The 55,239-nt window shown below is 68.7% G+C and carries 52 protein-coding genes and 1 pseudogene (2 of these 53 only partly in view); 27 read left to right on the top strand and 26 right to left on the bottom strand.

What is annotated here, in order from left to right; genetic code table 11:
* From secY to IEX13_RS08025, 8 genes are all read left to right on the top strand, one after another.
* Positions 1-109, top strand: partial view of a preprotein translocase subunit SecY gene (secY, locus tag IEX13_RS08060; RefSeq protein ID WP_188662881.1) — the 3' portion only. 1,262 nt of this gene lie to the left of the window's left edge; the window shows 109 of its 1,371 coding nt (coding positions 1,263-1,371); the start codon falls outside the window, past its left edge; it ends in the stop codon at positions 107-109.
* A gap of 251 nt (positions 110-360) precedes the next feature.
* Positions 361-717: a 30S ribosomal protein S13 gene (gene rpsM, locus IEX13_RS08055; RefSeq protein WP_188662878.1), complete on the top strand. Its 357-nt coding sequence runs from the start codon at positions 361-363 to the stop codon at positions 715-717.
* A 12-nt stretch (positions 718-729) separates the two neighbouring features.
* Positions 730-1,119, top strand: a complete 390-nt coding sequence (gene rpsK / locus IEX13_RS08050) for a 30S ribosomal protein S11 (protein ID WP_188662876.1) — start codon at positions 730-732, stop codon at positions 1,117-1,119.
* Positions 1,120-1,141: 22 nt separating this feature from the next.
* Positions 1,142-1,771 carry a 30S ribosomal protein S4 gene (rpsD, locus tag IEX13_RS08045; RefSeq protein ID WP_188662874.1) on the top strand — a complete coding sequence of 210 codons (630 nt, stop codon included), beginning with the start codon at positions 1,142-1,144 and terminating at the stop codon, positions 1,769-1,771.
* 23 nt (positions 1,772-1,794) lie between these two features.
* Positions 1,795-2,790, top strand: coding sequence for a DNA-directed RNA polymerase subunit alpha (locus tag IEX13_RS08040; RefSeq protein ID WP_188662872.1), 996 nt, complete (start codon positions 1,795-1,797; stop codon positions 2,788-2,790).
* A 30-nt stretch (positions 2,791-2,820) separates the two neighbouring features.
* Entirely contained in the window at positions 2,821-3,204 is a 384-nt protein-coding gene (rplQ, locus tag IEX13_RS08035; RefSeq protein ID WP_188662869.1) for a 50S ribosomal protein L17, read from the top strand.
* A 139-nt stretch (positions 3,205-3,343) separates the two neighbouring features.
* Complete coding sequence (locus IEX13_RS08030; protein WP_188662867.1) at positions 3,344-3,853, top strand: disulfide bond formation protein B; 510 nt, start codon at positions 3,344-3,346, stop codon at positions 3,851-3,853.
* A 110-nt stretch (positions 3,854-3,963) separates the two neighbouring features.
* Positions 3,964-5,358, top strand: coding sequence for a class II 3-deoxy-7-phosphoheptulonate synthase (locus tag IEX13_RS08025; protein WP_188662865.1), 1,395 nt, complete (start codon positions 3,964-3,966; stop codon positions 5,356-5,358).
* Between the two features lie 15 nt (positions 5,359-5,373).
* Here IEX13_RS08025 and IEX13_RS08020 read toward each other — a convergent pair whose 3' ends face one another.
* The 3 genes from IEX13_RS08020 to typA form a co-directional block, all read right to left on the bottom strand.
* Positions 5,374-6,957 carry an amidase gene (locus IEX13_RS08020; protein WP_188662863.1) on the bottom strand — a complete coding sequence of 528 codons (1,584 nt, stop codon included), beginning with the start codon at positions 6,955-6,957 and terminating at the stop codon, positions 5,374-5,376.
* A 47-nt stretch (positions 6,958-7,004) separates the two neighbouring features.
* Positions 7,005-7,685, bottom strand: coding sequence for an outer membrane beta-barrel protein (locus IEX13_RS08015; RefSeq protein WP_188662861.1), 681 nt, complete (start codon positions 7,683-7,685; stop codon positions 7,005-7,007).
* Between the two features lie 216 nt (positions 7,686-7,901).
* Positions 7,902-9,743 carry a translational GTPase TypA gene (gene typA / locus IEX13_RS08010; protein WP_188662859.1) on the bottom strand — a complete coding sequence of 614 codons (1,842 nt, stop codon included), beginning with the start codon at positions 9,741-9,743 and terminating at the stop codon, positions 7,902-7,904.
* 162 nt (positions 9,744-9,905) lie between these two features.
* Between typA and IEX13_RS08005 the strand changes: the two genes are divergently transcribed.
* The 6 genes from IEX13_RS08005 (at position 9,906) to prpC (ending at position 16,090) form a co-directional block, all read left to right on the top strand.
* Positions 9,906-10,412, top strand: coding sequence for a peptidylprolyl isomerase (locus IEX13_RS08005; protein WP_188662857.1), 507 nt, complete (start codon positions 9,906-9,908; stop codon positions 10,410-10,412).
* Positions 10,413-10,511: 99 nt separating this feature from the next.
* A complete protein-coding gene (locus IEX13_RS08000; RefSeq protein WP_188662855.1) occupies positions 10,512-11,711 on the top strand; it encodes an aminotransferase class I/II-fold pyridoxal phosphate-dependent enzyme in 1,200 nt (399 codons plus the stop codon).
* 9 nt (positions 11,712-11,720) lie between these two features.
* Positions 11,721-12,707, top strand: coding sequence for a malate dehydrogenase (locus IEX13_RS07995; RefSeq protein ID WP_188662853.1), 987 nt, complete (start codon positions 11,721-11,723; stop codon positions 12,705-12,707).
* 103 nt (positions 12,708-12,810) lie between these two features.
* Entirely contained in the window at positions 12,811-14,046 is a 1,236-nt protein-coding gene (locus tag IEX13_RS07990; protein WP_188662851.1) for a hypothetical protein, read from the top strand.
* Entirely contained in the window at positions 14,046-14,927 is an 882-nt protein-coding gene (prpB, locus tag IEX13_RS07985; RefSeq protein ID WP_425489058.1) for a methylisocitrate lyase, read from the top strand. Before IEX13_RS07990 ends, prpB begins: the two co-directional genes overlap by 1 nt.
* Positions 14,928-14,941: 14 nt before the next feature.
* A complete protein-coding gene (gene prpC / locus IEX13_RS07980) occupies positions 14,942-16,090 on the top strand; it encodes a bifunctional 2-methylcitrate synthase/citrate synthase (RefSeq protein WP_188662848.1) in 1,149 nt (382 codons plus the stop codon).
* Between the two features lie 145 nt (positions 16,091-16,235).
* On the opposite strand, the pseudogene IEX13_RS07975 reads toward prpC, so the two are convergent.
* Together IEX13_RS07975 and IEX13_RS07970 are read right to left on the bottom strand one after the other, a co-directional pair.
* A pseudogene (locus IEX13_RS07975) lies at positions 16,236-16,682 on the bottom strand (cell wall hydrolase); the annotation flags it as partial.
* Positions 16,683-16,991: 309 nt separating this feature from the next.
* Positions 16,992-19,019, bottom strand: coding sequence for an NADPH-dependent 2,4-dienoyl-CoA reductase (locus IEX13_RS07970; RefSeq protein WP_188662843.1), 2,028 nt, complete (start codon positions 19,017-19,019; stop codon positions 16,992-16,994).
* A gap of 151 nt (positions 19,020-19,170) precedes the next feature.
* On the opposite strand from IEX13_RS07970, the gene IEX13_RS07965 reads away from it, so the two are divergent.
* From IEX13_RS07965 to IEX13_RS07955, 3 genes are all read left to right on the top strand, one after another.
* Complete coding sequence (locus IEX13_RS07965; RefSeq protein ID WP_188662841.1) at positions 19,171-20,619, top strand: bifunctional 2-methylcitrate dehydratase/aconitate hydratase; 1,449 nt, start codon at positions 19,171-19,173, stop codon at positions 20,617-20,619.
* A 149-nt stretch (positions 20,620-20,768) separates the two neighbouring features.
* Complete coding sequence (locus IEX13_RS07960; protein ID WP_188662839.1) at positions 20,769-21,839, top strand: OmpA family protein; 1,071 nt, start codon at positions 20,769-20,771, stop codon at positions 21,837-21,839.
* A gap of 142 nt (positions 21,840-21,981) precedes the next feature.
* Positions 21,982-22,470 carry a hypothetical protein gene (locus IEX13_RS07955; RefSeq protein WP_188663088.1) on the top strand — a complete coding sequence of 163 codons (489 nt, stop codon included), beginning with the start codon at positions 21,982-21,984 and terminating at the stop codon, positions 22,468-22,470.
* A gap of 7 nt (positions 22,471-22,477) precedes the next feature.
* On the opposite strand, the gene IEX13_RS07950 is transcribed toward IEX13_RS07955, so the two are convergent.
* Genes IEX13_RS07950 through IEX13_RS07920 form a run of 7 tightly spaced genes read right to left on the bottom strand, consistent with a single transcriptional unit; the run spans position 22,478 to position 29,103 of the window.
* Entirely contained in the window at positions 22,478-23,509 is a 1,032-nt protein-coding gene (locus IEX13_RS07950) for an SAM-dependent methyltransferase (protein ID WP_188662838.1), read from the bottom strand.
* Positions 23,510-23,513: 4 nt separating this feature from the next.
* Positions 23,514-24,311, bottom strand: a complete 798-nt coding sequence (locus IEX13_RS07945; RefSeq protein WP_188662836.1) for a DUF1295 domain-containing protein — start codon at positions 24,309-24,311, stop codon at positions 23,514-23,516.
* Positions 24,308-24,859, bottom strand: a complete 552-nt coding sequence (locus tag IEX13_RS07940) for a DUF2878 domain-containing protein (protein ID WP_188662834.1) — start codon at positions 24,857-24,859, stop codon at positions 24,308-24,310. Before IEX13_RS07940 ends, IEX13_RS07945 begins: the two co-directional genes overlap by 4 nt.
* 1 nt (position 24,860) lies before the next feature.
* Positions 24,861-26,138, bottom strand: coding sequence for an SAM-dependent methyltransferase (locus IEX13_RS07935; protein ID WP_188662832.1), 1,278 nt, complete (start codon positions 26,136-26,138; stop codon positions 24,861-24,863).
* Positions 26,139-26,909: a DUF1365 domain-containing protein gene (locus IEX13_RS07930; protein WP_188662829.1), complete on the bottom strand. Its 771-nt coding sequence runs from the start codon at positions 26,907-26,909 to the stop codon at positions 26,139-26,141. It abuts the gene before it with no gap.
* Positions 26,900-28,144 carry an NAD(P)/FAD-dependent oxidoreductase gene (locus IEX13_RS07925; RefSeq protein ID WP_188662827.1) on the bottom strand — a complete coding sequence of 415 codons (1,245 nt, stop codon included), beginning with the start codon at positions 28,142-28,144 and terminating at the stop codon, positions 26,900-26,902. The genes IEX13_RS07930 and IEX13_RS07925 overlap by 10 nt, the downstream gene beginning before the upstream one ends.
* Complete coding sequence (locus IEX13_RS07920; RefSeq protein ID WP_188662825.1) at positions 28,141-29,103, bottom strand: acyl-CoA desaturase; 963 nt, start codon at positions 29,101-29,103, stop codon at positions 28,141-28,143. Before IEX13_RS07920 ends, IEX13_RS07925 begins: the two co-directional genes overlap by 4 nt.
* An 89-nt stretch (positions 29,104-29,192) precedes the next feature.
* Between IEX13_RS07920 and IEX13_RS07915 the strand changes: the two genes are divergently transcribed.
* Complete coding sequence (locus tag IEX13_RS07915) at positions 29,193-29,951, top strand: pseudouridine synthase (RefSeq protein WP_188662823.1); 759 nt, start codon at positions 29,193-29,195, stop codon at positions 29,949-29,951.
* Between the two features lie 2 nt (positions 29,952-29,953).
* Positions 29,954-30,451, top strand: a complete 498-nt coding sequence (locus tag IEX13_RS07910) for a GNAT family N-acetyltransferase (RefSeq protein WP_188662821.1) — start codon at positions 29,954-29,956, stop codon at positions 30,449-30,451.
* On the opposite strand, the gene IEX13_RS07905 is transcribed toward IEX13_RS07910, so the two are convergent.
* Both IEX13_RS07905 and kbl read right to left on the bottom strand, forming a co-directional pair.
* Positions 30,448-31,167 (bottom strand): penicillin-insensitive murein endopeptidase, encoded by a 720-nt coding sequence (locus IEX13_RS07905; RefSeq protein WP_229668481.1) that lies wholly within the window; start codon positions 31,165-31,167, stop codon positions 30,448-30,450. The two genes, IEX13_RS07910 and IEX13_RS07905, sit on opposite strands and share 4 nt — an antisense overlap.
* Complete coding sequence (gene kbl / locus IEX13_RS07900) at positions 31,164-32,363, bottom strand: glycine C-acetyltransferase (protein ID WP_188662819.1); 1,200 nt, start codon at positions 32,361-32,363, stop codon at positions 31,164-31,166. The genes IEX13_RS07905 and kbl overlap by 4 nt, the downstream gene beginning before the upstream one ends.
* 114 nt (positions 32,364-32,477) lie before the next feature.
* On the opposite strand from kbl, the gene IEX13_RS07895 reads away from it, so the two are divergent.
* Positions 32,478-33,206, top strand: a complete 729-nt coding sequence (locus tag IEX13_RS07895) for a TorF family putative porin (RefSeq protein WP_188662817.1) — start codon at positions 32,478-32,480, stop codon at positions 33,204-33,206.
* 66 nt (positions 33,207-33,272) lie between these two features.
* On the opposite strand, the gene tdh is transcribed toward IEX13_RS07895, so the two are convergent.
* Both tdh and IEX13_RS07885 read right to left on the bottom strand, forming a co-directional pair.
* Entirely contained in the window at positions 33,273-34,310 is a 1,038-nt protein-coding gene (gene tdh / locus IEX13_RS07890) for an L-threonine 3-dehydrogenase (RefSeq protein WP_188662815.1), read from the bottom strand.
* A gap of 101 nt (positions 34,311-34,411) precedes the next feature.
* Positions 34,412-35,563, bottom strand: coding sequence for an autotransporter outer membrane beta-barrel domain-containing protein (locus IEX13_RS07885; protein ID WP_188662813.1), 1,152 nt, complete (start codon positions 35,561-35,563; stop codon positions 34,412-34,414).
* 104 nt (positions 35,564-35,667) lie between these two features.
* Between IEX13_RS07885 and IEX13_RS07880 the strand changes: the two genes are divergently transcribed.
* From IEX13_RS07880 to IEX13_RS07870, 3 genes are all read left to right on the top strand, one after another.
* The gene (locus IEX13_RS07880; protein WP_188662812.1) at positions 35,668-37,797 is read left to right on the top strand and encodes a S46 family peptidase; all 2,130 of its coding nucleotides are present in this window, start codon (positions 35,668-35,670) and stop codon (positions 37,795-37,797) included.
* Positions 37,798-38,257: 460 nt separating this feature from the next.
* Complete coding sequence (locus IEX13_RS07875; RefSeq protein WP_188662810.1) at positions 38,258-39,643, top strand: MBL fold metallo-hydrolase RNA specificity domain-containing protein; 1,386 nt, start codon at positions 38,258-38,260, stop codon at positions 39,641-39,643.
* A gap of 7 nt (positions 39,644-39,650) precedes the next feature.
* Entirely contained in the window at positions 39,651-40,430 is a 780-nt protein-coding gene (locus tag IEX13_RS07870; protein WP_188662808.1) for a DUF2189 domain-containing protein, read from the top strand.
* Positions 40,431-40,439: 9 nt separating this feature from the next.
* Here IEX13_RS07870 and IEX13_RS07865 read toward each other — a convergent pair whose 3' ends face one another.
* The 3 genes from IEX13_RS07865 to lepB form a co-directional block, all read right to left on the bottom strand.
* Positions 40,440-40,880 carry a DUF1801 domain-containing protein gene (locus tag IEX13_RS07865; protein ID WP_188662806.1) on the bottom strand — a complete coding sequence of 147 codons (441 nt, stop codon included), beginning with the start codon at positions 40,878-40,880 and terminating at the stop codon, positions 40,440-40,442.
* A 34-nt stretch (positions 40,881-40,914) separates the two neighbouring features.
* The gene (locus IEX13_RS07860; protein ID WP_188662804.1) at positions 40,915-41,376 is read right to left on the bottom strand and encodes a YybH family protein; all 462 of its coding nucleotides are present in this window, start codon (positions 41,374-41,376) and stop codon (positions 40,915-40,917) included.
* Between the two features lie 95 nt (positions 41,377-41,471).
* Positions 41,472-42,038 (bottom strand): signal peptidase I, encoded by a 567-nt coding sequence (gene lepB / locus IEX13_RS07855; protein ID WP_188662802.1) that lies wholly within the window; start codon positions 42,036-42,038, stop codon positions 41,472-41,474.
* A gap of 62 nt (positions 42,039-42,100) precedes the next feature.
* On the opposite strand from lepB, the gene IEX13_RS07850 reads away from it, so the two are divergent.
* Positions 42,101-43,966: a monovalent cation:proton antiporter-2 (CPA2) family protein gene (locus IEX13_RS07850; RefSeq protein WP_188662800.1), complete on the top strand. Its 1,866-nt coding sequence runs from the start codon at positions 42,101-42,103 to the stop codon at positions 43,964-43,966.
* On the opposite strand, the gene IEX13_RS07845 is transcribed toward IEX13_RS07850, so the two are convergent.
* From IEX13_RS07845 to IEX13_RS07835, 3 genes are all read right to left on the bottom strand, one after another.
* On the bottom strand, positions 43,917-44,570 hold the full coding sequence (locus tag IEX13_RS07845) for a DUF502 domain-containing protein (protein ID WP_188662798.1): 654 nt from the start codon (positions 44,568-44,570) through the stop codon (positions 43,917-43,919). The genes IEX13_RS07850 and IEX13_RS07845 overlap by 50 nt on opposite strands.
* A 34-nt stretch (positions 44,571-44,604) precedes the next feature.
* Positions 44,605-46,923, bottom strand: a complete 2,319-nt coding sequence (locus IEX13_RS07840; RefSeq protein ID WP_188662796.1) for a bifunctional serine/threonine-protein kinase/formylglycine-generating enzyme family protein — start codon at positions 46,921-46,923, stop codon at positions 44,605-44,607.
* Between the two features lie 87 nt (positions 46,924-47,010).
* A complete protein-coding gene (locus IEX13_RS07835; RefSeq protein ID WP_188662794.1) occupies positions 47,011-47,487 on the bottom strand; it encodes a DUF4442 domain-containing protein in 477 nt (158 codons plus the stop codon).
* A gap of 44 nt (positions 47,488-47,531) precedes the next feature.
* Between IEX13_RS07835 and IEX13_RS07830 the strand changes: the two genes are divergently transcribed.
* Positions 47,532-48,425: a DUF3667 domain-containing protein gene (locus IEX13_RS07830; RefSeq protein WP_188662792.1), complete on the top strand. Its 894-nt coding sequence runs from the start codon at positions 47,532-47,534 to the stop codon at positions 48,423-48,425.
* A gap of 7 nt (positions 48,426-48,432) precedes the next feature.
* Here the strand turns inward: IEX13_RS07830 and trxA are convergent, their stop codons facing one another.
* The 4 genes from trxA to IEX13_RS07810 all read right to left on the bottom strand — a co-directional run bounded on the left by trxA (position 48,433) and on the right by IEX13_RS07810 (position 52,430).
* Positions 48,433-49,296, bottom strand: coding sequence for a thioredoxin (gene trxA, locus IEX13_RS07825; protein ID WP_188662790.1), 864 nt, complete (start codon positions 49,294-49,296; stop codon positions 48,433-48,435).
* A 65-nt stretch (positions 49,297-49,361) separates the two neighbouring features.
* On the bottom strand, positions 49,362-50,126 hold the full coding sequence (locus IEX13_RS07820; protein ID WP_188662788.1) for an ABC transporter permease: 765 nt from the start codon (positions 50,124-50,126) through the stop codon (positions 49,362-49,364).
* The gene (locus IEX13_RS07815) at positions 50,123-51,040 is read right to left on the bottom strand and encodes an ATP-binding cassette domain-containing protein (protein ID WP_188662786.1); all 918 of its coding nucleotides are present in this window, start codon (positions 51,038-51,040) and stop codon (positions 50,123-50,125) included. Before IEX13_RS07815 ends, IEX13_RS07820 begins: the two co-directional genes overlap by 4 nt.
* Positions 51,041-51,134: 94 nt before the next feature.
* Positions 51,135-52,430: a metal-dependent hydrolase family protein gene (locus IEX13_RS07810; RefSeq protein ID WP_229668480.1), complete on the bottom strand. Its 1,296-nt coding sequence runs from the start codon at positions 52,428-52,430 to the stop codon at positions 51,135-51,137.
* 105 nt (positions 52,431-52,535) lie between these two features.
* Here IEX13_RS07810 and leuS point away from each other — a divergent pair, with 105 nt between their 5' ends.
* On the top strand, positions 52,536-55,154 hold the full coding sequence (leuS, locus tag IEX13_RS07805; protein WP_188663078.1) for a leucine--tRNA ligase: 2,619 nt from the start codon (positions 52,536-52,538) through the stop codon (positions 55,152-55,154).
* A 4-nt stretch (positions 55,155-55,158) separates the two neighbouring features.
* A protein-coding gene (locus tag IEX13_RS07800) for an LPS-assembly lipoprotein LptE (RefSeq protein WP_188662784.1) crosses the window boundary here: on the top strand, positions 55,159-55,239 show its beginning. 411 nt of this gene lie beyond the right edge of the window; 81 of the gene's 492 nt are visible here — the first part of the coding sequence; its start codon is at positions 55,159-55,161; its stop codon lies beyond the right edge, outside the window.

Below are 55,239 nucleotides of genomic sequence, written 5' to 3'. Positions count from 1 at the left end.
GGACTTCACGGCCCAGGTGCAGGCGCACCTGATGTCCCACCAGTACGAAGGCCTGATGAAGAAGGCCAACTTGAAGGGTGGTTCCCGCGGCGGCCTCGCCCGCAGCTGAGGGACCACGACAATGGGCGGTCCGCGCGGCAGCTTGGCGCGCGGATGAACCAGCCCCCCGTCCCTGCGCTGGAGTAGCGCGGGGCGCCTGGACCGGCAACGGGAAGGGCAGGGGTGGTTCGTCGCCGGAGCATGGGCACACTCCCCATGCCGGGGTTTTCGGGCCATTTGGCCCGGGGGCTTACAATTCAGACCCAAGCTAAGGTATTATTTCCGATTCACTGCGCTCAATTTAGTTTTGGAGAACGCCTGATGGCGCGCATCGCGGGTGTCAACCTGCCTGTCCAGAAGCATGTCTGGGTGGGCCTACAGAGTATCTTTGGCATCGGCCGTACCCGGTCGAAGCTCATTTGCGAGGCGGCTGCGGTCGCCCCGTCCACCAAGATCCGGGACCTGTCCGAGCCTGAAGTCGAGCGCATCCGCGCCGAAGTGGCGAAGTACATCGTCGAGGGCGACCTGCGTCGTGAGGTCGGCATGTCGATCAAGCGCCTGATGGACCTGGGCTGCTATCGCGGCCTGCGCCATCGTCGTGGCTTGCCGATGCGCGGCCAGCGCACCCGTACCAATGCCCGCACCCGCAAGGGTCCGCGCAAAGCCATCAAGAAGTAAGGACCTGGCCCCATGAATAAGCCGGCAACCAAGACGAAGAAGAAGATCAAGCGGGTCGTCACCGACGGCATCGCCCACGTCCACGCTTCCTTCAACAACACCATCGTCACCATCACCGACCGCCAGGGCAACGCGCTGTCGTGGGCGACCTCGGGCGGCGCGGGCTTCCGCGGTTCCCGCAAGTCGACCCCGTTCGCCGCCCAGGTGGCTGCCGAGAAGGCCGGCAAGGTCGCGCTCGACTACGGCGTGAAGACGCTGGAAGTGCGCATCAAGGGCCCCGGCCCGGGTCGCGAATCGGCCGTGCGCTCGCTCAACGCCTGCGGCTACAAGATCACCAACATCATCGACGTCACCCCGATCCCGCACAACGGGTGCCGGCCGCCGAAGAAGCGCCGCGTCTAACACGGGAACAGGAGACTAAAAAATGGCTCGTTACATCGGTCCCACCTGTAAGCTCGCCCGCCGCGAAGGCGCCGACCTCTCCCTGAAGTCGCCGGCTCGCGCGATCGACTCGAAGTGCAAGCTGGAGCAGAAGCCCGGCCAGCACGGCGCGGTCGCCAAGCGTGGCAAGCTTTCTGACTACGCCAACCAGCTGCGTGAAAAGCAGAAGGTCAAGCGTATCTACGGCCTGCTCGAGAAGCAGTTCCGCAACTACTACAAGAAAGCCTCGACCAAGAAGGGCAACACCGGCGAGACCCTGCTGCAGATGCTCGAGCAGCGCCTCGACAACGTCGTGTACCGCATGGGCTTCGCCGTGACCCGCCCCCAGGCGCGCCAGCTGGTGTCGCACAAGGGCGTGCTGGTCAACGGCAAGGCCGTTAACCTGCCGTCCTACCAGGTCAAGGCCGGCGACAACATCGCGTTGACCGAGCGTGCCCAGAAGCACCTCAACGTCCAGGAAGCCGTGAACCTCTCCCAGCAGATGGACCTCGTCCCGAGCTGGTGCGAAGTCGACGCCAAGAAGTTTGCCGGCGTTTTCAAGGCCGTCCCGGATCGTGCTGACCTGCCCTCGGACATCAATGAAGCGCTGATCGTCGAGCTGTACTCGAAGTAATCCCTCCAGGAGACACCTTGACCATGACGGTTACCGCCACCCAGGTGCTGCGCCCCCGCGGCCCGCACATCGAACGCCTCGGTTCCAACCGCGCCAAGGTGGTCATCGAGCCGCTTGAGCGCGGCTACGGCCACACGCTGGGCAATGCCCTGCGTCGCGTCCTGCTGTCCTCGATCCCCGGCTTCGCGATCACCGAAGTCGAGATCGACGGCGTGCTCCACGAGTACACCACCGTCGAAGGGCTACAGGAGGACGTGCTTGAAGTCCTGCTCAACCTCAAGGACGTGGCCATCCGCATGCACAACGTGGACCACACCACGCTGTCGCTGCAGAAGAAGGGCCCGGGCGTCGTCACCGCCGGCGACATCAAGACCGACCACAACGTCGAGATCATCAATCCCGACCACGTGATCTGCACCCTCACCAAGGACACGGCGCTGAACATGCGCCTGAAGATCGAGCGCGGTTTCGGCTACCAGCCGGCCGCCGATCGCCGCCGCCCGGACGAAGAGTCCCGTGCGATCGGTCGCCTGGTGCTGGACGCCACGTTCTCGCCGGTCCGCCGCGTCGCCTACGCCGTCGAGGCTGCCCGCGTCGAACAGCGCACCGACCTGGACAAGCTGGTCCTTGAGATCGAAACCAACGGCACGATCGACGCCGAGGACGCCATCCGCACGGCCGCCGATATCCTCACCGACCAGCTGTCGGTGTTCGGCGACTTCACCCAGCGCGAGCGTGGTCCGGCCAAGGCCTCGACCACGGGCGTGGATCCGGTGCTGCTGCGCCCGATCGACGACCTCGAGCTGACCGTGCGTTCGGCGAATTGCCTCAAGGCCGAGAACATCTACTACATCGGCGACCTGATCCAGCGCACCGAGGTCGAGCTGCTCAAGACCCCGAACCTGGGCAAGAAGTCGCTCACCGAGATCAAGGAAGTGCTCGCCCAGCGCGGCCTTTCCCTCGGGATGAAGCTGGAGAACTGGCCGCCGGCCGGCCTGCAGCAGGGCATGCTGGGCTGAGGCCCGGAATTCACTTAAGGAAACACGACCATGCGCCACCAGAAATCCGGCCGCAAGTTCAGCCGCACCAGCGCCCATCGCGAAGCGATGTTCAGCAACATGGCTGCGTCCCTGATCAAGCACGAACTGATCCGTACCACCCTGCCCAAGGCCAAGGAATTGCGCCGGGTCGCCGAGCCGCTGATCACCATCGGCAAGATCGACGGCGTCGCCAACCGCCGCCTCGCCATGTCGCGCCTGCGTGACAAGGAGGCGGTGGGCAAGCTGTTCGTCGAACTCGGCCCGCGTTACCAGGCCCGTCCCGGTGGTTACCTGCGCATCCTCAAGTGCGGCTTCCGTCCGGGCGACAACGCCCCGATGGCCTATGTCGAACTGGTCGATCGTCCGCAGGCTGACGCCGAAGCCGCCGAATAAACCCGGCGCGCCGCAAGACCCCCAGGACCCCGGCCCCGGCCGGGGTCCTGTGTTTCCGGGGTCCGGAAACCGCCGCGATGAACTTCGCGCCGCCGGCGCGGTCGGTTAGGCTGTCCCCCTTGCCATCAAGTCGCTGCCGATGACCGCCAATCCCTTCGCCTGGACCTTCCGGGCCCAGTTCCTGACCGGTTTCGCGCTGTGCGCGGCGCTGCTGGCCTACGCCCTGTACGTGCAGTTCGGCATGCTGATGATGCCTTGCCCGCTGTGCATCCTTCAGCGGATCGCCTTCGCGGCCCTGGGCATCGTTTTCCTGGTCGGTGGCCTGCACGCGCCAAGGGGCAGGGTGGGGCGCGCGGTCTACGGCCTGCTTGCCTTCATTCCCGCCGCCGCGGGTGCCGGCATCGCCGCGCGCCACGTCTGGCTGCAGTCGCTGCCGCCCAGCGAAGTGCCGCTGTGCACGTCCATGGGCCTGGACTACATGGTCGAGGCGATGGGTCCGTTCAAGGCCCTGGCCAAGGTGCTGGAAGGCTCCGGCGAATGCGCCAAGGTCGATTGGACCTTCCTGGGCCTGTCGATGCCGTTCTGGACCCTGGTCTGGTTCGTGGGCCTGGCCCTGGGCGTGCTTTGGGCGGGCTTCCGCCGCCGCTGAGCCCTGCGCGCGCACCCCCTGGTGAGTTCGCGTGGCCTGCACGGGTCGTCGCAACCCCTGTGGCATGATGTTTCGCAACACTCCCCACCCCTGGATTCCCTGGAAAACCGATGAGCGCCCCCGACCGCAGCCTGCAGACCGTTTCCGTCCCGTCCGACTGGACGCCGGCGGGTTGGCGCGCGCGGCCGGCCGCGCAGCAGCCGCATTACCCGGACGAAGCCGCGCTGGCCGAGGTGGTGGGTGAACTCAGCCGCCTGCCGCCACTGGTCACCTCCTGGGAAATCCTGTCGCTCAAGAAGCAGCTGGCCGAGGCCCAGGAGGGCAAGCGCTTCCTGCTGCAGGGCGGTGACTGCGCCGAGTCCTTCGCCGACTGCGAATCGGCCCTGGTCTCGAACCGCCTGAAGGTGCTGCTGCAGATGAGCCTGGTGCTGGTGCACGGCTTGCGCCTGCCGGTGGTGCGCGTGGGTCGTTTCGCCGGCCAGTACGCCAAGCCGCGTTCGGCCGACATGGAAGAACGCGACGGCGTGTCGCTGCCCAGCTACCGCGGCGATTTCATCAACCAGCCCGAGTTCACCGCGCAGGCGCGCCTGCCGGATCCGCGGCGCATGGTGAAGGGCCACGCCCGCTCGGCGATGACCATGAACTTCGTGCGCGCGCTCATCGACGGCGGCTTCGCCGACCTGCACCACCCCGAATACTGGGACTTGGGCTGGGTCGGCCATTCACCGCTGTCGGACGAGTACCGACGCATGGTCGCCGCCGTCGGCGACGCCGTGCGCTTCATGGAAACCATTTCCGGCGACACCCTGCACAACCTCAACCGCGCCGACTTCTACACCTCGCACGAAGCCCTGCTGCTGCCCTACGAAGAGGCGCTTACGCGGCAGGTGCCGCGACAGTGGGGTTGGTTCAACCTGTCCACGCACTTCCCGTGGATCGGCATGCGCACGGCGGCGATCGACGGTGCCCACGTCGAATATTTCCGCGGCCTGCGCAATCCGGTGGCGGTGAAGATCGGTCCGTCGGTCACGCCCGACCAGCTGCTCAGGCTGGTGGATGTGCTCAACCCGTCGAACGAACCGGGCCGCCTGGCGCTGATCCACCGCATGGGTGCGGCCCAGGTTGCACAGAAACTGCCGCCGTTGCTCGACGCCGTGCGTCGCGAAGGCCACCGCGTGCTGTGGATCTGCGACCCGATGCACGGCAACACCGAAAGCACCAGCAACGGCTACAAGACCCGCCGCTTCGACAACATCCGCGGCGAGCTCGAGTCCGCCTTCGACCTGCACGCGGCCGCCGGCACCCGCCTGGGGGGCGTGCATCTGGAGCTGACCGGCGAAAACGTCACCGAATGCACGGGCGGCGCCCGCGAGCTGACCGACACCGACCTGGCCCGCGCCTACCGTTCGACCGTCGACCCGCGCCTGAACTACGAGCAGTCGCTGGAGATCGCCATGCTGATCGTGCGCAAGCAGGCCAGCCTGGCGGCGCCGGTCAGCGCCTGAGCCCCGGCGCCCCGGTCAGGGCGCCAGCGTTGGCGTGAACGCCGGCGGGCGGCGCGCCCGGGTCGCCTGTTCGAAGGCGTAGGCCATGGCCAGCAGCTCGGCTTCCGACCAGGCGGGCCCCATGAAGCTCAGCCCCAGCGGCAGGCCCTGCACTTCACCCATCGGGACGGTGATGCTGGGCGTGCCCGCGACCGCTGCCACGCCATAGCCGGCGCCGGTGAAGTGGTCGCCTAGCACCGGGTCGGTCGGCCAGGCCGGGCCGGTGGTCGGGGCAACCACCGCATCGAGCTGCTTTTCGCGCAGCAGCGCCAGCAAGCCTTCTTCCCCCGCAAGCCGGCGGGCCGTGGCGCGCGCCTCCAGATAGGCGGGTTCGGTCAGCGGTCCCTTGGCCAGCGCCTGTTCGAACAGTTCCTGGTCGAAGAAGGGCATGGCCCGGTCGGCGTTGTCGCGGTTCCAGGCCACCAGGGCTGCGAGCGTGGCCACCGGCGCGCCGCTGTCGGCCAGGTAGGTGTCCAAGCCGTCCTTGAACTCGTAGAGCAGCACTTCGAACTCGGCGCCGCCCCACTGCCGCCAGGTGGCGATTTGCACCGGGTCCACGACCTCGGCGCCGGCGGCGCGCAGGGCTTCGATGGCGCGCTCCGTGGCCGCGTCCACGGCCGGGTGGTAGCCCATGGCCTGGCGCAGCACGCCGATGCGCTTGCCGGCCAGGGCCTTCGGGTCCAGGCCAGCCAGGTAGTCAGCGGTCCTGCCTTCGGCGCCGGCAGCGGCCGGATCGGTGGGGTCGGCCGCGGCCAGCACCACCAGCAGCGCCGCCGCGTCGGCGACGGTGCGCGCCATCGGCCCGGCGGAGTCCTGGGAAATCGAGATCGGGATGATGCCGTCGCGGCTGACCAGGCCGACGGTGGGCTTGAGCCCGACCAGGCCGTTGACCGCCGAAGGGCACAGGATGCTGCCGTCGGTTTCCGTGCCCACGCCCACCGTCGCCAGGCTGGCGGCGATGGCCGCGCCGGTGCCGGCGCTGGAGCCGCAGGGGTTGCGGTCGAGCACATAGGGATTGCGGGTCTGGCCGCCGCGGCTGGACCAGCCCGAGGTCGAGCGGGAGGAACGGAAGTTCGCCCATTCGCTGAGGTTGGTCTTGCCCAGGATGACGGCGCCGGCTTCGCGCAGGCGGGCCACCAGGAAGGCGTCGTCCGCGGGACGGTGTTCGGCCAGGGCCAGCGAGCCGGCCGAGTTCACCAGGCCGGCCACGTCGATGTTGTCCTTGATCAGCACCGGGATGCCGTGCAGCGGTCCGCGCACCTGGCCGGCGGCGCGTTCGGCATCGAGGGTTTCGGCCTGGGCCAGGGCGTCGGGCGCGAGTTCAATGACGGCGTTGAGCCGCGGCCCGGCGTCGTCGATGGCGGCGATGCGGTCCAGGTAGGCCTGGGTCAGCTGCCGAGAATCGAGCTCGCCCTCGGCCATGCGCCGGCTGGCTTCCGCCATGTCGAGTTCGACCACGTCCACCGTGGCCACGTCGGCCGCCGGGGCCGCAGGTGCTTCGGCTGGCTGGTCGCAGGCGGCAAGCAGCAGCAGGACGGGCAGGGCGAGGGCAGGGCGCATGGCAGGCTCCGGGGACGGTTCCCCGGAGTCTAGCCAAAAGCGAAAACTCAGAACGAGTAGCGCATGCCCACGTTCACCGTGGTGATCTTGCCGAACTCGTAGCCGGCGACCAGGGCGAGGTCGGGCCGGAAATACCAGCGGCCGTTCACGCCGACCAGGATGTCGGCGTCGAAGGTGTCGGAGCCAGAAGGAGCGATCTCGCCGACCGAGGTGTAGCGCAGGTGGCCCTGGAGCTGGACCGCGGGCGTCGCGGCCCAGGTCATGCCGATCTCGCCGCCGATGCCGCTCTCGTCGACGTCGGCGTCGAGGTTGAAGCCAGCGACCTGGACGTCCTTGAACTCGGCGTTGTCGTAGCTCAGGCGGCCATAGAGATCGACCGTGGGCGAGACCGGGTAGGCATAGCCGACACCGATGCGCCAGCGCGTCACGTCGAATTCGCCTTCGACGTTGCTCGTGCCGTCCCTGACCTCGAGTTCCTGGCTGGCCGAGGAAAACTCACCGAACACATGCATGTTCTCGCCGAATTCCCACGCGCCGCCGATGAAGCCGCCGCCGCCGGCATCGGTTTCGAGTTCGGCCGTGGGGCCGATGCCCGTGATCGTCCCGGAGTTCTCCACGTCGTTGACGAAGCTGGTGATGAAGCCGCCTTCGAGGTAACTGAAGCCGGGATCCTGCGCCGACGCGGCCAAGGGCGCGCCGAGCGCGAGCGCCGCAGCGAGCGGGATCATCTTGTGGCGAGTGAAAAGATTGTGAAGGGTGGACATACGCTTACCGCGCTCCAGAGCAGGGGTTGATGGTGGCGGCAAGGATCGCCGCCCCGGCGTGATTCGGGCGTGAGTTGAGGGCTGCCGGCAATGCCCGCCCATCCGGAATGGCGCGGGAGGCGTCAAAAAAAACGCCCCGGAATCCCGGGGCGCTTTCGTATCCGGCAAGCGGGCGCGAAATCAGCCGCGCGAGGCCTTCTTGCGGTCGTTCTCGGTGCGGTGCTTCTTGCGCAGGCGGATCGCCACCGGGGTGATTTCGACCAGTTCGTCGTCGTCGATGAACTCCAGGGCCTGTTCGAGCGAGAACTTGACCGGCGGGATCAGGCCTTCGTCCTTGTCGGTGCCCGAGGCGCGGAAGTTGGTGAGCTGCTTCCCGCGCAGGGCGTTGACCGTGAGGTCGTTGTCCTTGGAGTGGATGCCGACGATCTGGCCTTCGTAGATTTCCTCGCCCGGCTCGACCATCAGGCGGCCGCGTTCCTGCATGGCGATCTGGGCATACGCCGGCGACGGACCGGTGCCGTTGGAGATCAGCACGCCGTTCTGGCGCTGGCCGATCTCGCCTTCCTGCTTCGGCGCGTAGTGGTCGAAGACGTGGAACAGCAGGCCGGTGCCGGCGGTGATCGTGCGGAACTCGGTCTGGAAGCCGATCAGGCCACGCGCCGGGATCAGGAAGTCGATGCGCACGCGACCCTTGCCGTCCGGCTCCATGTTCTGGAGGATCGCCTTGCGCTCGCCCAGGCGCTGCATCACGCCGCCCTGGTACTGCTCCTCGAGGTCCACGACCAGCGATTCGAAGGGCTCGGACTTCACGCCGTCGATGTCCTTGATGATCACCTCGGGGCGCGACACGGCCAGTTCGTAGCCTTCGCGGCGCATGGTTTCGATAAGGATGGACAGGTGCAGTTCGCCGCGGCCGCTGACCTTGAACTTGTCGGCGTCGGCGGTGTCCTCGACCTTCAGCGCGACGTTGTGCTGGGTTTCGCGCATCAGGCGGTCGCGCAGCTGGCGCGAGGTCAGGAACTTGCCGCCGCTGCGGTCCTTGTTGCCGGCGAAGGGCGAATCGTTGACCTGGAAGGTCATGGAAATCGTGGGCTCGTCGACGGTGAGCACCGGCAGCTGCTCGGCCGCGCCGACGTCGCAGACGGTGTCGGAAATGCCCAGGCCTTCGATGCCGGAAATGGCGATGATGTCGCCGGCGCGCGCTTCCTTCACCTCGTGGCGCTCAAGGCCCATGAAGCCCAGCACCTGCAGCACCTTGGCATTGCGGACCTTGCCGTCGCGCGCGACCACCGTGACCTGCTGGTTGGTGCGGATGGTGCCGCGCTGGACGCGGCCCACGCCGATGATGCCGACGTAGTTGTTGTAGTCCAGCGAGGTGATGCGCATCTGGAACGGGCCTTCCATGTCCACCGGCGGCGGCGCCACCTTGTCGACGATGGTCTGGAACAGCGGGGTCATGTCGCCCGAACGCACGGACTCGTCCATGCCGGCGTAGCCATTGAGGCCAGAGGCGTAGACGGTGGTGAAGTCGAGCTGTTCGTCGGTGGCGCCCAGGCGGTCGAACAGGTCGAAGGTCTGGTTGAGCACCCAGTCCGGGCGGGCGCCCGGGCGGTCGACCTTGTTGATGACCACGATCGGCTTGAAGCCCATCGCGAAGGCCTTCTGGGTGACGAAGCGGGTCTGCGGCATGGGGCCGTCCATCGCGTCCACCAGGATCAGCACCGAGTCCACCATCGACAGCACGCGCTCGACCTCGCCGCCGAAGTCGGCGTGGCCCGGGGTGTCGACGATGTTGATGCGGTATTCCTGGCCGTCCGGCGCGGTCCAGCGGATCGCGGTGTTCTTCGAAAGGATGGTGATGCCACGTTCCTTTTCGATGTCGTTGCTGTCCATCGCGCGCTCGGCGAGCTGCTGGCGTTCGCCCAGGGTGTTGGACTGCTTGAGCAGCTGGTCGACCAGGGTGGTCTTGCCATGGTCGACGTGGGCGACGATGGCGATGTTGCGGAGCTTTTCGATGGACATGCGGATGGACGCCTGGTGGCGCGCTGCTCTTGGCTGAGGAAGCCGATGATTATAGCGGTAAACGCTGCCTGAATGCCCGTTCAGGCGCCCGGGCCACCGCCTTCCTGTGGCATCCTAGCCGGCCCGCCGGGACCCGCCCGGCCACCCGCACCGGAGCCCTCCATGTCCCTGACCGCCGTTTTCACCACCTCCCGCGGCCCGATCCGCGTCAAGCTGCACGCCGACCAGGCGCCGCTGACCGTCGCCAACTTCGTCAACCTGGCCCAGCGCGGCTTCTACGACGGCCTCAGCTTCCACCGGGTCATCCCCGATTTCATGATCCAGGGCGGCTGCCCGCGCGGCACCGGCACCGGCAACCCGGGCTACCGCTTCGAGGACGAATGCCGTCCCGAACTGCGCCACGACAAGCCGGGCGTGCTGTCCATGGCCAACGCCGGGCCGGGCACCAATGGCAGCCAGTTCTTCATCACCCACGTCGCCACGCCCTGGCTGGACGGCAAGCACACCGTGTTCGGTGAAGTGCTGGGTGCCGACGACCAGGCCGTGGTCGACGCCGTGCGCGGCGGCGACAAGATCGAAAGCCTGAAGATCGAAGGCGACACCGCCCCGCTGCTGGCCGCCCAGGCCGACCGCGTGGCCGAGTGGAACAAGGCGCTCGACGCCGCCTGACCCGGGCCGGGCAGGGTGGCGGTACGGGCGTCCCGGAAGGGCTGCGTGGTATCCTTCCGGGGTTTTCCATCCCGCCACCCAGACCCCGCGAGGATCGTGATGCCCCAGCTTGCCAAGCGCATGGGCCGTGCCAAGCCCAGTGCCATCATGGCCGTCGCCGAAAAGGCGAAGAAGCTCAAGGCCGAAGGCCGCGACATCGTCAGCTTCTCCATCGGCGTACCCAACTTCCTGCCCGGCGAGCACGTCTACGCCGCCGCCCGCGAGGCGCTTGAAAAGGACAGCGGCCAGTACGGCTCCAACCGCGGTTCCGACGCCCTGCTCGATGCCTTCCTGCACCACCTCGAAGGCCTGGGCCTGGGCGGCTACACGCGCCTGAACTGCGCGACCGGCATCGGCGCCAAGCACATCCTGTACAACCTGGCCGAGGCCCTGCTCGACGAAGGCGACACCATCGCCTACGCCGTGCCGTACTGGACCACCTACGCCGACATCGCCGAGGTGCTGGACGCGAAGATCCTCGAGCTGCCGTGCCCGGCCAGCCAGGACTACAAGCTCACCCCGGCGCAGCTCGATGAAGCCCTGGCCACCAAGCCCAAGGTCTTCCTGTTCAACAACCCGAACAACCCGACCGGCATGGTCTACACCCGCGAGGAAATCGCGGCGCTGGCCGACGTCATCGCCAGGCATCCGGACACCTGGGTGATCACCGACGACATCTACAACACCATGGTGTTCGACGGCATCGGCTACCACAACTTCGTGCAGGCCCGTCCCGAGCTTCGCTCGCGCGTGGTGTTCGTGGACTCGCTGTCCAAGACCTACGGCATGCCCGGCTGGCGCGTTGGCTTCATGGCCGGCCCCGAAGTGGTGGCCAAGGCCGTGACGGTGCTCAACTCCACCCACATCACCAACCTGCCTGAAGTCGTCACCGCCGCCGCCGTGGCCGCGCTGTCGGGTCCGCAGGACGTGCCGACAGCCAAGCGCGCCGAATTCCAGGCCAAGCGCGACATGGTCGTGGACACCATGAACTCGATCCCGGGCGTGCTGTGCCCCAAGCCCCAGGGTGCGTTCTACGTGTTCCCCGACATCAGCTGCGCCTTCGGCAAGTCGCACAAGGGCGTGAAGATCGCCAATGACGTCGACTTCTGCTCCGTGCTGCTCGAAACCAAGGGCGTGGCCTGCGTGCCGGGCTCGGCCTTCGGCGAGCCGCGCGCGCTGCGCATCAGCTACACCTGTCCGACCGAGCAGCTGCCCAAGGGCCTGCAGCGGATCCAGGAATTTTTCGCCGAACTTTCGTAAGGAGCCTCCATGAAAACCCCCGTCCGTGTTGCCGTCACCGGCGCCGCTGGCCAGATCGGCTATTCCCTGCTGTTCCGCATCGCTTCGGGCGAAATGCTCGGCAAGGACCAGCCGGTCATCCTGCAGATGCTTGAACTGCCGATGGAAAAGGCCCAGGCCGCGCTCAAGGGCGTGATGATGGAGCTTGAAGACTGCGCCTTCCCGCTGCTGGCCGGCATGGTCGGCACCGACGACCCGATGGTCGCCTTCAAGGACGCCGACGTGGCCCTGCTGGTCGGCGCCATGCCGCGCGGCCCGGGCATGGAGCGCAAGGACCTGCTGCTCAAGAACGCCGAAATCTTCACCGTGCAGGGCAAGGCCATCAACGCCGTCGCCTCGCGCGACATCAAGGTGCTGGTGGTCGGCAACCCGGCCAACACCAACGCCTACATCGCCATGAAGTCGGCGCCGGACATCAACCCGGGCAACTTCACCGCCATGCTGCGCCTGGACCACAACCGCGCGCTGTCGCAGCTGGCCATCAAGGCCGGTGTCGACGTCGCCGGCATCGAAAAGCTGGTCGTGTGGGGCAACCACAGCCCGACCATGTACCCGGACTACCGCTTCGCCACCGTGGCCGGCGGTTCGCTCAAGGACAGGATCGGCGACGAAAGCTGGAACCGCGACACCTTCATCCCGAAGGTCGGCAAGCGCGGCGCCGCGATCATCGAAGCCCGCGGCCTGTCCTCGGCCGCCTCGGCCGCCAACGCCGCCATCGACCACATCCGTGACTGGTCGCTGGGCACCAACGGCAAGTGGGCCACCATGGGCATCCCCTCCGACGGCAGCTACGGCATCCCGAAGGACGTCATCTACGGATTCCCGGTGGTCTGCAAGGACGGCAAGTACGAAATCGTGCAGGGCCTGGAAATCGACGAGTACTCGCGTTCGATGATGGACAAGACCCTGGCCGAGCTCGAGGAAGAGCGCGCGGGCGTCGCCCACCTGCTGGGCTGAGGTCCGGTCAGGGAGTGAAGGTTCCGCTTGCGTGTCCATGAAGGGACAGCCGCCATCCTCAAGAGGGCCAGCGCGACCAGTCGCGCTGGCCTTCGTGCTTGTGGTGGCCGGGCTTTTTGTCCTCACCGGTGTCTTGCTGGCCCTGGGCCTGGCGCCCCTGCCGCACAGTGACTGGCTGCTTTACTGGGAATCGGCCGGCGACCCTGCCGCCTACGAGCGCGGTGGCGTGGGTCTGTGGCTCCTGGCGGTCCCCAAGGCGCTTGGCCTGGGGCCGGTACTTGCTTCACTGGTCTTGAACCTCGCCGCCGGCCTGCTGGTGCTCTGGATTGCCTGGATGCTGGGCCAGGGTCGCCGCCAGGGGTGGGCGATCCTGACCTGCGCCTATCTGTTCCTGCTGGCCCCGTACGTGGGCATCGTGCAGTTGGACATGATTGCCGCGGCCTTCCTGGCCGGGGCCCTGGCCTGCCTGCTGCGATCCCTGGATGCTCCTGGTCGTCGACGTTTCCAGCTGGCGGCGGTCGCGCTGTTGGCGGCCGGCGTGTCCACGAAGCCCCAGTACGCCCTGCTGGCCTGGACACTGGTGATCGTGCTTGCCCTGCCTGCCTGGCTGCGTCGCCGGCAAGAACCCTGGGCGCCGGCCCTCGTGGGTGTGCTGCTGGTCGGCTCGCTGCTCGGCTACGCGCTCGACAACGGGCTGCGCGGGCTGAGTGGCCGCAGCGAGGCACTGCGCACCAGTTCGGCCGTTACCCTGTATGCGGGCCTGCTTGTTTCGCGCACCGAAAACTGCGGCTACTGGTCGCCAGAAGCGGCGCGCGCCGCACGCGAGGACAAGGACAAGTCCTTGCCGCTTGCCATCCGCGACCGCCTGGCCGCGCAGCCGCCCATCCACTGGCGCGCGGTGATCTGGTGCAAGCTGCCGCAGGTCCTGCGGCCGCCGGCGTTCTCGCTGTACTGGCTGCTCGAAGCGCCGTCGGTCAAGTCGCGCGTGGCGGCGTCGCCGTCCAGGATGGTGCAGGAAGCCCGCTACCAGCGGGCCATCGACGCCGAACGCAGCCTCTATGGCGTGGTCACGTTCCTGCTGCTGTTGGGGGTCGCGGCCGGTGCGCTGTTGGCCTGGCGCCGCGGTCATCGTTTCGCGGCCCTGGTGCCCGTGGCCTGGGTGCTGTCGTTCTGGGCCGTGCACCTGGTGTTCGAGATCCAGGGGCGGTATTTCCTTGGCATGTACCTGCTGGCGCCGCTGTTCTCGGCGTTTGCATTGGCTGCCGCATCCCGACGCCCGAGCCCCGGCGCGGTAGAATGCGGGGTCACCCCGTACATCCCTCCGGAGCCCACCCGATGATGCAAGAAACCGCTGGCGCGCGCTTCCGCGCGGCCGTCCAGGAAGAGTCGCCGCTGCAGGTGATGGGCACCATCACCGCCTATGCCGGCCTTATGGCCAAGCGCACCGGCTACAAGGCCCTGTACCTGTCGGGTGGCGGCGTCGCCGCGAATTCGCTGGGCATGCCGGACCTGGGCATCAGCACCATGGAAGACGTGCTCACCGATGCCCGGCGCATCGTCGATGCCACCGGGATGCCGCTGCTGGTGGACATCGACACGGGCTGGGGCGGCGCCTTCAACATCGCTAGGACCATCCGCAATTTCCAGCGGGTCGGCGTTGCCGCCGTGCACATGGAGGACCAGGTCGGCCAGAAGCGCTGCGGCCACCGCCCTGGCAAGGAAGTGGTGTCGAAGCAGGAGATGGTCGACCGCGTGAAGACCGCCGTGGACGCGCGCACCGATCCCGGTTTCGTGATCATGGCGCGCACCGACGCCGCCGCCGTCGAAGGCCTGGACGCCGCCATCGAGCGCGCCGTGGCCTACGTCGAGGCCGGCGCCGACATGGTCTTCCCGGAAGCCATGCGTTCGCTCGACGACTATCGCAAGGTCAAGGCCGCGGTGAAGGTGCCGGTGCTGGCCAACCTCACCGAGTTCGGCTCCACCCCGTTCTTCACCACCGACGAACTGCGCGACGCCGGCGTGGACATCGCGCTGTACTGCTGCGGCGCCTACCGCGCCATGAACAAGGCGGCACTGAACTTCTACCAGACGGTGCGCAGCGAAGGCACCCAGAAGAACATCGTCCACACCCTGCAGACCCGCGACGAGCTCTACGACTTCCTGGGCTACCACGCCTACGAAGACAAGCTCGATGAACTGTTCTCGCAGCAAAAAGACTGAGCAAGGAGCCCCGCATGAGCGACAACAACACCCTGCCCAAGCCGAAGAAGTCGGTGGCCCTGAGCGGCACGCCGGCCGGCAACACCGCCCTGTGCACCGTCGGCCGCAGCGGCAACGACCTGCACTACCGCGGCTACGACATCAAGGACCTGGCCACCAAGGCCGGCTTCGAGGAAGTCGCCCACCTGCTGGTGCACGGCGCGCTGCCCACCGCCAGCCAGCTGGCCGCCTACAAGACCAAGCTCAAGCGCCTGCGCGGCCTGCCGGCCATCGTCACCGACGCGCTGGAACTGGTGCCGGCCAATGCGCATCCGATGGACGTGATGCGCACGGGCTGTTCGGTGCTGGGCACCGTGCTGCCCGAGCGCGAGGGCCACCCGGTGGCCGAAGCCCGCGACATCGCCGACCGGCTGATGGCCAGCTTTGGTTCGATGCTGCTGTACTGGTGGCACTTCACCCGCAACGGCCGCCGCATCGACGTCGAAACCGACGACGACACCATCGCCGGCCATTTCCTGCACCTGCTGCACGGCGAGCCGCCGAGCGCTTCGCATGCCGATGCGCTGGACAAGTCGCTGGTGCTCTATGCCGAACATGAGTTCAATGCTTCCACCTTCACCGCCCGCGTGATCGCCGGCACCGGCAGCGACATGTTCAGCTGCCTCACCGGCGCCATCGGCGCGCTGCGCGGCCCCAAGCACGGCGGCGCCAACGAAGTGGCCATGGACATCATCGCGCGGTATTCCAGCGCCGACGAAGCCGAGGCCGACATCCGGGCCCGGGTCGAGCGCAAGGAAATCGTCATCGGCTTCGGCCATCCGGTCTACACCGTCGGCGACCCGCGCAACCCGATCATCAAGGACATCAGCCGCAAGCTGTGCAAGGAAGGCGGCAACCAGGTGCTGTTCGACGTCTCCGAGCGCATCGAGACGCTGATGATGGACATGAAGAAGATGTTCCCCAACCTTGACTGGTACAGCGCCTCGGCCTACCACATGATGGGCGTGCCGACGCCGATGTTCACCCCGCTGTTCGTCATCGCCCGCACAAGCGGCTGGTCGGCGCACGTCATCGAACAGCGCATCGACGGCAAGATCATCCGTCCCAGCGCCAACTACACCGGTCCCGAGGACCGCGACTTCGTCGCCATCGACAAGCGCTGATCCCGGGCGCCGCGCAAAAGAAAAGGCCGCGCTGCGATGCGCGGCCTTTTTTGCGTTCCGGCACCGGGTCCGGTCAGGGCGCCATGCGCTGGGTCGCGGCGGGCAGGGCGGCGACGCTGAGGGTCGGCACCGGCGCGGGCTTGGGCGGGGTCAGGCGCTGGACCCGGAAGAAGGTGTGGTCGCCGATGGTGGCCACCTGCGGGTAGGTCGCCCAGTTCGGGTTGGCCAGGGCCAGGGCCGCGAAATGGCTGGCGCCCGGAACGACTTCCTTGCGCTCGCCCGGCGGCAGCCGCCAGTCGGCCTGGGCCTGGAAGGCGACCTGCACGGCCCGTTCCCAGGCCTTGATGTTCTTCATGCGCAGGCCGGGGTTCACGATGGTCGGGGCGAACTGCTTGCGGGCGGTGACCACCTCGCAGACCGACTCGCCCCACTGGCCCGAATCGCGGCGGCGCAGGGCCACCTCGGCGACGGCACGCTGGCCCAGGGCCGACTGGTCGCGGGCCTCCAGGTAGACGGTGGTCGCCAGGCAGAGCGGGTCGGCGGCGGGCTGGGGCAGTATCGATGCCAGCCAAAGGACGAAAGACAGCTTCATGGCGGAACTCCTTGCTCCGTTGCGCCGCACTTTCCCGACCGCCAGAAGGCGGCTCCCGCTAGGGACCAACGGATTGGGGGTTGAGGTGCGGCCTGGCGTTTTGGGGATGGACGAGCGGGGCTCGCACTCCGGGGTCGCTGGCGTCAGGTGAGCGACCCGCCGGAATCCCCTGGGAGCCATGCGCTCCGGGGCCGATTTATCGACACGGCCCGGGGCCGGGGTCGATTCCAGCCGCGCATACTACGGGAAAGTCCGGAACCTTGCCTGAACGGCAGGAGCCAAGCCTTTGATTCTTATTGGAGTAATTGCTCAGAGCGCGGCGGCGAGGCGGCTTCCCTGCTCGATTGCCCGCTTGGCATCAAGCTCGGCGGCGACGTCGGCACCGCCGATCAGGTGGGGGGCCAGGCCGGCGCCCCGGAGCCCTTCGACCAGCTCCCGCAGCGGTTCCTGGCCGGCGCAGACGACCACGTGGTCGACGTCCAGCAGCCGTTCCTGGCCGTCCACCCGGACCTTCAGGCCCGTCTCGTCCACGCCCAGGTACTCGACGCCGCCAAGGGCCTGTACGCCCTTGGCCTTGAGCGCGGCCCGGTGGATCCAGCCGGTGGTCTTGCCCAAGCGGGCGCCGGGCTTGCCAGGACTGCGCTGGAGCAGCCAGAGCTCGCGGGCGGGCGCCTCCGGCCGTGGCTTGGCCAGGCCGCCGGGACCCTCGAAGTCGGGCGCCACGCCCCACTCGGCCATCCACAGCGCCGGGTCGAGGCTGGGCGAGGGGCCTTCGTGCACCAGGTATTCGGCCACGTCGTAGCCGATGCCGCCGGCGCCGATGATGGCCACCCGGCGGCCGGGCACGACCCGGCCCTGCAGCACGTCCAGGTAGGACAGCACCTTGGGATGGTCGGCGCCGGGGAAGCTGACCTTGCGCGGCAGGATGCCGGTGGCCAGCACGATCTCGTCGAAACCGCCCGCCGCCAGGCCGGCGGCGTCCACCCGCTGGCCCAGGCGCAGGTCCACGCCGGTCAGGGCCAGCTGGCGGCCGAAGTAGCGCAGGGTTTCGTGGAACTCTTCCTTGCCCGGGATCTTCTTGGCCAGGTTGAACTGGCCGCCGATCTCGGTCGCCGAATCAAACAGGGTCACCAGGTGGCCACGGCCGGCGGCCACGCTGGCGCAGGCCAGGCCGGCAGGGCCGGCACCAACCACCGCCACCCGCTTCGGGGCCGGAGTGGGCACGTAGTTGAGCTCGGTTTCCGCGCAGGCGCGCGGATTGACCAGGCAGCTGGCCTTCTTGCCCACGAACACGTGGTCGAGGCAGGCCTGGTTGCAGGCGATGCAGGTGTTGATTTCGTCCCGGCGGCCTTCGCGGGCCTTGCGGGCCCAGGCCGGGTCGGCCAGCAGCGGCCGCGCCATGGACACCATGTCGGCCTGGCCCCCGGCGAGGATGGCTTCGGCCTCGTCGGGCATATTGATGCGGTTGGTGGCGACCAGCGGCAGTCCCACGTGGGGCTTGAGCTTGGCGGTGACGCCGGCGAAGGCCGCGCGCGGCACCGAGGTGGCGATGGTCGGCACCCGCGCCTCGTGCCAGCCGATGCCGGTGTTGATGATCGTGGCGCCGGCGGCCTCGATGGCCTTGGCCTGCATCACGATCTCGTCCCAGCCCGAACCGTTCTCCACCAGTTCGAGCATGGACAGGCGATAGATGAGGATGAAGTCCGGACCCACGGCCTCGCGGATGCGGCGCACGATCTCGACTGCGAAGCGCATGCGGTTTTCGGGGCTGCCGCCCCAGGCGTCCCTGCGCCGGTTGGTGCGGGCGCTGAGGAACTGGTTGATCAGGTAGCCCTCGGAACCCATCACCTCGACGCCGTCGTAGCCGGCTTCGCGCGCGAGCTTCGCGGTGGTGACGAAGGCCTTGATCTGGCGCTCGACGCCCCAGGCGGTGAGCGCGCGCGGGGTCAGCGGGCTGATCGGCGCCTTCACCTTGGAAGCCGACACCAGCAGGGGATGTGCGGCGTAGCGCCCCGCATGCAGGATCTGCAGGCAGATGCGGCCGCCGGCCTCGTGCACCGCCTTGGTGACGATGCGGTGCTTGTGGATTTCCCAGGGCCAGCTGAGCTTCCCGGCGAAGGGTTTGAGCCAGCCGACCAGGTTGGGCGAGATGCCGCCGGTGACCATCAGCCCGACGCCGCCTTCCGCACGTTCGCGGAAATACGCCGCCAGCTTCGGGAAGTCGCGCGCGTGGTCCTCCAGGCCGGTGTGCATCGACCCCATCAGGATGCGGTTGGGCAGGGTGCAAAAGCCCAGGTCGAGGGGCTGGAAGAGGCTGGGGTAGGGCTGGCTGGACATGGTGGACGGCGTGGGATGACTCCGGGCACCTTGCCCGGAACGGCGGGCCCGGACAAGACACCGGCGTATGGCGCGGCCGCGCAGGGCCCCGACATGCGTTCATGCTTCTGGCACCATAGCTTTCGCCCACGCACGCACGGACCGCCCGCCCATGAGCAACCCAGACCTCCGTTCCGCCAAGCGCCCCGAACCCGACCCGTCGATGGTCGACATCGCCAACTACGTCACCGACTACTACATCGGCTCGTCGGAGGCCTACACCACGGCGCGTTACATGCTGTTCGACTCCCTGGCCTGCGCGATGCTGGCCATGCGCCACCCGGAGTGCGTCAAGCACCTGGGGCCGCTGGTCCCGGGCGGGTCGCTGCCGGGCGGCGCACGGGTCCCGGGCACCCACCACGAACTCGACCCGGCGCAGGCGGCGTACAACATCGGCGTGCAGGTGCGCTGGCTGGACTTCAACGACACCTGGCTGGCCGCCGAGTGGGGGCATCCTTCGGACAACCTGGGCGCCATCCTGGCGGTGGGTGACTACCTGAGCCGCAAGGCCGAGCGCGAGAACCGCAAGCCCGTCACGGTGCGCGACATCCTCACCTGGGCGATCAAGGCGCACGAAATCCAGGGCTGCTACGCGCTCAAGAACAGCTTCAACCGGGTCGGCCTGGACCACGTGATCCTGGTCCGCCTGGCCTCGACCGCCATCGCCACCCACATGATGGGCGGCGGCAAGGAAGAGATCATCAACGCGGTCAGCCACAGCTGGGCCGATGGCGGTGCCCTGCGCGCGTACCGGCACGCCCCCAACACCGGCCCGCGCAAGAGCTGGGCCGCAGGCGACGCCTGCCGCCGGGCCGTCACCCACGCACTGAACGCGATGAAGGGCTGCGTGGGCTATCCCAGCGTGGTCAGCGCCAGGACCTGGGGCTTCGCGGATGCCGCCTTCCAGGGCAAGGAGTTCGAGTTCGAGCGGCCGTTCGGCAGCTACGTGATGGAAAACATCCTGTTCAAGATCAGCTTCCCGGCCGAGTTCCACGCCCAGACCGCGGTCGAATGCGCCCTGCAGCTGCACCCCAAGGTCGCCGGCAAGCTCGACCAGGTCGAGCGCATCGCCATCGAGACCCAGGAGGCGGGCCTGCGGATCATCGACAAGACCGGCCCGCTGGACAACTACGCCGACCGGGACCACTGCCTGCAGTACATGGTGGCGGTGCCCCTGGTCTTTGGCCGCCTCACCGCCGACGATTATTCCGACGCCGTCGCCGCCGACCCGCGGATCGACGCCCTGCGCGAGAAGATGGAAGTGCGGGAAAACCCGGATTTCACCCGGGATTACTTCGATCCCGACAAGCGTTACATCGGCAATTCAGTTGAGGTTTATTTCAAGGACGGGACCTCGACGGGCAAGGTTTCCATCAATACCCCGCTGGGCCATCGCGACCGCCGGGGGGAGGGTATTCCGGCCCTGCTGGCCAAGTTCGAGGCCGCCATGGCGGGCCAGCTGCCGGCCAAGCGCGTCCAGCAGCTGCTGGAGCTGACCGGGGACACCTCCCGTTTCGAGGCCACCCCGATCCACCGCTTCATGGACCTTTTCACTCCTTGAAAAACTCCCCTTGCCATGCGTCGGACCCTTTGTTAGATTCCCGTTAACATTCCGGTCGTTAAGGTCTGTCCCACTCAAGCGGCAATGCACCGACCCCCCTGGTCCGCACCGTTCGAGCTGTATCCCTAAAGTAGAAGATGGAGCAAATCATGAAGAAGAAACTCCTGTGCTGTGCCCTCCTGGGCGCCATGGCAACTGCGACGTCCGCGATGGCCCAGGACTTCGACAATCGCTGGTATGTCTCCGGTGGCCTCGGTTTCAATTTCCAGGACGATGACCGCAATACCGAAGACGTTGCCTTCGGCACCCTCGGCATCGGCAAGTTCCTGACCCCGAACTGGTCGCTCGACGTCGAGGCCAACTACCAGAACCCGCAGCTCCGCAGCTCGGAACTGCTGTTCAGCCAGTACGGTCTGTCGGTTGATTCGCGCTACCACTTCCTGCGCGAAGGCAGCAACTGGTGGCCCTACATCCGCATGGGTATCGGCTACCAGCGCGCCGAGGAAGAGTTCGACAACTTCCCGAACCCGAACTCGCCGGGCCAGCGTGAGGATTCCTTCCTCGCCGCCAACCTGGGCGTGGGCCTGCAGGCTGACTACGACCGTTACGCGGTCCGTGGCGAGCTGGGCACCCGCGTTTCCTTCGACGACACCTCGGTCGTGGCCCCGGACTCCAACTCGTTTGGCGACATCCTGGCCTCCATGACCCTGCTGGTGAAGCTCGGTAACCTGCCCGCCCCGGTTGTTCCGGAAGCGCCGGTGGCCCAGACCACCTGTGCCGACCTGGACGACGACGGCGACGGCGTCAACAACTGCGACGACAAGTGCCCGGGTTCGGTTGCCGGCCAGGCCATTGGTCCGGACGGTTGCCCGGTTCCGCTGACGATCGACCTCAAGGGCGTGAACTTCGACTTCGACAAGTCGACCCTGCGTCCCGACGCGGTCGCGATCCTCGACGAGGCCATCGCCATCCTGCAGAAGTACCCGCAGCTGAAGGTTGAAGTTGCCGGTCACACCGACTCCGTCGGCACCGAGCAGTACAACCAGGGCCTGTCGGAGCGTCGCGCCAAGACCGTTTACGACTACCTGACCAACGCCGGTATCGGCGCTGACCGGATGTCGGGTCCGAACGGTTACGGCGAGAGCCGCCCGATCGACACCAACGACACCGCTGAAGGCCGTGCGCGCAACCGCCGCACCGAGCTGAACGTGCAGAACTGATCCATCGGTTCCACGGTGTCACCCGAAGCCCGGCCTCGTGCCGGGCTTCGCTTTTTGTGGGCTGCCGTTCAGCAAACTGCGTTGCGCATGCCGGTCGCGAAGCCTAAGCTCAGCGCAGTCCCGCACGCCCCCACGGTGAAGTATGAAACGCACGCTGTTTTCGCTGATGTTGTCCGTCCCGATGATTGCCGTGGCCGTCGAGCCCGCGCCGCCCGTCGAACCGGTCGATCCGGCCGTGGCCATCGAGCCGGCATGCGTTCCCGCGGCGCCGGCGACGCCAGCCGCGACCACCGGCGCCAGCGCGGACGCGCAGGTGCCGGCATCGGGCCAGGACCTTCCGGCCACCCTGCCGTGCGTGGACACCACGGCCGTTGCGCCGCCGGCCGAACCGGCCTACGTGCCAAAGACCGCGCACGACAATTCGCCCTACCGGTTCGACATGAACCAGAACGGCAAGCGCATGACCGCCGACGAGTTCGACGCCTGGATGCAGGCCAAGGGCATTCGTGTCGCCACCGGTGCCCCCGGCACCCCCAGCGGCCACCGTTCCGCCACCCAGGGCACCTCGGCCGCAAATCCGGTGACGCCGGCGCCCGACACCCGTCCCACGCCGCCGGCGCGCGACGACTAAGCGGCCGTCAGGCCTTCCGGAAGCGGTAGTGCGCCACCAGCCACTGCCGCCCTTCCTCGTAGCCGAACAGCTCGGCGCAGGCCATCCAGAACATGCGCCAGCGCTGTGACCAGCGCTCGGCGTTTTCAATCCCGTAGGCGCCGGCCAGCACCTCCAGGACTTGAGCCTGGTTGCGGTCCTGGTTCTCCAGCCAGTGGTCGGCCGTGCGCTGGTAGTGCGTGCCCGGCAGCAGCCAGCGATCCTCGATGGCCAGGTCCTGCTGGAAGTGCAGCAGCGTGTCCGCCGACGGCATCAGCCCGCCGGTGAAGAAGTACCTGCCCATCCAGTTGTCGTCGCCTTCCGTGAGGAAGGGGTACATCAGGTGCCGGTGCGCGAAGATGTGCACGAACAGCTTGCCGCCCGGCCTGAGCCAGCGGGCGATGTTCGCCAGCAGGTGCCGGTAGTTGCGCATGTGCTCGAACATCTCGATTGAAACCACGCGGTCGTAGCTTTCCTCCGGCAGGTCCAGCTGCACCACGTCGCGGGTGAGGATCTCGACGTTGTCCAGTCCGCGCGCCGCCGCCTGCGCAAGGATGTGCTCGCGCTGGCTGTTGGAGTTCGACACGCCGGTGATGCGCGCTTTCGGGTAGCGGGCGGCCATCCACAGGGTCAGCGACCCCCAGCCGCAGCCCAGTTCCAGGATCCGCTGGCCGTCGGCCAGTTCGGCGCGCTCACCGTACAGGGCCAGCATCGCCTCTTCGGCCTCGTCCAGGCTTTCCCGGCCGGTCGGATAATAGGCGCTGGAGTATTTCAGGCGTTTGCCCAGGCACAGCTCGAAGAAGCGGGCCGGGACTTCGTAGTGCTGCTCGTTGGCGGCGGCGGTCTGGATCGCGATGGGGCTGCGGCGCAGTTCGTCGAGCAGCTCGCGAAAGCGCGCGTCGGCGCGGGCCAGGTCGTGTGCGCCTTCCTCGCGCAGGCGCTGGGCGCAGAGGCGGCGGATGCCGAGGCGGGTCAGCGCGTCGGGCACCAGCCCGCGCTCGCATAGGTCGATCAGGGACATCCGGTTACTCCGGGGAAGGGGAAGGCTTGCGCGGCGGCCAGGGGAAGAACGCGCTGACCTCGCGCTGGTAGCGGCGGTAGTCCTCGCCGCGGCTGCGTTCGGCCTGCGCCTCGGTCCAGGGAATACCGCTGACACGGTAGAGGAAGGCGAACATCAGCACCGGTCCGACCAGGCTAAGCCAGAACAGGCCGCCGCCGACCGCCAGGAAGACGTAGGCGAACCAGTGCAGCCATTCGAAGAAGTAGTTGGGGTGGCGCGACCAGCCCCAGAGGCCGGCGCGGCAGGTCTTGCCGGCGTTGGCATCGTCGGCGCGGAATTTCGCCAGCTGGCGGTCGGCAACCGATTCCCCGACCATCGCACCCAGCCACACCGCGATCGCCAGCACCGTCCAGCCGCTCAGGTGGTAGGCGCCATTGTCGGCGGCCGCCATGAAGGGCAGGGCGAACAGGGCCACCACCACGGCCTGCATCTGGAAGAAGCCGAAGAACTTCGCCGGGCTGCCGTCCCAGGCAGCACGCAGGGCGCGATAGCGGCCGTCCTCTTCTTCGTTGAGCACCCGGTGCAGCAGGTGCAGGCAAAGACGCGCGCCCCAGACGCTGCCGAACATCGCGACCAGGCCGCGGCTCATCGGCGAGCCTTCGCCGACCACGCCGATGAACAGCGCCGCCACCGCCATCAGCCCGGCCCAGCCCACGTCCACGTAGCCGACGTTGCGCACGCGCATCGAAAACGCCCACAGCGCGGCCATCGCCAGCGCCGAGCCCAGCCAGACAATGCCGATGCTCAGCCAGGGATCGATCATGCCGGCGCCCGTTTTATGGCCGCGCTGGCCGCCAGGTGGTTGTCGATGGCGAACAGCAGCGGCAGCACCGCCGCCCAGCCCAGCGCCAGCGCGGCCAGCACCCAGGCCACCGGGGCACCGAAGCTGACCGCTTCGAACGCTCCCGCGGCGGTCCAGTAGGCCAGGGGGCCGCCGACCAGGCCCAGCGCGGCCGCCGCCAGCGGCCACTGCCGCAGCCGCGCCATCGAATGATTGAGCGTGAGTGCGAAGCCCACCCACAGCGAGGCGATCCATGCCGGCGCCACGCCCGACCAGGGCCAGGCCTCCGCGTACACCAGCCAGCCGGAGGCGGCGAAGGCGCTGTCGAGCGCGATGCCCAGCGGCAGGGCCACGGCGAGCAGGCGCAGGTCGTCGCGCACGCGGCCTCCCCAGGCCAGCATGGCCGCGGCGAAGACCACGGCGGCCAGCGGACCCGCCCAGGGCAGGCCGGCGCCGGCACCGGCGACGCTGGCCAGCCAGACCGCCTGGAAGCCGACGACGTTGCCAAGGACGAGCCAGGCCGGTTTCACGTCAGGCCACCTCGGGTGCGGGCAGGTATTGCGGACGCCGGTTGCCCGGGCGCGCCAGCAGCAGGTGCACGTCGCCGATCGAGCGCTCCAGGAAGCCGCCCTCGCAGTAACACAGGTAGAACTCCCACATGCGGATGAAACGTTCGTCGTAGCCCTGGCGGCGGACCTCGTCGAGCCGGTCTAGGAAGCGCCGGCGCCAGTGGCGCAGGGTCAGCGCATAGCTCGGTCCGATGTCCTCCAGGTTGACCAGGCGCAGGTCGCTGGCGCGCGCCGCGGCGCCGGTGAGCGCGCTGACGCAGGGGATGAAGCTGCCGGGAAAGATGAAGCGCTTGATGAAGTCCACCGAGTCCAGGGCCTGCTGGTAGCGGTGGTCTTCGATGGTGATCGCCTGGACCAGGGCCAGGCCCTCGGGCTTGAGCAGGGACGCGCACTTGGCCAGGTAGGTGTACAGGTACTGGTGGCCGATGGCCTCGACCATCTCGATCGACACCAGCTTGTCGTACTCGCCCTGCAGGTCGCGGTAGTCCTCGAGCAGCACCGTCACCCGGTCCGACAGGCCGGCGGCGGCCACGCGTTCGGTCGCCAGGGCGTGCTGCTCTTTCGAAATGGTGGTGGTGGTGACCCGGCAGCCGAAGCGCGAGGCCGCGTGCACGGCCAGCCCGCCCCAGCCGGTGCCGATCTCGACCAGGTGGTCGCCGGGCTGCAGGTCGAGCTTGCGGCAGATGCGCTCGAGCTTGCGCCACTGGGCGACTTCAAGGGTTTCGTCTTCATCGGCGAAGATCGCCGACGAGTACATCATCGACTCGTCCAGGAACAGCTTGAACAGGTCATTGCCGAGGTCGTAGTGCGCGGCGATGTTGCGGCGGCTGCCGGCGCGGGTGTTGCGGCGCAGGGCGTGCCAGCCGCGCAGCAGCCAGCCACCGAAGCGTGCCAGGCCGGTTTCCATGGCGTCGAGTCGGTCGCGGTTGACCACCAGCAGCCGCACCAGCGCCACCAGGTCGTCGCAGCGCCACAGCCCGTCCATGTAGGCCTCGCCCACGCCCACCGAGCCCTGGGCGGCGGCAGCGCGGTAGAAACCCGGGTCCAGCACCTCGATGCGGACCTCCAGCCCCCCGGGCTGGCCCAGTCGGACCGTACCCAGCGCATCCACCAGCTCGACCCGGCCGCCGGCCAGGCCACCGAGCGTTGCCAGCAGGCGCTGGCGGAGCAGGCGGTCAAGCGCGCCGTAGCGTTCCGCGTTTTGGGCGGGGCTGGCCAGGCTGTCGGCGGTTGAACTCATTCAGGGACTCCGGGGCTGGGTGTCGGGGTGCGGATGGAAGGGCGTGCGCTTGAACCACAGGCGCGCGGCCTGCCAGTAGATCGCCGCGCCCACCTTCGCGGTAAGCAAGGGATACCGCGCCAGGCATGAAGCCAGCGTGTTCCCGTTCAGCGGGCGGCGCTCGAGCACCAGGGTGGCGTCGAACTCGCGCTCGTCGCCCAGCATCACGTCCATGTGCACGCGCAGGGCCTCGCCCGGCGGCTGGATCGCCCAGCGATAGCGCCGCTGCATCGGCATGAACGGCGAGACATGGAAGGCCTTGTCGAAGTCCCAGTGCAGCACGCCGCCACGGTCGTGGGCGTCGGCCACGTCGAGCAGGTAGGCGTGGCGCTGGTTCCAGGGCGTATTGGTGATTTCGGCCAGCACCCAGGCCAGCGTTTCGCCATCGTCCTCGAACCCGTAATAGAAGCTCACCGGGTTCATGGTCTTGCCGAAGTAGCGGGCGTGCGTGAGCAGCCGGATCGGTCCGGTCGGCCGCCGGCCGCGGGCCGCCTGCACATGGTCGCGCACGGCGGAGTCCAGGGGCAGGGCCGGGTCGCCGAAGTAGTCGCGGCGGCGCAGCTGGGCCAGGTTCGGGCGGTCCACGGACCACAGCCAGCGGCCGGCGAAGACCTGGTCGAGCTCGGCCAGGTCCAGGTAGAGCTGGAACATCCGGTAGCGGAAGGCGTGCCCGACCGGCGCGTGCCGGCGATGCCGCACCCAGCCTTCGTAGATGGCGGACTTCAGGCCCATGACACGCCCAGCGACCGGGCGACCTCGACGCCGCTGCGCAGGCCGTCCTCGTGGAAGCCGAAGCCCCAATAGGCGCCGGCGAACCAGGTGCGGTTGCTGCCGTTGATCTCGTCGCGACGGCCCTGGGCGGCGACGCTGGCATGGGTGTAGACCGGATGCTGGTATTGCATGCGCGCCAAGACCTTGCCGGGGTCGATCACCTGGCCGCGGCCGAGCGTGACGACGAAGGGTTCGGGGCTGTCGAGCGACTGCAGGTGGTTCATGCAGTAGCTGACGGTGCACGGCGCGCCCGGCGTCCGGGGCACGTAGGCATTCCAGGCGGCCCATGCCTTGCGCTGGCGCGGCAGCAGGCTGGCGTCGGTATGCAGCACGGTTTCATTGACCTGGTAGGGGATGGCGCCCAGGACCTCGCGTTCGGCCTGGCTCGGGTCGGCCAGCAGCGCCAGGGCCTGGTCGCTGTGGCAGGCAAGCACGACCTGGTCGAAACGCTCGGCGCCGCGGTCGGTCGCGACCTCGACGCCGCTGGCGTCGCGACGTACCTGGCGCACCGGGCTCGACAGGCGCAGCTGCACGTTCCACTTCGCCTGCATGGCTTCGATATAACGCGACGAGCCCCCGCAGACCACCCGCCACTGCGGCCGGTCCCGGACCTGCAGCATGTGGTGGTTGTCCATGAACCGCACCAGGTACTTGGCCGGGAAGTCCAGGATGGTCTCCGACGGCGAGGACCACAGCGCCGATGCCATCGGCACCAGGTGGTCGCGCACGAACAGCTCGGAATAACCACCTTCGCGCAGGTAGCCGCCCAGCGTCGGGCCCGAGCCCGGTTCGGCCAGCAGCGCCGGCGCTTCGCGGTAGAAGCGCGTGATCTCGCGCACCATGCGCCAGAACCGCGGCGAGACCAGGTTGCGGCGCTGGCAGAACAGGCCGTCGAGGTCGGTGGCGTTGTATTCCAGGCCATTGCCGGCGTCGTGCACCGAGAAGCTCATGGTGGTGGACTGGCTGGGAACGGCCAGCTCGTCGAAGAGTTTCGTCAGCAGCGGGTAGTTGCCGGGGTTGAAGACGATGAAGCCGCTGTCCACGCGGTAGGCGCGGCCGCCTTGTTCGACCTGGTGGGTGTGGGTGTGGCCACCGAGCCGCGACTCGCGCTCGAACAATACGACCTCGTGCTGGCGCGAAAGCAGCCAGGCGGCGCCCAGGCCGGCGATGCCGCTGCCCACCACCGCGATCTTCATGCGGCCTCCCGGCGTACGCCGCGCAGCGCCGGCGGCACCGGCCGCAGGTCGCTCACCAGGCCCAGCGCGGCCAGGAACCGCAGGCCCAGGTAGGTCAGGTCCAGTTCCCACCAGGCGAAACCCTGGCGGGCCGAGCCTGGGAAATGGTGGTGGTTGTTGTGCCAGCCTTCGCCGAAGGTCAGCAGGGCCAGCAGGGCGTTGTTGCGGCTGTCGTCGCGGGTGGCGAAGCGCCGGCTGCCCCAGCGGTGCGCCAGCGAATTGATGGTGACGGTGACGTGGAACAGCACCACGGTCGAGACGAAAAAGCCCCAGACCAGCAGCTGCGGACCATTGGTGCCCAGGCCCGGATGCGCGGCTTCAAGCCAGCTGCCCAGGCCGAACAGTCCGGTCGCCAGCAACACCGGCACCAGGACGTCGAAGCGGTCGAGCAGGCGAAGCTCCGGGAACCGGGCAAGGTCGCGCACGGCCTCGAGGTCGGTGCCGAACGAACGCCGGGTCAGGAACCAGCCCATGTGGCTGTGCAGGAAGCCGTGCCGCGGCGAGTGCACGTCGTGTTCGGTGTCGGCGTGGCGGTGGTGGTGCCGGTGGTGCGCCGCCCACCACAGCGGCCCGCGCTGCACCGACGCCGCGCCGACCAGGGCGAAGAAAAACTGCACCGGCCGCGAAGTACGGAAGGCCTTGTGGGAAAAATAGCGGTGGTAAAAGCCGGTGATCGCGAACATGCGAAGCGCATACAGCACCAGCGCCGTCCACAGCGCGAACCAGGAAAAACCCACCCACAGCACGCCCAGGCAGGCCAGGTGCAGGCCGACGAAGGGCAGCACCCGCAGCCAGTCGATGCGGTCGGGGTCGCGGCCGTCGTCGGCCGGCGCGGCGCCGGTGTCGAACCACAGGGTCAGGGCACGCAGGGCGCGGCGCCAGGCCGGGGCGCGAATGGGATCGGTAGCGGTATCAGGCATGGGCGAATGGTCATCTTCACGCGGTGATGGACCGGTGAACCGGCGCGCCGGGCTGGCGTCGCGGCCGCGGCCTGCGCCATGCTTCACGCATGCCCGGACCCACCCTCAAGGCCCGATCCACCGCGCCGCGCCACGGCGTGGCGCGGGTGCTGTCCAAGCTGGGCTTGTGTTCGCGGACCGAAGCCGCACGCTGGGTCGTGGCCGGGCGCGTGGCGGTGAACGGGCGCCTGGTCCGCGATCCCGAGTTCCCGGTGGTGCAGGGGCGCGACGCGCTGTCGCTCGACGGTGCGCCGCTCGAGGCCGCCGGGCGGGTGGTGGTCGCGCTCAACAAACCGCGCGGCCTGGTCACCACGGCCAGCGACGAACGCGGTCGCGACACGGTGTATCGCTGCCTGGAAGACAGCGGCCTGCCCTGGCTGGCGCCGGTGGGGCGACTGGACCAGGCCAGCGAAGGCCTGCTGCTGATGGCCAACGACCCGGAATGGGCCGCGACCATCACCGACCCGGCCACCGGGCCGGACAAGACCTACCACGTGCAGGTGGACGCGGTGCCCGACGAGGCCCTGCTGGGCCGCCTGATGGCCGGCATCGACTGCGGGGGCGAGCGGCTGGCCGCGCGCTCGGCCACCGTGCTGCGCAGCGGCGGCCGCACCGCCTGGCTGGAAATCGGCCTCGACGAGGGTCGCAACCGCCAGATCCGCCGCCTGCTGGCATCGCAGGGCCTGGAAACCCGCCGCCTGGTCCGGGTGGCGATCGGCGGCCTGGTGCTGGGCGACCTGGCCAAGGGGACTTGGCGGCGGCTGTCGGATGCGGAAATATCGTCCCTGGCCCCGCCGGGCCGGAGTTGAACATGTCCGTCCCGATAACCATCCGCCGCGCCGAGCCGGGCGACTTCGCGGCCGTGCAGGCCATTTACGCCGCACCCAGGGCACAGGCGGGCACGCTGCAGCTGCCGTTCCCGTCGCTCGACCTGTGGCGGCAGAGGATGCAGGCGGTGGATCCCAACGCCCACCTGCTGCTGGCCTGTGCCGGCGACGAGGTGGTGGGCCAGCTGGGGCTGTATGTGTCGGCCAACCCGCGCCGCCGGCACGTGGGCGACCTGGGCATGGGCGTGCGCGACGACTGGCAAGGACGCGGCGCCGGCGGCGCGCTGCTGGCCGCCGCCATCGACCTGGCCGACCGCTGGCTGCAGCTGCGCCGGCTGGAACTGCAGGTTTATGCCGACAACGCCGCGGGCATCGCGCTGTACGCACGCCACGGTTTCGTCGAAGAAGGGCGCCACCGAGACTTCGCGTTCCGCGACGGCGCGTATGTCGACGCCTTGTCGCTTGCGCGCGTCCGGAACTAACGGGCGGTTGCGAACACCACGTGGTAGTGCTCGTCGTGCCGCACCCAGGCCGATCGCTGGCTGAACCGGACGCGATCACGCAGGCGCTGGCCGTTCCTGGTCCCAAACAGCTTCGCGTGCAGCGGCGGATCGAAGATCACGGACTCGATACGCAGGTCGTGGCGGCGCGCGGCCGCTTCCAGTGCCAGCAGGTGGTCGGCGATGGCTTCGAAGTCGATGAGCAGCTCATCGAGCCGACCCTCGGTGTCAAACTCCAGGCCGTAGCCCCACTTGTTCAAGACATGGCTCGGCAGCCAGCGCGAGTTGCCGTCGGCGTCCACGACCGGGACATGGAAGTCCACCGCCATGCCGTTGCGATGCGTGCGGTGTGGTCGGAAGCGACCCCCCGACGGCCAGCCGGTCTCCGCGTAGACGTAGCGCGTCACGGGGCGGGAGTCGGCCAGTGCCGCGTAGGCGTCCAGTACCGCCGCGCGTACGTCGCCGTGCACCGAGTTCCGTCCCAGCAAGGTCCCGAGCGCGGAGTAGGCGCGGAAATTCTCTCCGCGGGCTGGTAGTCGCTTACCGTGCTCCAGCCAGCCATTTGCGGGCGTGCCGTGGCTGATGCTTGCGGCGTCGCTTTCCAGCGCGATCGCGATTTCATTGCCCCAGCGCAGCGCGGCCAGCCAAGCCAGAAGAACCGCGGCGGCCAGCAGCAGGCGTTTGCGGCCGCGGCTCACCCGCCGATCACGCCCAGCTCGCGGCCGACCTTGGTGAAGGCGGCGATGGCCTGGTCGAGGTGTTCGCGGGTGTGCGCGGCGCTCATCTGGGTGCGGATGCGGGCCTGGCCCTTGGGCACGACCGGGAAGAAGAAGCCGATCACGTAGATGCCTTCCTCGAGCAGGCGCTGGGCGAACTTCTGCGCCAGCGGCGCTTCGTAAAGCATCACCGGCACGATCGGGTGTTCGCCGGGCTTGAGGTCGAAGCCGGCGGCGGTCATCTTTTCGCGGAAGTAGGCGGTGTTGTCCTTCAGGCGCTGGCGCAGGTCGCCGGCCGCGGCCAGCATGTCGAACACCTTCGTGCCCGCGGCCACCACGTGCGGCGGCAGCGAATTCGAGAACAGGTAGGGGCGCGAGCGCTGGCGCAGCATTTCGATCACTTCGGCGCGACCGGTGGTGAAGCCGCCCAGCGCGCCGCCCAGCGCCTTGCCCAGGGTGCCGGTGATGATGTCGATCCTGTCCAGCACGCCCTTGACCTCGGCGCTGCCGCGGCCGCTGTCGCCCAGGAAACCGGTGGCGTGGCATTCGTCGATGTGCACCAGGGCGCCGTACTTTTCCGCCAGCGCGGTGATCCGGTCCAGCGGCGCGATGAAACCGTCCATCGAGAACACGCCGTCGGTGGTGATCATGATCGTGCGCGCGCCGTCCGCCTTCGCCTGCTGCAGCTGCTTTTCCAGGTCGGCCATGTCGCAGTTGGCGTAGCGGTAGCGCCTGGCCTTGCACAGCCGCACGCCGTCGATGATCGAGGCGTGGTTGAGCGCGTCGGAAATGATGGCGTCCTCTTCGCCCAGCAGCGGCTCGAACAGGCCGCCGTTGGCGTCGAAGCAGGCGGCGTAAAGGATGGTGTCCTGCTTGCCGAAGAACGAAGCGATCTTCGCCTCCAGTTCCTTGTGCAAGTCCTGGGTGCCGCAGATGAAGCGCACCGAGGCCATGCCGAAGCCATGGCTGTCGAGCGCGTCCTTGGCCGCCTGGATGACCTCGGGGTTGTCGGCCAGGCCCAGGTAGTTGTTGGCGCAGAAGTTGAGCACGCTCGAGCCGTCGGCCAGGGTGATCCGCGCCGACTGCGGGCCGGTGATCACGCGCTCGGACTTGAACAGCCCCTGGTCGCGGATGGCGGTGAGTTCGGCGGCGTAGCGGGCGAGGTCGGGGGCGGGCATGGGCGGGCTCGGGGACGGGCGGTGGGGCCGGCATTATGCCAAGACCCGCTTGCTGCGCTGCAGCATCCATTATCATTTCGCGAAATTTGCCCCTCCCTGCCAGGACCTGCCCTGATGAAGACCCGGAAACTGCTGCCCTTCGCCCTGGCCGCCGCGCTGTTCGCGCTGCCGCTGGCCGCCACCGCCCAGGACGCCGAAGAAGCGGCCGACGGGGACTCGATGTTCAGCTGGAACGCCGCCCTCGCCACCGACTACATGTTCCGCGGCGTCTCCCAGACCGACGGCGAGGCCTCCCTGCAGCTGGGCGCGGACCTTTCTTTCGACAACGGCATCTACGTCGGCGTCTGGGGCTCGAACGTGGACTTCGGCACCGGCGGTCCGGACATCGAGATCGACACCTACATCGGCTGGAACGTCGACCTGTCCGACCGCTGGAACCTGGACCTGATGCTCAACCGCTACAACTACATCGGCGAACAGGACGGCTACGGCAGCATCGACTACAACGAACTGATCGGCGTCCTGGCCCTGGACGAAACCTGGTCCTTCACCCTGGGCTACACCAACGACGTCTATGCGCTCGACGACGACGGCTTCTACTACGGCCTGGGCGGCAGCTTCGACATCGGCTACGACTGGGGCCTGGACATCACCGTCGGCCGCAGCACCTTCGGCTCGTCCACCGGCATCGATGACTACAGCGACTTCTCGGTCGGCGTGAACCGCGACTTCGGCCCGGTCAACCTGGCCGTCGGCTACTACGGCACCGACAGCTCGGGCGACGACAACTTCGGCGACGCCGCAGACAACCGCTTCATGCTGACCCTGTCGATCGGCGGCTGATCCCCGCTTTCCGGCAAGAAAAAGGGCGCCCCCGGGGCGCCCTTTTTCGTGGCCGTGCCGGTGGCCTCAGCCCCAGCTGCACACGACCTTGCCGCACTGGCCGGTTTCCATCAGCTCGAAGCCCTTCTGGAAATCGTCGATGTGCATCTGGTGGGTCAGCACCTTGCCCAGCGGGAAACCCGACTGGATCAGCTGGGTCATCTTGTACCAGGTCTCGTACATCTTGCGGCCGTAGATGCCGTGCAGCACCAGGCCCTTGAAGATGACCTTGTCCCAGTTGATGCCGGCGCCGTTGGGCAGGATGCCCAGCAGGGCGACCTTGCCGCCGTTGTACATGCAGTCGAGCATGTCGTTGAAGGCGTGCGGGTTGCCGCTCATCTCCAGCGCCACGTCGAAGCCCTCCATGTGCAGGTCCTTCATGACGTCCTTGAGCGACTGCTTGGAGACGTTGACCACGCGGGTGGCGCCCATGTCGGCCGCGAGCTTGAGGCGGTAGTCGTTGACGTCGGTGACCACCACGTTGCGCGCGCCGATGTGCTTGCAGATGCCGGCGGCGATGATGCCGATCGGGCCGGCGCCGGTGATCAGCACGTCCTCGCCGACCACGTCGAACTCCAGCGCGCAGTGTGCGGCGTTGCCGTAGGGGTCGAAGAACGCGGCCAGCTCCGACGGGATGCTGTCGGGGATCGGCCACAGGTTGGACGAGGGCATGACGATGTATTCGGCGAAGGCACCGTTGCGGTTGACGCCGATGCCGGTGGTGTTCGGGCACAGGTGCTGGCGGCCGGCCCGGCAGTTGCGGCAGTGGCCGCAGACGATGTGGCCTTCGGCCGACACGCGGTCGCCCAGGGCATAGCCGGTGACGCCGGGGCCCATCTCGACGATGCGGCCGACGAACTCGTGGCCGATCACCAGGCCGGGCTTGATCGTGCGCTGGCTCCACTCGTCCCACTTGTAGATGTGCAGGTCGGTGCCGCAGATCGCGGTCTTTTCCAGCTTGATCAGGACTTCGTTGGGACCGGGCGAAGGCACCGGCACCTGTTCCATCCACATGCCTTTTTCGGGGTGGCGCTTCACCAGCGCCTTCATCATCTGCTGTGCCATGGTTTGATCGGTCCGTCGGTCCGTGGGGCCCGTGCGGGGCCGTGAAGCCCACAATTATACGCCGCCGGCGTTAACCGGCCGGCAAGGCCGCCAGCCGTGGTTCAGGGCAGTTCGATCCGCCAGCCCAGGGCCAGCAGCTGTTCGTCCAGGAAGGCGTGGCCAAAGCGCGTGCGCCACTCGATGAACGCCGAATGGCCCCCGGTGAATACGAAAACCGCGCCCAAGCCGGCTTCGCCCCAGTTGCGGTCGGCGTCGTCGGTGTCGAAGACCACCGGCGTGCCGGTGGCGTCGGCGGCGAAACTGACGGCCAGCGGCCGGGCCCCGTTGGCGAACTCATGGCGCCAGCCCAGCCGTGCCTGCGGCTGCCAGATGCCCCAGCCCGCCGACACCGTGCGCGCCAGCCCGATGTCCAGGCGCCCGCGCCGGCTGCTGATCGTGCGGCCCGGCACCACCAGGGCCAGGCCGGCACCGCCGGTCTCGGTGTAGGCATCGATGCGGGTGCGCTGCCAGTCCAGGCCGCTCGAGAGCTGCCATTCCCAGGCCTGCACGGCGTGGCTCCAGGTCGCGCCCAGGCCCGCCAGGTTGCGTGACGCCGACGCGTCGGCGGTGGCCAGCGCCTGCACCGACACGCCGCTGAGCAGGGTGTAGTCGATGGACCGGCGCAGGTCGTAGTCGCCGTCGAGACGGCCGGCGTAGGCATCAATCGAGACACTGTCGCTGGCCATCCAGCCGCCGAGCAGCATCGCGCCGGTGTAGCGGGTGCGCGTGCGCCCGTCGGAGCCCAGGAAGTCCAGGTCTTCGCGGGCGTGGTTGAGCATCAGCCCGAAGCGCCAGTCGGCGCGCGGCGCCCAATCCAGGCCGGCGCTCAGCGCCCAGGTGTCGCCGTCGAAGGGGGATTCGTTGATGCCGCCGCGGCGCTTGAGCCGGCCGGTGTCGGCGCTGGCGAAGGCCGACCAGCCGGCGCCCAGTTCGGTCCGCAGTTCAGCCTGGTCGGGCGAACCGTCGCGGGTGGCCGCCCGGCCCTGGCCGGGGATCTCGCCCAGGAAGTTGCCCGCCGCCGAGCTGTCCCGGCTGCCCGGGCCGCCGTTGGCGATTTCGGCACAGCGAAGCGCCAGGTCGCTGCCGGGCGCGGCGCCCAGGCACAAGGTGGTCCAGAGATTGGCCAGGGCATCGTCGGGCGCCTGCGCGCGCACCGGCGAAACCAAGGCGAAGCCGCACAGTCCGATCGCCAGCCACCAGGCCCGCATACGCATATCCAGTCCTCCCTTGTCCCCTGCCGAAAGTCTACGCCGCTACCGGCTGCCGGCAAGCGCCGCCGCTGCTAGGCTTGGGGTTTCGCCCCACTGAGGTCAAACGCATGCGAGTGACGATCCTGGCCGCCGCCCTGGCGCTTTCTTTCTCCGCCCACGCCCGCGAGGGCATGTGGGTTCCCCAGCAGCTGCCGGAAATCGCCGGTCCGCTGAAGGAGGCCGGCCTTGAATTGCCGCCCGAACAGCTGGCCAATCTCACCGGCGACCCGATGGGTGCCGTGGTCGCGCTCGGCGGCTGCACGGCTTCGTTCGTGTCGCCCGAAGGCCTGGTGGTCACCAACCACCACTGTGCCTACGGCGCGATCCAGCTCAACTCCACCGCCGAAAGCAACCTGATGGAAGTGGGCTTCAACGCCACCACCCGCGGCGAAGAGCTGTCCGCCGGTCCCAATGCCCGCGTCTACGTGATGGACCGCATCACCGACGTCACCGACCAGGTGCAGGCGGCGGCCGGCGACCTGGGCGGCATCGAGCGCAACAAGGCGCTCGAGGACATCCAGAAGCAGCTCATCGCCGGATGCGAAGAGGGCGAAGGCTACCGCTGCACGCTCTACAGTTTCTTCAGTGGCCAGACCTACCGCCTGTTCCGCCAGGTCGAGATCAAGGACGTGCGCCTGGTCTACGCGCCCCCGGGCAGCATCGGCAACTACGGCGGTGAAGTGGACAACTGGATGTGGCCGCGCCACACCGGCGACTTCGCCTTCTACCGCGCCTACGTCGGCAAGGACGGCAAGCCGGCGGCGTATTCCGAGGACAACGTGCCCTACAAGCCGAACCAGCACCTGAAGCTGGCCGCGCAGGGCCTGGAGAAGGGCGATTTCGTGATGGTCGCCGGTTACCCGGGCACCACCAGCCGCTATGCGCTGTACGACGAATTCCAGGCCGTGGCCGACTGGCAGTACCCGAAGGTCGGCCAGCACCTGCGCAACCTGGTCGGCATCATCGAAACCGCCGGCAAGGACGACGCCGACATCGAAGTGAAGTACGCCAGCCAGATCCGCGGCTACCAGAACGCGATGAAGAACTGGGCGGGGCAGCTGGAAGGTTTCGAACGCATCGACGCCGCCGGCACCAAGCGCGCGGAAGAGCAGGCCGTGCTGGCCTGGCTGCGCAAGCAGGGAGACGACGGCAAGGCCGGCCTGCAGGCGCACGCGCGCCTGGTCGAGCTGGCCGCCGAAACCCGCGCCACCCGCGAACGCGACCTGATCGTCGGCCAGATCGCCGGTGGCGGCCTGCTGGGCAACCTGCGAATGCTGCACCGCCTGGCCATCGAGTCGACCAAGCCGGACGCCGAGCGCACGGTGGGCTACCAGCAGCGTGACCTGCCGCGCATCGAAGGCGCGGTCCGCCAGCTCGATCGCCGTTACCACCCGGCCATGGAAAAGCAGCTGATGGCCTACTGGCTGGCCGAGTACATCCAGCTGCCGGCCGACCAGCGCGTCGAGGTGATCGACGCCTGGCTGGGCGGCAACGACCAGGCCGCGATCGACCGCGCGCTGGAGCGTACCTACGCGAACACCCGCCTGGCCGACACCGATGCCCGCCTGGCCCTGCTCGAGGCCGACCAGGCGGCGGTCGAAGCGATGGACGATCCGCTGCTGAAGCTGGCGGTGGCGCTGTACCCGACGATGAAGGCGGTCGAAGACCGCAACGACGCACGGGCCGGCGACCAGAACCGCTACCGCCCGGTCTACCTGGCGGCGGTGCAGGGTTACAAGCGCGACCAGGGCAAGGGCGTGTACCCGGACGCGAACCTCAGCCTGCGCATCACCTACGGCAACGTGATGGGCTATTCGCCCAAGGACGGGGTGTACTACACGCCGTTCACGTCGCTCGACGGGCTGGTGGCCAAGGCGACCAGCGAGGAGCCGTTCAACGCACCGAAGTCGCAGCTCGACGCCATCGCGGCGATGAGCGACAAGGAGAAGGCGGCGGTGCCGGTGAACTTCCTGTCGGACCTGGACATCACGGGCGGCAATTCGGGTTCGCCGGTGCTCAACGGCAAGGGTGAGCTGGTGGGTCTGGCCTTCGACGGCAACTGGGAATCGGTCAGCTCGAACTGGGTGTTCGACCCGGCGATGACCCGCATGATCGCGGTGGACCACCGCTACATGGTCTGGATCATGGACAAGGTCTACCCGGCCCCGCACCTGCTCAAGGAAATGGGCGCCCGCTGAGGCCGGCTGCTGCCGGCGGGACCTCGGTCCCGAAACGATCCACCCGGAAACGGCGCGCACTCCGCGCCGTTTTCGTTTTCTCCGGAGAACTTTGCCTTGTTGGAGGGACTTCAGCCCCGCTGCCCTTGGCCTTTGGCCAAGCAGGGCGTCGTTTCCGATTGTTTCGCGGGTGGAGGCAGCGTGCAGTCGCCCTGGCCGACACGCCGCAAGTACGTCCATGTAGGCTCTTCGTCGACATCCATGTCTCCGAAGGTCGGCCAGGGCGACTGCACGCTACCTCCTGGAATGGACGTCGGGGCCGCCAGGAGATCAAGAGCGCAACGCGCGGCGCCTCCACCGGCGGAGCCAGCACGGCCGACTTGGCTGAAGGCCAAGGCCAGGAGCCCGAGACTGAAGTGCCTCCTGCAAAGGGGCGCGGGGATTGGTTTAGAGTGGGGGCAGTCGGCGAAGGGAGCTTGAGATGCTGGTTCGTTTCCACGGTGCCGCCGGTGAAGTCACCGGGTCCTGCCATGAGGTCGAGGCCAACGGCCACAGGCTGCTGCTTGATTGCGGCATGATCCAGGGCAGCGACGAAGACGAACGTCGCAATGAGGACCCGTTCCCGTTCGACGTCGGCGACATTGATGCCGTCGTGCTCAGCCACGCCCACATCGACCACAGCGGCAGGCTGCCCCTGTTGGTGAAGCGTGGCTATCGCGGGCCCATCTGGACCGAACACGCCACCGCCGACCTGCTCAAGGTCATGCTCGAAGATTCGGCGAATCTTGCCCAGATGGATGCCGATCGCGACAACAAGTATCGGCGTGACGGCAAGTCCAACCACAAGCCCCTGTTCACCAAGACCGACGTCGCCGCCGTGCTAAGGCAGGTGCGCGGCATGGATTACGAAAAACCCCGGGAAATCCTCGGCGGCGTCACGCTCACGCTGCGCGATGCCGGCCACATCCTGGGCTCGGCGTCCGTCGAACTCGCCGCCGACGAGCCGGCCGGTCGTCGCGTGCTGGCGTTTTCCGGTGACCTGGGCCCGCGCGGCACCCCCATCCTGCGTGACCCCGTGCCCGTGCCCCGCGCCGACCTGGTGCTGCTCGAATCCACCTACGGTGGCCGCGAACACCGCGAACGCCAGGCCACGCTCGACGAAATCCGCGACGTGCTCGAACACGCCTGGGCCGACCAGGGCAACGTCATCATCCCGGCCTTCGCGGTCGGCCGCAGCCAGGAACTGCTGTACTGGTTCGCGCGCCAGTGGGACGAGTGGAAGATGTCGCGCTGGAAGATTTTCCTCGACAGCCCCATGGCGATGCGGGTGGTGGATGTCTATGGCCGCCACGAGCGGTTGTTCGACGACGATGCCCAGGCCGTCTGGAACGGCCGCCCGCACCCGTTCAAGATGCCCAACCTGCAGCTCACGCCCGAAGTCGCGCAGTCGCAGGCCATCAACAACGTCCGCGGCGGCGCGATCATCATCGCCGGCTCGGGCATGTGCAACGGCGGCCGCGTGCGCCACCACCTGCGGCAGAACCTGGGGCGCAAGCAGTCGCACGTGATGTTCGTCGGCTACCAGGCCCGCGGTACGCTGGGCCGGCGGCTGGTGGACGGCGCGGAAACCGTGCGCATCTTCGGCGAGGACATCCGCGTCAACGCCGTCCGCCATACCGTGGGCGGCCTGTCGGCGCATGCCGGCCAGTCCGGGCTGATGGACTGGTACGGCGCCATCGAAGGCCGCCCGCCGGTCGTGCTGGTGCACGGCGAGGACGACGCCCGCGAGGCCTTGGCCAAGGCGCTGGACAAGAAGCTCGGTGCCGAAGCCAGCCTGTCGCGCGTGGGCATGCAGCGCGAGGTCTGAGGCCGGCGTGGCCAGCGAACCCGGCCAGTCCCCCGAGTCGCCAGCGCGGCCCTTTGCCGTGCCCTGCGCCAGGCTCGACCATCGCGCGCCGCTGCGCTGGCTGCGCGCGGGCTGGCGCGACTACCGGCGTGCGCCGGGGCTGAGCCTGCTGTTTGGCGGCGTCGTGCTGCTGGTGAGCCTGGTGATTTCGGCAATGGCCTGGGGCCTGGGCCGGTTCGCGCTGCTGGCGGCGCTGGTGTCGGGTTTTGTGTTCGTGGCGCCGTTGCTGGCCGTCGGGCTCTATTGCGTCAGCCGTGAACTCGAGGCCGGGAGGCAGCCGCGACTGAAGGATTCCTTCGTGCTGGCACGCCGCGTGGTGGGGCAGGCGGGCGTGTTCGCCCTGGCCCAGGGCATCGTGCTGATGCTGTGGTCGCGCGCCGGCATGATGGTCAACGCGCTGGTGCCGATCGAGCGCGGCGATGTCGCGACCTGGGTGGAGTTCCTTCTCATCGGCTCGGCCGCCGGTTCGGTGTTCGCGGCGCTGACTTTCGCCATCGCCGCGTTTTCGCTGCCGATGATCGCCGACCGCGACGTCGACATGGTCACGGCCGGTGTTTCCAGCGTGAACGCCGTGCTGCGCAACAAGGGGGTCGCCCTGCAGTGGGCGGGCTGGATCGCGCTGCTGACCGCGCTGGGTTTCCTGACGGGGTTCCTGGGCCTGGTGCTGGTGATGCCCTGGCTGGCCTACGCCACCTGGCACGGTTACCGCGAAACCCTGGACGCCTCGGACTGGCCGCGGCTTGACTGAATCCGGGTTTCAGCCCGGCGCGGGAACGTCGGTGCGCTGCGGCGCCATCGCCGCCACCGACTCGCGCACCAGGGTTTCAAGCACGGCCATGTCAACGTCGGCCAGGCGCTTGATGTAGAGGCAGCTCTTGCCGGTTTTGTGTTTGCCCAGCCTGGCCATCAGCGCTTCGTAGCGCGCGAAGCCCGGCATGATGTAGAGCGTCAGGTCGTTCTTGCGCGGTGAAAAACCGGTCACCATCCAGTCGCCTTCGCGGCCGCTTTCATAGCGGTAGTGGTACACGCCGAATCCGACGATGGACGGCCCCCACAATCGCGCCGGCGCGCCGGTGGCCGCTTCCATCAGTTCCCGGATGCGCTGGCAGTCCTCGCGTCGCCCGGGGTCGGGGACGGCAGCCAGGAATTTTTCCACGTCGGCATCGGTTGCCTGGGTCTTGTTGACTGTCTTGGCCATCGCAGCAGCCTCGTCGCCGGAGGGTGCCGGTAGTCTAACCGCGCTTGCCGCACAGGCAGGTGCCGTCGTCGAAGACCACCTTCCACCGGCCGTCGGGATCGCGGCGCCAGGTGGAGCGGAATTCCATGATCGGTTTGCCATCGGGATCCAGGACCGGGCCCTTGGTTTGCGCCAGCTGGCCGCCGTCGAGCACGACCACGGTCTCCGGACGCCACGAGAACGGCGCCTGCTCTCCTTCGAAATATTTGCCCCAGGCCGCCAGGATCGCCGCCTTGCCGCGCAGGCTGTCGGGCCCCGGCTGGAAGATGGCGTCTTCGGCGATGAAGCTGGCGAAGGCCTCGATGTCGCGATCGGCCATGCTCCCGGCGAACGCCGTTTCGGCGGCGGTGACTTCGCGCACCAGCGCGTCCAGGTCCACGGGGGTCGTGCGTGGCGATGGCTGGCTGGCGCAACCGGCCATCGCCATCATCAGGGCCAGCAGGAAGGGAGTACGCATGGGGGGTGTCCTCGGGGCGGCCGTCGGCCGGGGCGCTCGGCGGTGGCCGAAGCATGGCCCGCGCCACGCCGGCGCGCGCCGGTCACAAGTCACGCTCAGCGCCGCACCGCCACCACCCGGCCCACCCAGCGCGCTGCGGGCACCGGACCGGATTCGCGGCTGTCGCCGCCCAGGTCGCGGTTGTCCACCAGCACGAAGACATGGCCCTGCGGCACCCGGGTTTCGGGCAGGTCGCGCCCGGGCCCCGGCCCGGTTTCGACATCGACCCCGGCGGGGGCGGGCTGCCGCTCGCCGTCCACGAAGACCTCGCCCAGCCGCAGCGCCACTTCCTGCCCGGGCAGCGCAACCACGCGGCCCACGCGCGGTCCGTCGGGGCCGAGGTACACCAGCAGGTCGTCGGTGCGCGGAAGCCCGCGACGGAAAGCGCCGGCGTCCACGACCAGTTCGTAGCCTTGCGCGAGCGTGGGCTCCATGGCCGCAGACGGCATGTCCAGGGTCGTACGGCCCCAAAGCCGGGCGCCGAAGTCGGCCGAGGCGGTGCCCAGCGGGTTGATCAGGTACATCGCCACGGCGACCGCGGCGCAGGCCAGCGCGGCGGCCAGCAGCCAGGCCGCCGGACGCCGCCGCAACCGCCTTGGTGCGCGTGGAACCAGGGTGCTCATGGAGGCGATACCGGCCTTCCGGTAAAAAGGAGGCCTCCAGGAAGCAGGCAAGGGGCGCGGTGATGGCGGTTGAACATGATGCGGGTGACCTCGTCCGGATAGTGGCGCTGCTGGGTGCGGCGGTGGTCGCCGTGCCGCTGTTCCGGCGCCTGGGCCTGGGTTCGGTGCTCGGCTACCTGGCGGCGGGACTGGTGGTGGGGCCTTTCGGCCTGGCCATATTCACCGAGCCGGCGGCCATCCTTCATGTCGCCGAACTGGGCGTGGTGATGTTCCTGTTCATCATAGGCCTGGAAATGCGGCCCTCCCACCTGTGGCAGCTGCGCGGGCAGATATTCGGGCTCGGCGCGCTGCAGGTGGGCCTGGCGACGGTGGTGATGACCGGCATCCTGCTGGGCTTCGGGCTGGCGCTGCCGGTGGCTTTCCTGGGCGCCGCCGGCTTCGTGCTCACGTCCACGGCCATCGTGATGCAGCTGCTGGGCGAGCGTGGCGACATCGCCCTGCCGCGCGGGCAGCGCATGGTGTCGATCCTGCTGTTCGAAGACCTGCTGATCGTGCCGCTGCTGGCGCTGGTGGCCTTCATGGCGCCGGTGGTGCCCGGCGGGGACGGTGGTTCGCGCTGGCTGGCGGTCGCGCAGGGCGTGGCGGCGCTGGCGGGGCTGGTGGTCGTCGGGCTGTGGGCGCTGAACCCGCTGTTCCGCCTGCTGGCCCGGGCCAAGGCACGCGAGGTGATGACCGCCGCGGCCCTGCTGGTCGTGCTTGGGTCGGCCGTGCTGATGGACATGGGCGGGCTTTCGATGGCAATGGGGGCGTTCCTGGCCGGCGTGCTGCTGTCGGAGTCTGCGTTCCGCCACCAGCTCGAAGCCGACATCGAACCTTTCCGCGGACTGCTGCTGGGGCTGTTCTTCCTGGCCGTGGGCATGTCGCTGGACCTGGCGGTGGTGGCGGGCAACCTGGCCTTCATCGCGGCCGCGGTGCCGGTGCTGATGCTGGCCAAGGGCCTGTGCATCTACGCGGTGGCAAGGCTGCTGCGCAGCTCACACGGCGACGCGTTCGACCGCGCCGTGCTGATGGCGCAGGGCGGCGAGTTCGCTTTCGTGCTGTATTCGGCGGCGGTCGCGGTCGGCCTGCTCGACGCCCGCACCCACGCCAACCTGACAGCCATCGTGGTGCTGTCCATGGTGCTTACGCCGCTGGTGGTGCTGGCGGTGCGGCGCCTGCTGCCCAGACCCGAGGCGCCGTCGCTGGCGGGCGTGGAGGCGGCCAGCGGCCTTCAGGGCAGCGTGCTGGTGATCGGGTTTGGCCGCTTCGGCCAGGTGTCCAGCCAGGCCCTGCTGGCCCGCGGCGTGGACGTGACGATCATCGACAACGACATCGGCATGATCACCAGCGCCGCTGATTTCGGCTTCAAGGTCTATTTCGGCGACGGCACCCGGCTGGACGTACTGCACGCCTCCGGTGCCGGCCGGGCGCGCGTGATCGCGGTCTGCGTGGACGACCGCGCCGCGGCCACGCGCATCGCCGAGGTGGTCCGTTCGGCCTTCCCGCAGGCGGCGGTGCTGGTGCGCAGCTTCGACCGCGAACACGCGCTGGACCTGGTGCGCATCGGCGTCGACTTCCAGGTGCGCGAGACCTTCGAGTCGGCGGTGATCTTCGGCGGCGCGGCGCTGCGCGAACTCGGCGTCGACGAAGACGAGGCGCTGATGGTGATGGACGAAGTCCGGCGCCTGGACGCGGAGCGTTTCGCCCTGGAAACCGCCGCCGGCAGCGCCGCCGCGGGCGCCGGCCTGTTGCACACCAATACCGGCGCCGGGCGCATGCGGCAGACGCCGCTGGTGCGCCCCAAGGCCGCGGGCCAGGTACTCAACCCCGACGAGGCGGTTAGTCCCGCGCCGGCTTCGGCCGGTCGAAGGGCATCGTCTCCGGACTGACCGCGCCGCCGGAAATGATGAAGGCCATGGCCTCGTCCACGCTCCAGTCGGTGGGCGTGAGTTTGTCCACGGGCACGATTTCCAGGTAGCCCGAGGTCGGGTTGGGCGTGGTCGGCACGTACACGGCGGCGAGTTCGCGGCCGCTGCCTTCTTCGCGGATGACGCGGGTGACGAAGCCCACGCACTTCATTTCGCGGTGCGGGAAGTCGATCAGCACCACGCGCTGGGTGCCATCGGGCTTGGTCTGCAGCAGGTCGAGCAGCTTGCGCGCGCTGCCGTAGACGGTGCTTGCCAGCGGCACCCGGGCGATCAGGCCCTCGAACCAGCGCAGCATCTGCTGGCCGGCGACACGGCGCGCCAGTGCACCCACGGCGATGATCACCACCACCGTGGCGGCGATCGCGAAAGTGGACTGCGCCCAGGGGTCGTCCACCCAGCCCAGCCAGTCGGGATGCGTCGTGGCCAGGCGCGCCGACAGCGGCGCCACCACGGGCTGGCTCATGTCCTTGAGCAGGCCCAGCACGAACTTGAAGACGATCCAGACCAGCCAGATCGGCAGCAGGGTCAGCAGGCCCGTGAGGAAGTAGGCACGTAGGCGTCGCATGGCGCGATTGTAGGCCACGCGCCGGGGCCGCCGATCAGGGCGCGCCCAACTCCGCCGCGGTGACCTCGCGCACCAGCCGGAAACCGATGTCGTCGAAGCCGGTGTCGCCGTCGAAGTCGTTGCTCTGGCCGGGGCTGCTGCGGTCGGGGGCATCGCGCCAGCCCATGCCGGCCGCCAGCCGGCGCTGGCAGCCGCGGGTGCAGTTGCTGGTCCACTCGCGCAGGTTGCCGCGCAGGCCGGCCAGCCCCAGCGGGCTCAGCGGTCCCTGCCCGGCGTTGACCGTGCCTTCGGTGCCGCAGTCGATCCGGCCGTCCCGGCAGGCATTGCCGCTGCCGCGGTAGTCGGCCAGGGGGCTCCATTCGCCCAGCGTCGGCAGGCGGTAGGAAAGACCGCTGCGGCGGCTGAGCCATTGTGCGTAGGCCTGGGCGTCGTCGAAGCTGACGCAGGCCACCGGGTGGTTGCCCGACTGGCTGTAGCCCGGATCATCCCAGCTGCGCTTTTTCAGGCTGATCGGCACCACGCGGTTGCGGCAGCGCGCCGCCGGGCGTTTGGTGGCGCTGGCGAAGGCGGCGTATTCGGCACGGGTCACTTCATTGCGCATCGCGCCCAGGCCGGCCTGGGCGCCGCGCGGCGGCCGCACCAGGATCATGGCGACGGCGCTGTCGGGCAGGGTGTCGCCGGCCTTGGGCAGTTCCACCGCCTTCGACCAGGCCGGCTCCAGGCTGGCCGGAGCGACGTCCAGGGCCGCGGCCAGCAGCTTGGTGGCGCCCACGCTGTCGGCGTCCAGGGCCTCGAGCCCCTTTTCCAGCCTTGCCAGCAGCAGCGGCGGCAGGGCTTCGCGCATTTCGCGCCAGGGCTTGCCTTCAAGCCGGTCCATTTCCGCGGCGAACGGAGCCGCGCGGTCGTAGTTCTGCCGCGCCGCGCCGTCGTCGCCGGCTTCGACGGCGGCGACAACGCGGGTGCTGTAGTAGGCGATCACTTCGTCGGCCAGGCGGAACAGGGCCGGCTCGCGCGGCGCCACCTGGCGCGCGGCGCGCAGCGTCTCCATGGCGTTGTCGCCCGGCGGCAGGCTCAGCCGCTGGCGCTGGATCTGCCGCCGGGCGGCGGAAAGTTCGCGGGCGGCCGGGCGGGTGGGGTCGTAGTCGAGCGTGGTGGTGGTGACTTCGGCGCGGACCTGGTCGAAGGGGCCGGCGGCGGCGACCACGTCCTGCGCGGCTGGCGCCGGTACCGGTTCGGCCGGGGCCTGGACGGGTACTTCCGGTCCGGCTTCCGCGGCGACCCGGGCCGGCGCGGGCTCGGGCGCTGCGGCGACGGGCTGGGCTGGTGCCTCTTCGACGGTGAAGAAGTCGCCGGCCGGCGTTTGCGGCTCGTCGCGACCATCCATCAGCCACAGGATCGCCACCGCCGCCAGCAGGGCGGCCGAAGCGGTGGCCAGCAACGGCTTCCACCAGCGCTCGAACGCGCCCTTGACCAGGTCCGGATTGATCATCGGCTCGGCGCGTTTGCCCGCAGCGATCTGGTTCAGGGCACCCAGCATCTGCTGGGCGTTGCGGTAGCGGTTGTCCGGCGACTTGGCCATGGCCCGGTCGATGAACGGCTGCCAGTGTTTTTTCTCCGGCGCCAGGCGGGGCACCGGGTCCTGCGCGTGCATCAGGGCCAGGGCCAGCGGGTCGGCCGCCTGGAACGGAAGGTGGCCGGTGAGCAGTTCGTAGGCCAGCACGCCCACGCTGTAGAGGTCGGCGCGGCCGTCCACCACTTCGCCACGCGCCTGTTCCGGCGCCATGTAGCCGCCGCTGCCGACGGCCAGGCCGGCGGTGGTGATGCGGGTGGAGTCGCGCTTGCTCAGCGCGATGCCGAAGTCGGTGAGCAGCGGCCGGTCGGCGTTGTCGAACAGCACGTTTTCGGCCTTGACGTCGCGATGCACGATGCCGCGCGCGTGGGCGTATTCGAGCGCGGAAAGCAGCGAGCGCAGCACTTCGACGGCGCGGTCTTCGTCCTGGGTGAAATCGCGCTGGCCCAGGTGGCCCTTGGCCAGGTAGGGCAGCACGTAATACAGCAGGCCCTGGCGCGTGCGACCGACCTCGTGGATGCCGACGATGCAGGGGTGTTCGAGCTTGGCGATGGTGCGCGCCTCGTGTTCGAAGCGCTGTTTGGAGATTTCGTCGGTCAGGGCCGCGGGTGACATCACCTTGATCGCCACCTGGCGATCCAGGGATTCCTGAACGCCCAGGTAGACCTGGGACATGCCGCCCTTGCCGATGCGGCGCAGCACCCGATAGCCCGGGATCTCCGGCATGTAGCTGGAGAGCAGCGCGGTCAGCTCGTCAGGGGAAAGCTCTTCTTCCTGCTGCATGGCGCGGTCGGGAGGGGCGGGGGGCGGGCCCCCAAGCATACGGGAGCCAGCCGTTCAGGCAAGCCGGGCGTCAAACCGTGAATTGGGTCACGTTTTTCCGGTGGGCCCCGGATCCCGGCGGTCGCGCTTGAGGCGGGCGTAGACCTGCTTGCGGACCCGGGCCACGACCTCGCCGGAAGCGTCGGTCACCGGGGTCTCGAACCAGTGCAGCACCTTGTCGCCGCCCGCGGCGGCGGCCCGTACCTGGTCCACCACGGCGTCTTCGAGCCGGAATTCGGCCACCACGGTGCCGCGGCCGGGTTTTTCGAAGCGGATCTCGCCGGCCTGGTCCCAGACCAGGTAATCGGGCCCGAGCCGGCGCATCAGCAGGATCATCCAGAACGGATCGACCATCGAGAAAAGGCTGCCGCCGAAGTGGGTGCCCACGTAGTTGCGGTTGTACCAGCGCTGGCGCAGCTCTACCCGGGCGTGCCGGAAGTCGTCGGAAATCCCGGTGACCCGGATGCCGGCGAACAGGAAGGGCGGCCAGAGCCGGAAAACGGTGCGCAGTCGGGAGGCTTTCATGCGGGTCGGACGTTATGCTCGTCGGGTCTGAAGGGGAGGTGGGGATGGCCGGGGCCTGCGCCAATTGTGGCCAAATCCTGCAGGGCGTGTATTGCCACGCCTGCGGGCAAAAGCGCCTGGGCGACGCCGATCGCCGCCTGGGGCACCTGCTGCGGCAGGCCTTTGCCGTGCTCACCGACCTCGACGGGCGGCTTTGGGGCAGCCTGCGTGCGCTGTTTTTCCAGCCCGGGCGCCTGAGCCGCGACTACCTCGACGGGCGCCGCCGCCGCTGGATGTCGCCTTTCGCCCTGTTCCTGCTGGCGAACGTGCTGTACTTCGTGCTGCCCGTCGGCGTCACCGATTTCAATCTGTCGCTGCATGAACAGATGCGGCAGTCGCTGCACGGCAGCCTGGCGCAGCGCCTGGTGGATGCGAGGATCGAACAGCGCAACCGCGACGCGCTGCAACGCTGGTCGCAGCTGCCGGAGCAGGACCGCCCGGCTTCGCCGCGCACGGTGCTGATTGCCGACGTGGCAGGGGAATACAACGCGCGTGCCGGCGACGTCGGCAAGACCCTGGTCATCCTGCACGTGCCGCTGCTGGCCCTGGGCCTGTGGCTGTGCTTCCACCGGCGACGTCGGTATTTCGCCGAACACGTGGTGGTGGCCCTGCACCAGTTCACCTTCCTGCTGCTGTTTGTCCAGTTGGTGCTGCTGCCGGCGGGCTGGCTTTACGTCCACCTGGCCGGGGCGGCGAGCAGGGGGCAGATGCCAGCCTGGGCGATGTTCACTTCGCTGGTGCTGGTCGGGCTGCATTTCACGCTGGGCCTGCGCCGCGCCTACGACAGCCCGTGGTGGGCGGCGGTCCTGCTGCCCTTGCCGCTACTCGTGCTGGTCTTGCAGGGCAGCGCGTGGTTGTACCGGCCGCTGCAGTTCCTGGTGACCTGGGCCATCACCTGAACCGGCTTCAGAACAGCAGCGACGCCATCTTGCGGCGGTAGGCACCCACCAGGTCTTCGTCCTCGACCACCCGGAACGCGTCTATAAGCGCCCTGCGCGGCAGGCCATCCTCGAAATTGCGGTCGATGCGCAGCATTTCCAGGAACTGTTCCAGCCCGTCCTGGCTGCGGCCTTCGACGATGTCCATCGCGCCCAGCAGGTGCCGCGCGCGCAGGTCGCCGGGGGTGGCGGCGACGGCCTGGCGCAACACGTCGGCCGGCGGCGCGTCCTTGAGCAGGGCGGCGAAACCCAGCCGGGCGCGGCCACGCAGGGCGCGGTCGTCCTGGGCCAGGTTGGCCGGCAGCTTGTCGAGCAGGCCTTCGGCCTCGGCCACGGCGCCGGTGCGCAGCAGGGCCAGGGCCAGGTCGAGCTTGAGTTCTTCGTTGTCGGGTTCGGCCTGGGTGGCCGCGCGCAGGCGCACGACTTCCTCGTGCGGGTCCAGGGGCGCCGGTTCCGCGGCCTCGGCCGGTTCTTCGGCCTCGCGCGCGGTCACGCCGTGGTGGGACAGGAACTGGCGCAACTGGCCTTCGGGCAGGGCGCCGGGGAAGCCGTCGACGATCTGGCCGTCCTTGACCAGCATGACCGTCGGCACCGACTTGATCTGGAAATAGCCGGCCAGCTGCTGTTCCTTGTCCACGTCCACCTTGGCCAGCAGGAAGCCGCCGTTGAACTCGTCCGCCAGCTTTTCCAGCACCGGGCCCAGGGACTTGCAGGGCCCGCACCAGGTCGCCCAGAAGTCGACCAGCACCGGCACGTCCTTCGAACGCAGCAGCACGTCCTGTTCGAAAGTGGGCAGGCTGGCGTCGAAGACGTGGGGGCTGGAATCGGTCATGGCGGGTCCGTCGCGGGGATCTGGACCCGAGATGGTGCCAGTTCCGGCGCGAATCAAGCCAATGCTCAGTCCGGTTCGCTGCGCCGGAACCAGAGCAGGCCCAGGCCGGCCACCACCAGTCCCGCCGCCACGCTGTAAAGCGACACCTGCGCCGCGACCGCCGGGTCGCTGGCCAGGGTCTGGGTCGGCAGCGACCACGGGTACCAGGGGCCGAAGCGCGCCGACTGGCCGATCAGGAAACCCATGACGGTCGCGGCCATGCCAATGCCGACAGCCACCGCGAAGCTGCGCCAGCGCAGCGCGATGAAGGTATGCAGGGCCACCAGCAGCAGGCTGGCCGCGTAGATTTCCGCCAGGTCCCGCGCCAGCATGCCCCAGGGCGGCGCGCCGACCAGGCCGAAGGCCGGCTTCACCGCCGCCAGCACCGCCCCGCCCAGCGGCAGCAGCGCGAACATGGCCAGCTGCGACAGCGCCACCAGCGCGGCCAGCCCGATCAGTTTGGCCAGGTAGTGCACGCGCCGCGGCGGCGCCAGCGCCAGCAGGTGCTTCCACTGGTTGCCCTGGTGGTCCAGGCCGGCCAGCAGGGCCGCCTGCAGCGTCACCAGCAGCGGCAGCATCAGGAAGGCCCACAGCACCAGCGTCGCCTGCACGAACGCCGCCCAGGCCTCGTCCCCGGGCAGGGGCGCGCGGCTCGCCGGGAATTTGGAGAAGGCGACCTGCAGGACGTAAACGGCCACCACCACGGCCGGCGCCACCAGGCACATCCAGGCCGCCAGGGTGCCGCGCAGCTTCAGGCGTTCGGCCCACAGGGCCCGTAGCAGCGGGCTCATGCCGCCACCTCGCGCGCCGCGGGTGCGGTGAGTTCGAAGAACAACGATTCGAGGGTCACCGGTTCCAGCGCCAGGTGCCGGACGCCGATGCCGTGCGCGACCAGGCGGCGGTTGATCTCGGCCGCGGGCAGCCGGGGCGTCAGGCGCAGCGAATGGCCCTCGGCCAGGGCCGGGTCCTCGCCGGCTTCGACCAGCACGTGCATGGCCTTCGCCGGTGCATCGCAACGCAGCACCAGCGCCGGCCGGGCGCGTTCGCGCAGTTCGGCCAGCGTGCCCTGGAAGCGGAGCCGGCCGCGGTCGAGCACGCCGACGTGGCTGGCCAGCTGTTCGATTTCGCCAAGCAGGTGGCTCGACAGGAACAGGGTCAGGCCTTCCTGGGCCACCAGGTCGCGCAGGAAGCGGCGCAGGTCCTGGGTGCCGGCCGGATCCAGGCCGTTGCCGGGTTCATCGAGAAGCAGCAGCTTCGGGCGGCCGAGCAGGGCCAGGCCGATGCCCAGCCGCTGGCGCATTCCCAGCGAATACTCGCGTACCCGTCGGTGCGCGTCCGCGGCCAGGCCAACGCGTTCGAGCACCTCCTGCACGCGGGACGCCGGCAGGCCGAGCAGGCGACGGGTGACTTCGAGATTGGCGCGGCCGTCCAGGTGCAGGTACAGCGACGGGTGTTCGACCAGGGCGCCGACGCGGGCCAGGGCCGATTGGCGGCCAGGCAGCAGGCGGTCCCCGAGCAGGTGGACTTCGCCGGCATCGGGGCGCAGCAGGCCCAGCAGGAGGCGGATGGTGGTGGTCTTGCCGGCGCCGTTGGGACCCAGGAATCCATAGATCGCGCCGGCGGGAACGCACAGGTCGAGCTCGTGCACGCCCTGGCCACCGCGGAAGCGGCGGCTCAGCTGGTGGGTGTGGAGGGCTGGTTCCATGGCGCCGGCCGGGTCTGGGGAGGGGTCAGTGTGACCAGCGCCGCCGCCACCGTCCCGTGCCATCGGTTACCCCACCACGGCCACGCGCAGGGACTCATTCCGGCGCGCGCACCACCTTGCCGTCCTTCATCACGAAGTCCACCTTCTTCACCACCGCGATGTCCTGCAGCGGGTCGCCGGGCATGGCCACGATGTCGGCGATGCTGCCGGGCGCCAGCGTGCCCAGGTCGTCGCGGCCCAGCACCCGGGCCGCATGCACGGTGGCCGCGCGCAGGGCTTCGGCGGGCGGCATGCCGGCCTCGACCATGTAGATGAACTCGTCGGCGTTTTCGCCGTGCAGGCTGACGCCGCTGTCGGTGCCGAAGGCGATCTTCACGCCGGCCTTCCAGGCCCGGGACAGCGTGCCCTGGATCTGCGGCCCGATGCGCGCGGCCTTGGGCCGCACGACCTCGGGATAATAGCCGTCGATCCTGGCCTTCTCGGCCACGAAGCGGCCGGCGGTGACGGTCGGCACGTACCAGGTGCCGTGTTTTTTCATCAGCGCGAAAACCTCGTCGTCCATGTAGGTGCCGTGTTCGATGGTGTCGACGCCGCCGATGATGGCCCGGCGCATGCCTTCCTTGCCGTGCGCGTGCGCGGCAACGGTGTAGCCGTAGTCGCGCGCGGCATCCACCACCGCCTTGACCTCGTCCACCGTGAACTGGGGCGCGTCGCCGCTGCGGGCGTAGCTGAGCACGCCGCCGGTGGCGGTGATCTTGATGACGTCGGACCCCTCCTTGTAGCGCTGGCGCACGGCCTGGCGGGCTTCTTCCGGGCTGTTGACCACACCTTCAGCGGGACCGGGTTCGCCCAGGGCGTCGGCCAGCAGGTGGCTGTAGCCATTGGTGGGGTCGGCGTGGCCACCGGTGGTGGCGATGGACTTGCCGGCCGCGAAGATGCGCGGGCCCTGCACCCAGCCCTGGTCGACGCCGTCGCGCAGGGCCAGGGTGGTTTCGCCGCCCAGGTCGCGCACGGTGGTGAAGCCGGCATGCAGGGTGCGCCGGGCGTATTCGACCGAACGCAGCACGGTGAATTCGGGGTTGAGCCGGAAGCCCTCGGAGTAGCGTTCCGGGCTGGACTCGCCGCCCAGGTGCACGTGCAGGTCGATCCAGCCGGGGCTGCAGGTGTGGTCGCTCAGGTCCACGACCGAGGCGCCCTGCGGTGCCTCGAATCCCTGCCGGACCGCGGTGACCTTGCCGCCCTCGACGAGCACCGTGCGCTGGTCCAGGTTCCTTCCCGACCCGGGGTCGAACAGCTGGCCGCAATGCAGGGCCAGGCTTTCCGCCTGGGCGGCGGCGGGGAGGGCAAGGGCGAGGGCCACGGCAAGGGCCCGCAACGGCATCGGCTGCATCGGTGGGTCTCCACGGGGGTCGGGCCGATGAAAGCACATCCGGGGCCGGGCCAGAAGGCCCGCGGATTTGGTACGCTGGCGGCCTGTTTTTTCGCGTCCAACCCCATGTCCGAAACCCACGATCCCAGCGCCTACGACCCGAAGGCGGTGGAAACCGCCGCGCAGTCCCATTGGCAGGCCACGGGGGCCTTCCAGGTCACCGAGGACAGCTCGCGCCCGAAGTTCTTCTGCCTGTCCATGCTGCCGTACCCGTCCGGTGCGCTGCACATGGGCCACGTGCGCAACTACACCATCGGCGACGTCATCAGCCGGCACCGGCGCATGAAGGGTTTCAACGTCCTGCAGCCCATGGGCTGGGACGCGTTCGGCCTGCCGGCGGAAAACGCGGCGATCAAGAACAGGACCGCACCCGCGAAGTGGACCTACAGGAACATCGAACACATGCGCGGCCAGCTCCAGCGCCTGGGCTTCGCCTACGACTGGACCCGCGAGTTCGCCACCTGCACGCCCGACTACTACCGCTGGGAACAGCTGATGTTCACCCGGCTCATGAAGAAGGGCCTGGTGTACCGAAAGAATTCGGTCGTGAACTGGGACCCCGTGGACCAGACCGTGCTGGCCAACGAACAGGTCGTCGACGGCCGCGGCTGGCGTTCGGGCGCCCTGGTGGAAAAGCGCGAGATCCCGCAGTGGTTCCTCAAGATCACCGACTACGCGCAGGAGCTGCTTGACGGCCTGGACGAACTGCCGGGCTGGCCCGATGCGGTCAAGACCATGCAGCGCAACTGGATCGGCCGCAGCGAAGGCATGGAAATCGTCTTCGCCATGGAAGCGATGGCCGAGCCGCTGACCGTCTTCACCACCCGTCCCGACACCCTGATGGGCGCAACCTACCTGGCGGTGGCGGCCGAGCACCCGGTGGCGCTTTGGGCGGCGTCGGGCAACGCCGCCGTGAAGGCCTTCGTCGAAGAATGCCGCAGGGGCGGCGTCACCGAGGCCGAGCTCGAGACCCAGGAAAAGAAGGGCGTCTTCACCGGCCTGTACGCCACCCACCCGCTGTCGGGCGAGCCGGTGCCGGTCTGGGTCGCCAACTTCGTGCTGATGGGCTACGGCACCGGCGCGGTGATGGCCGTGCCCGGCCACGACCAGCGCGACTTCGAATTCGCCCACAAGTACGATTTGCCCATCCGGCAGGTCATCGCGGTGGAGGGCGAAAGCTACGACACCGGCACCTGGCACGACTGGTACGCCGACAAGACCGACCCGCGCCTGCGCGTGGTCAACTCCGGCGATCTCGACGGCCTGGGTTACCTGGCTGCGTTCGATCGCGTCGCGGAAAAGCTCGACCAGCGCGACCTGGGCAAGCGGCGCATCAATTTCCGCCTGCGCGACTGGGGCGTCAGCCGCCAGCGTTACTGGGGCTGCCCGATCCCGGTCATCCACTGCGAAAAGTGCGGTGCGCTGCCGGTGCCGGAAGACCAGCTGCCGGTGAAGCTGCCCGAGGACGTCGAGTTCACCGGCGTCGCCTCGCCGATCAAGGCCGACCCGGAATGGCGCAAGACCACCTGCCCGGGCTGCGGCGGCCCGGCCGAACGCGAAACCGACACCTTCGACACCTTCATGGAGTCGAGCTGGTACTACGCGCGCTACACCTCGCCCGGTGCCAAGGACCTGGTGGACGATCGCGCCAACTACTGGCTGCCGGTCGACCAGTACATCGGCGGCATCGAACACGCGATCATGCACCTGCTGTATTTCCGCTTCTTCCACAAGCTCATGCGCGACGCCAGGCTGGTGAAGAGCGACGAGCCGGCCACCAACCTGCTGTGCCAGGGCATGGTGATCGCCGACACCTATTACCGCGACAATCCCGACGGGTCCAAGGACTGGATCAACCCGGCCGACGTCGACGTGCAGCGTGACGCCAAGGGCCACGCCACCGGCGCCGTGCATCGTGCCGATGGCCAGCCGGTGTCCGTCGGCGGCACCGAGAAGATGTCCAAGTCCAAGAACAACGGCGTCGACCCGCAGACCATGGTCGACAAGTACGGCGCCGACACCGTGCGCCTGTTCTCGATGTTCGCGGCGCCGCCGGAACAAAGCCTGGAATGGAACGAAGCCGGCGTCGAAGGCATGGCGCGTTTCCTGCGCCGGCTCTGGACCCAGGTGCACAGGCACGTGGCCGCCGGCCCGGCGCCGGCGCTCGACGTCGCGTCCATGGATTCGGCCCAGCGCACCCTGCGCCGGCAGCTGCACGAAACCATCCAGAAGGTCGGCGACGACTACGGCCGCCGGCACACCTTCAACACCGCCATCGCGGCGGTGATGGAGCTGCTCAACGCCATCGCGAAGTTCGACGATGCCTCGGACCAGGGCAGGGCGCTGCGCCAGGAATGTTTCCAGGCCGTGGTGCTGCTGCTCAACCCGATCACGCCGCACACCTCGCATGCGCTCTGGCAGCTGCTGGGCCACCCGGAGGCGACGCTCGAAGACCAGTCGTTCCCGGAAGCCGACCCGGCCGCGCTGGTGCGCGACAGCGTTACCCTGGCCGTGCAGGTCAACGGCAAGCTGCGCGGCACGCTGGAGGTCTCGGCCAATGCCGGCAAGGACACGGTCGAGGCGCTGGCCCTGGCCGAACCAAACGTGCAAAAGTTCATCGAAGGCCTGGCGGTGCGGAAAGTCATCGTCGTGCCCGGCAAGATCGTCAACATCGTCGTGGGGTAACCGGATGTCCCGTCTGCTGATCGTGTTGTGCCTGTCCCTGCTGGTCGCCGCCTGCGGCTTCAAGCCCCGGGCTTCCCTGGCCGTG

Source organism: Arenimonas soli (assembly GCF_014643775.1).
GTDB lineage: Bacteria > Pseudomonadota > Gammaproteobacteria > Xanthomonadales > Xanthomonadaceae > Arenimonas > Arenimonas soli.
The sequence above is the reverse complement of the archived record's forward strand: the minus strand, read 5'-3'. Positions and strand labels throughout refer to the sequence as shown.

Excerpts from the sequence above, each read along its gene's own strand:
- IEX13_RS07915 (WP_188662823.1), top strand. The coding sequence starts at position 29,193 with ATGCCCGGACCCACCCTCAAGGCCCGATCCACCGCGCCGCGCCACGGC.
- IEX13_RS07970 (WP_188662843.1), bottom strand. The coding sequence starts at position 19,019 with ATGTCCAGCCAGCCCTACCCCAGCCTCTTCCAGCCCCTCGACCTGGGC.
- IEX13_RS07910 (WP_188662821.1), top strand. The coding sequence starts at position 29,954 with ATGTCCGTCCCGATAACCATCCGCCGCGCCGAGCCGGGCGACTTCGCG.
- IEX13_RS08000 (WP_188662855.1), top strand. The coding sequence starts at position 10,512 with ATGCCCCAGCTTGCCAAGCGCATGGGCCGTGCCAAGCCCAGTGCCATC.
- IEX13_RS08015 (WP_188662861.1), bottom strand. The coding sequence starts at position 7,685 with ATGATCCCGCTCGCTGCGGCGCTCGCGCTCGGCGCGCCCTTGGCCGCG.
- prpC (WP_188662848.1), top strand. The coding sequence starts at position 14,942 with ATGAGCGACAACAACACCCTGCCCAAGCCGAAGAAGTCGGTGGCCCTG.
- rpsK (WP_188662876.1), top strand. The coding sequence starts at position 730 with ATGAATAAGCCGGCAACCAAGACGAAGAAGAAGATCAAGCGGGTCGTC.
- IEX13_RS07925 (WP_188662827.1), bottom strand. The coding sequence starts at position 28,144 with ATGAAGATCGCGGTGGTGGGCAGCGGCATCGCCGGCCTGGGCGCCGCC.
- IEX13_RS07810 (WP_229668480.1), bottom strand. The coding sequence starts at position 52,430 with ATGCAGCCGATGCCGTTGCGGGCCCTTGCCGTGGCCCTCGCCCTTGCC.
- rpsD (WP_188662874.1), top strand. The coding sequence starts at position 1,142 with ATGGCTCGTTACATCGGTCCCACCTGTAAGCTCGCCCGCCGCGAAGGC.
- trxA (WP_188662790.1), bottom strand. The coding sequence starts at position 49,296 with ATGACCGATTCCAGCCCCCACGTCTTCGACGCCAGCCTGCCCACTTTC.
- IEX13_RS07830 (WP_188662792.1), top strand. The coding sequence starts at position 47,532 with ATGGCCGGGGCCTGCGCCAATTGTGGCCAAATCCTGCAGGGCGTGTAT.
- tdh (WP_188662815.1), bottom strand. The coding sequence starts at position 34,310 with ATGGCACAGCAGATGATGAAGGCGCTGGTGAAGCGCCACCCCGAAAAA.
- IEX13_RS07880 (WP_188662812.1), top strand. The coding sequence starts at position 35,668 with ATGCGAGTGACGATCCTGGCCGCCGCCCTGGCGCTTTCTTTCTCCGCC.
- IEX13_RS08005 (WP_188662857.1), top strand. The coding sequence starts at position 9,906 with ATGTCCCTGACCGCCGTTTTCACCACCTCCCGCGGCCCGATCCGCGTC.
- IEX13_RS07920 (WP_188662825.1), bottom strand. The coding sequence starts at position 29,103 with ATGCCTGATACCGCTACCGATCCCATTCGCGCCCCGGCCTGGCGCCGC.
- IEX13_RS07945 (WP_188662836.1), bottom strand. The coding sequence starts at position 24,311 with ATGATCGATCCCTGGCTGAGCATCGGCATTGTCTGGCTGGGCTCGGCG.
- IEX13_RS07820 (WP_188662788.1), bottom strand. The coding sequence starts at position 50,126 with ATGAGCCCGCTGCTACGGGCCCTGTGGGCCGAACGCCTGAAGCTGCGC.
- prpB (WP_425489058.1), top strand. The coding sequence starts at position 14,046 with ATGCAAGAAACCGCTGGCGCGCGCTTCCGCGCGGCCGTCCAGGAAGAG.
- IEX13_RS07930 (WP_188662829.1), bottom strand. The coding sequence starts at position 26,909 with ATGGGCCTGAAGTCCGCCATCTACGAAGGCTGGGTGCGGCATCGCCGG.
- IEX13_RS07850 (WP_188662800.1), top strand. The coding sequence starts at position 42,101 with ATGGCGGTTGAACATGATGCGGGTGACCTCGTCCGGATAGTGGCGCTG.
- IEX13_RS07960 (WP_188662839.1), top strand. The coding sequence starts at position 20,769 with ATGAAGAAGAAACTCCTGTGCTGTGCCCTCCTGGGCGCCATGGCAACT.
- typA (WP_188662859.1), bottom strand. The coding sequence starts at position 9,743 with ATGTCCATCGAAAAGCTCCGCAACATCGCCATCGTCGCCCACGTCGAC.
- IEX13_RS08020 (WP_188662863.1), bottom strand. The coding sequence starts at position 6,957 with ATGCGCCCTGCCCTCGCCCTGCCCGTCCTGCTGCTGCTTGCCGCCTGC.
- IEX13_RS08030 (WP_188662867.1), top strand. The coding sequence starts at position 3,344 with ATGACCGCCAATCCCTTCGCCTGGACCTTCCGGGCCCAGTTCCTGACC.
- kbl (WP_188662819.1), bottom strand. The coding sequence starts at position 32,363 with ATGCCCGCCCCCGACCTCGCCCGCTACGCCGCCGAACTCACCGCCATC.
- IEX13_RS08040 (WP_188662872.1), top strand. The coding sequence starts at position 1,795 with ATGACGGTTACCGCCACCCAGGTGCTGCGCCCCCGCGGCCCGCACATC.
- IEX13_RS07860 (WP_188662804.1), bottom strand. The coding sequence starts at position 41,376 with ATGCGTACTCCCTTCCTGCTGGCCCTGATGATGGCGATGGCCGGTTGC.
- IEX13_RS07995 (WP_188662853.1), top strand. The coding sequence starts at position 11,721 with ATGAAAACCCCCGTCCGTGTTGCCGTCACCGGCGCCGCTGGCCAGATC.
- IEX13_RS07845 (WP_188662798.1), bottom strand. The coding sequence starts at position 44,570 with ATGCGACGCCTACGTGCCTACTTCCTCACGGGCCTGCTGACCCTGCTG.
- IEX13_RS07865 (WP_188662806.1), bottom strand. The coding sequence starts at position 40,880 with ATGGCCAAGACAGTCAACAAGACCCAGGCAACCGATGCCGACGTGGAA.
- IEX13_RS07875 (WP_188662810.1), top strand. The coding sequence starts at position 38,258 with ATGCTGGTTCGTTTCCACGGTGCCGCCGGTGAAGTCACCGGGTCCTGC.
- IEX13_RS07955 (WP_188663088.1), top strand. The coding sequence starts at position 21,982 with ATGAAACGCACGCTGTTTTCGCTGATGTTGTCCGTCCCGATGATTGCC.
- IEX13_RS07935 (WP_188662832.1), bottom strand. The coding sequence starts at position 26,138 with ATGAGTTCAACCGCCGACAGCCTGGCCAGCCCCGCCCAAAACGCGGAA.
- rplQ (WP_188662869.1), top strand. The coding sequence starts at position 2,821 with ATGCGCCACCAGAAATCCGGCCGCAAGTTCAGCCGCACCAGCGCCCAT.
- IEX13_RS07840 (WP_188662796.1), bottom strand. The coding sequence starts at position 46,923 with ATGCAGCAGGAAGAAGAGCTTTCCCCTGACGAGCTGACCGCGCTGCTC.
- IEX13_RS07965 (WP_188662841.1), top strand. The coding sequence starts at position 19,171 with ATGAGCAACCCAGACCTCCGTTCCGCCAAGCGCCCCGAACCCGACCCG.
- IEX13_RS08025 (WP_188662865.1), top strand. The coding sequence starts at position 3,964 with ATGAGCGCCCCCGACCGCAGCCTGCAGACCGTTTCCGTCCCGTCCGAC.
- IEX13_RS07815 (WP_188662786.1), bottom strand. The coding sequence starts at position 51,040 with ATGGAACCAGCCCTCCACACCCACCAGCTGAGCCGCCGCTTCCGCGGT.
- rpsM (WP_188662878.1), top strand. The coding sequence starts at position 361 with ATGGCGCGCATCGCGGGTGTCAACCTGCCTGTCCAGAAGCATGTCTGG.
- lepB (WP_188662802.1), bottom strand. The coding sequence starts at position 42,038 with ATGAGCACCCTGGTTCCACGCGCACCAAGGCGGTTGCGGCGGCGTCCG.
- IEX13_RS07950 (WP_188662838.1), bottom strand. The coding sequence starts at position 23,509 with ATGTCCCTGATCGACCTATGCGAGCGCGGGCTGGTGCCCGACGCGCTG.
- IEX13_RS07895 (WP_188662817.1), top strand. The coding sequence starts at position 32,478 with ATGAAGACCCGGAAACTGCTGCCCTTCGCCCTGGCCGCCGCGCTGTTC.
- IEX13_RS07885 (WP_188662813.1), bottom strand. The coding sequence starts at position 35,563 with ATGCGTATGCGGGCCTGGTGGCTGGCGATCGGACTGTGCGGCTTCGCC.
- leuS (WP_188663078.1), top strand. The coding sequence starts at position 52,536 with ATGTCCGAAACCCACGATCCCAGCGCCTACGACCCGAAGGCGGTGGAA.
- IEX13_RS07835 (WP_188662794.1), bottom strand. The coding sequence starts at position 47,487 with ATGAAAGCCTCCCGACTGCGCACCGTTTTCCGGCTCTGGCCGCCCTTC.